The sequence below is a fragment of the Mesorhizobium sp. BAC0120 genome (genome assembly GCF_033542235.1).
Lineage (GTDB): Bacteria > Pseudomonadota > Alphaproteobacteria > Rhizobiales > Rhizobiaceae > JAWRCU01.
Genome location: NZ_JAWRCU010000025.1, coordinates 1 through 57,671, shown reverse-complemented (window position 1 = coordinate 57,671; position 57,671 = coordinate 1). Strand labels below are relative to the sequence as shown.

The 57,671-nt window shown below is 63.4% G+C and carries 41 protein-coding genes and 1 pseudogene (1 of these 42 running past the window's edge); 17 read left to right on the top strand and 25 right to left on the bottom strand.

Annotated features, from left to right (window positions below; all coding sequences use genetic code 11):
• A protein-coding gene (locus SAZ10_RS31170) for a LysR family transcriptional regulator (RefSeq protein ID WP_318613391.1) crosses the window boundary here: on the bottom strand, nt 1-607 show its 5' portion. It extends 293 nt beyond the left edge of the window; 607 of the gene's 900 nt are visible here — the first part of the coding sequence; the start codon lies at nt 605-607; the stop codon falls past the left edge of the window.
• A 106-nt stretch (nt 608-713) separates the two neighbouring features.
• On the opposite strand from SAZ10_RS31170, the gene SAZ10_RS31165 reads away from it, so the two are divergent.
• The 6 genes from SAZ10_RS31165 to SAZ10_RS31140 all read left to right on the top strand — a co-directional run bounded on the left by SAZ10_RS31165 (nt 714) and on the right by SAZ10_RS31140 (nt 7,688).
• Nucleotides 714-1,760, top strand: a complete 1,047-nt coding sequence (locus tag SAZ10_RS31165; protein ID WP_318613389.1) for an NAD(P)-dependent alcohol dehydrogenase — start codon at nt 714-716, stop codon at nt 1,758-1,760.
• Nucleotides 1,761-1,843: 83 nt separating this feature from the next.
• Nucleotides 1,844-3,016 (top strand): CaiB/BaiF CoA-transferase family protein, encoded by a 1,173-nt coding sequence (locus SAZ10_RS31160; RefSeq protein ID WP_318613387.1) that lies wholly within the window; start codon nt 1,844-1,846, stop codon nt 3,014-3,016.
• The gene (locus tag SAZ10_RS31155) at nt 3,013-4,662 is read left to right on the top strand and encodes a thiamine pyrophosphate-binding protein (protein ID WP_318613386.1); all 1,650 of its coding nucleotides are present in this window, start codon (nt 3,013-3,015) and stop codon (nt 4,660-4,662) included. The genes SAZ10_RS31160 and SAZ10_RS31155 overlap by 4 nt, the downstream gene beginning before the upstream one ends.
• 179 nt (nt 4,663-4,841) lie before the next feature.
• Complete coding sequence (locus SAZ10_RS31150) at nt 4,842-5,582, top strand: glycosyltransferase family 2 protein (protein ID WP_318613385.1); 741 nt, start codon at nt 4,842-4,844, stop codon at nt 5,580-5,582.
• The gene (locus SAZ10_RS31145) at nt 5,579-5,911 is read left to right on the top strand and encodes a lipid-A-disaccharide synthase N-terminal domain-containing protein (protein WP_318613384.1); all 333 of its coding nucleotides are present in this window, start codon (nt 5,579-5,581) and stop codon (nt 5,909-5,911) included. The genes SAZ10_RS31150 and SAZ10_RS31145 overlap by 4 nt, the downstream gene beginning before the upstream one ends.
• A gap of 91 nt (nt 5,912-6,002) precedes the next feature.
• The gene (locus SAZ10_RS31140; protein ID WP_318613383.1) at nt 6,003-7,688 is read left to right on the top strand and encodes a glycosyltransferase family 39 protein; all 1,686 of its coding nucleotides are present in this window, start codon (nt 6,003-6,005) and stop codon (nt 7,686-7,688) included.
• 28 nt (nt 7,689-7,716) lie between these two features.
• Here SAZ10_RS31140 and SAZ10_RS31135 read toward each other — a convergent pair whose 3' ends face one another.
• The 5 genes from SAZ10_RS31135 to SAZ10_RS31115 form a co-directional block, all read right to left on the bottom strand.
• Nucleotides 7,717-8,175, bottom strand: a complete 459-nt coding sequence (locus SAZ10_RS31135; RefSeq protein ID WP_318613381.1) for a CHRD domain-containing protein — start codon at nt 8,173-8,175, stop codon at nt 7,717-7,719.
• A gap of 271 nt (nt 8,176-8,446) precedes the next feature.
• The gene (locus tag SAZ10_RS31130) at nt 8,447-9,418 is read right to left on the bottom strand and encodes an ABC transporter substrate-binding protein (protein ID WP_318613380.1); all 972 of its coding nucleotides are present in this window, start codon (nt 9,416-9,418) and stop codon (nt 8,447-8,449) included.
• A 23-nt stretch (nt 9,419-9,441) separates the two neighbouring features.
• Complete coding sequence (locus SAZ10_RS31125; RefSeq protein ID WP_318613379.1) at nt 9,442-10,602, bottom strand: ABC transporter permease; 1,161 nt, start codon at nt 10,600-10,602, stop codon at nt 9,442-9,444.
• The gene (locus SAZ10_RS31120) at nt 10,599-11,477 is read right to left on the bottom strand and encodes an ABC transporter permease (protein WP_318613377.1); all 879 of its coding nucleotides are present in this window, start codon (nt 11,475-11,477) and stop codon (nt 10,599-10,601) included. The genes SAZ10_RS31125 and SAZ10_RS31120 overlap by 4 nt, the downstream gene beginning before the upstream one ends.
• An 8-nt stretch (nt 11,478-11,485) precedes the next feature.
• Entirely contained in the window at nt 11,486-12,277 is a 792-nt protein-coding gene (locus tag SAZ10_RS31115) for an ABC transporter ATP-binding protein (RefSeq protein ID WP_318613376.1), read from the bottom strand.
• Between the two features lie 108 nt (nt 12,278-12,385).
• On the opposite strand from SAZ10_RS31115, the gene SAZ10_RS31110 reads away from it, so the two are divergent.
• On the top strand, nt 12,386-12,799 hold the full coding sequence (locus SAZ10_RS31110; protein ID WP_318613375.1) for a cupin domain-containing protein: 414 nt from the start codon (nt 12,386-12,388) through the stop codon (nt 12,797-12,799).
• Nucleotides 12,800-13,036: 237 nt separating this feature from the next.
• Here the strand turns inward: SAZ10_RS31110 and hydA are convergent, their stop codons facing one another.
• Genes hydA through SAZ10_RS31090 form a run of 4 tightly spaced genes read right to left on the bottom strand, consistent with a single transcriptional unit; the run spans nt 13,037 to nt 17,431 of the window.
• Nucleotides 13,037-14,488: a dihydropyrimidinase gene (hydA, locus tag SAZ10_RS31105; RefSeq protein WP_318613374.1), complete on the bottom strand. Its 1,452-nt coding sequence runs from the start codon at nt 14,486-14,488 to the stop codon at nt 13,037-13,039.
• Between the two features lie 59 nt (nt 14,489-14,547).
• Complete coding sequence (locus SAZ10_RS31100) at nt 14,548-15,798, bottom strand: Zn-dependent hydrolase (protein WP_318613373.1); 1,251 nt, start codon at nt 15,796-15,798, stop codon at nt 14,548-14,550.
• Between the two features lie 9 nt (nt 15,799-15,807).
• Nucleotides 15,808-16,098: a cupin domain-containing protein gene (locus tag SAZ10_RS31095; RefSeq protein ID WP_318613372.1), complete on the bottom strand. Its 291-nt coding sequence runs from the start codon at nt 16,096-16,098 to the stop codon at nt 15,808-15,810.
• A gap of 4 nt (nt 16,099-16,102) precedes the next feature.
• Nucleotides 16,103-17,431, bottom strand: coding sequence for an aspartate aminotransferase family protein (locus SAZ10_RS31090; RefSeq protein ID WP_318613371.1), 1,329 nt, complete (start codon nt 17,429-17,431; stop codon nt 16,103-16,105).
• 309 nt (nt 17,432-17,740) lie between these two features.
• Between SAZ10_RS31090 and SAZ10_RS31085 the strand changes: the two genes are divergently transcribed.
• Complete coding sequence (locus tag SAZ10_RS31085) at nt 17,741-18,370, top strand: TetR family transcriptional regulator C-terminal domain-containing protein (protein WP_318613370.1); 630 nt, start codon at nt 17,741-17,743, stop codon at nt 18,368-18,370.
• Nucleotides 18,371-18,448: 78 nt separating this feature from the next.
• On the opposite strand, the gene SAZ10_RS31080 is transcribed toward SAZ10_RS31085, so the two are convergent.
• The 3 genes from SAZ10_RS31080 to SAZ10_RS31070 form a co-directional block, all read right to left on the bottom strand.
• Nucleotides 18,449-18,910 carry a carboxymuconolactone decarboxylase family protein gene (locus tag SAZ10_RS31080; RefSeq protein ID WP_318613369.1) on the bottom strand — a complete coding sequence of 154 codons (462 nt, stop codon included), beginning with the start codon at nt 18,908-18,910 and terminating at the stop codon, nt 18,449-18,451.
• Nucleotides 18,911-18,944: 34 nt separating this feature from the next.
• Complete coding sequence (locus tag SAZ10_RS31075) at nt 18,945-19,451, bottom strand: Rrf2 family transcriptional regulator (protein ID WP_318613368.1); 507 nt, start codon at nt 19,449-19,451, stop codon at nt 18,945-18,947.
• 110 nt (nt 19,452-19,561) lie between these two features.
• Entirely contained in the window at nt 19,562-20,437 is an 876-nt protein-coding gene (locus SAZ10_RS31070) for a helix-turn-helix transcriptional regulator (RefSeq protein WP_318613367.1), read from the bottom strand.
• A gap of 75 nt (nt 20,438-20,512) precedes the next feature.
• Here SAZ10_RS31070 and SAZ10_RS31065 point away from each other — a divergent pair, with 75 nt between their 5' ends.
• On the top strand, nt 20,513-21,364 hold the full coding sequence (locus tag SAZ10_RS31065) for an SDR family oxidoreductase (RefSeq protein ID WP_318613366.1): 852 nt from the start codon (nt 20,513-20,515) through the stop codon (nt 21,362-21,364).
• A complete protein-coding gene (locus SAZ10_RS31060; RefSeq protein WP_318613365.1) occupies nt 21,361-22,077 on the top strand; it encodes an SDR family oxidoreductase in 717 nt (238 codons plus the stop codon). The genes SAZ10_RS31065 and SAZ10_RS31060 overlap by 4 nt, the downstream gene beginning before the upstream one ends.
• A 68-nt stretch (nt 22,078-22,145) precedes the next feature.
• Here SAZ10_RS31060 and SAZ10_RS31055 read toward each other — a convergent pair whose 3' ends face one another.
• Nucleotides 22,146-22,517 (bottom strand): DoxX family membrane protein, encoded by a 372-nt coding sequence (locus SAZ10_RS31055; RefSeq protein WP_318613364.1) that lies wholly within the window; start codon nt 22,515-22,517, stop codon nt 22,146-22,148.
• Nucleotides 22,518-22,685: 168 nt separating this feature from the next.
• Between SAZ10_RS31055 and SAZ10_RS31050 the strand changes: the two genes are divergently transcribed.
• The 3 genes from SAZ10_RS31050 to SAZ10_RS31035 all read left to right on the top strand — a co-directional run bounded on the left by SAZ10_RS31050 (nt 22,686) and on the right by SAZ10_RS31035 (nt 24,264).
• Nucleotides 22,686-22,898, top strand: coding sequence for an AbrB/MazE/SpoVT family DNA-binding domain-containing protein (locus SAZ10_RS31050; RefSeq protein WP_318613363.1), 213 nt, complete (start codon nt 22,686-22,688; stop codon nt 22,896-22,898).
• Nucleotides 22,898-23,275 carry a type II toxin-antitoxin system VapC family toxin gene (locus SAZ10_RS31045; RefSeq protein ID WP_318613362.1) on the top strand — a complete coding sequence of 126 codons (378 nt, stop codon included), beginning with the start codon at nt 22,898-22,900 and terminating at the stop codon, nt 23,273-23,275. Before SAZ10_RS31050 ends, SAZ10_RS31045 begins: the two co-directional genes overlap by 1 nt.
• Nucleotides 23,276-23,769: 494 nt before the next feature.
• Complete coding sequence (locus tag SAZ10_RS31035; RefSeq protein WP_318613359.1) at nt 23,770-24,264, top strand: GNAT family N-acetyltransferase; 495 nt, start codon at nt 23,770-23,772, stop codon at nt 24,262-24,264.
• A 155-nt stretch (nt 24,265-24,419) separates the two neighbouring features.
• On the opposite strand, the gene preA is transcribed toward SAZ10_RS31035, so the two are convergent.
• The 3 genes from preA to SAZ10_RS31020 all read right to left on the bottom strand — a co-directional run bounded on the left by preA (nt 24,420) and on the right by SAZ10_RS31020 (nt 27,776).
• Nucleotides 24,420-25,730, bottom strand: coding sequence for an NAD-dependent dihydropyrimidine dehydrogenase subunit PreA (gene preA / locus SAZ10_RS31030; protein ID WP_318613358.1), 1,311 nt, complete (start codon nt 25,728-25,730; stop codon nt 24,420-24,422).
• 2 nt (nt 25,731-25,732) lie between these two features.
• Nucleotides 25,733-27,097, bottom strand: coding sequence for an NAD(P)-dependent oxidoreductase (locus SAZ10_RS31025; RefSeq protein WP_318613357.1), 1,365 nt, complete (start codon nt 27,095-27,097; stop codon nt 25,733-25,735).
• Nucleotides 27,098-27,272: 175 nt separating this feature from the next.
• On the bottom strand, nt 27,273-27,776 hold the full coding sequence (locus SAZ10_RS31020) for a DUF1772 domain-containing protein (protein WP_318613356.1): 504 nt from the start codon (nt 27,774-27,776) through the stop codon (nt 27,273-27,275).
• Nucleotides 27,777-27,952: 176 nt separating this feature from the next.
• Between SAZ10_RS31020 and SAZ10_RS31015 the strand changes: the two genes are divergently transcribed.
• Nucleotides 27,953-28,543, top strand: a complete 591-nt coding sequence (locus SAZ10_RS31015) for a transglycosylase SLT domain-containing protein (RefSeq protein ID WP_318613355.1) — start codon at nt 27,953-27,955, stop codon at nt 28,541-28,543.
• Nucleotides 28,544-28,656: 113 nt separating this feature from the next.
• On the opposite strand, the gene SAZ10_RS31010 is transcribed toward SAZ10_RS31015, so the two are convergent.
• The 8 genes from SAZ10_RS31010 to SAZ10_RS30975 all read right to left on the bottom strand — a co-directional run bounded on the left by SAZ10_RS31010 (nt 28,657) and on the right by SAZ10_RS30975 (nt 47,279).
• Entirely contained in the window at nt 28,657-31,095 is a 2,439-nt protein-coding gene (locus SAZ10_RS31010; protein ID WP_318613354.1) for an FAD-dependent oxidoreductase, read from the bottom strand.
• A 276-nt stretch (nt 31,096-31,371) separates the two neighbouring features.
• A complete protein-coding gene (locus SAZ10_RS31005; RefSeq protein WP_318613353.1) occupies nt 31,372-32,910 on the bottom strand; it encodes a trimethylamine methyltransferase family protein in 1,539 nt (512 codons plus the stop codon).
• A 133-nt stretch (nt 32,911-33,043) separates the two neighbouring features.
• The gene (locus SAZ10_RS31000) at nt 33,044-35,374 is read right to left on the bottom strand and encodes an ABC transporter ATP-binding protein (protein WP_318613352.1); all 2,331 of its coding nucleotides are present in this window, start codon (nt 35,372-35,374) and stop codon (nt 33,044-33,046) included.
• Nucleotides 35,375-35,385: 11 nt separating this feature from the next.
• Nucleotides 35,386-36,543 (bottom strand): ABC transporter permease, encoded by a 1,158-nt coding sequence (locus SAZ10_RS30995; protein WP_318613351.1) that lies wholly within the window; start codon nt 36,541-36,543, stop codon nt 35,386-35,388.
• A gap of 14 nt (nt 36,544-36,557) precedes the next feature.
• Nucleotides 36,558-37,592 carry an ABC transporter permease gene (locus SAZ10_RS30990; protein ID WP_318613350.1) on the bottom strand — a complete coding sequence of 345 codons (1,035 nt, stop codon included), beginning with the start codon at nt 37,590-37,592 and terminating at the stop codon, nt 36,558-36,560.
• A gap of 159 nt (nt 37,593-37,751) precedes the next feature.
• Nucleotides 37,752-39,407 (bottom strand): ABC transporter substrate-binding protein, encoded by a 1,656-nt coding sequence (locus SAZ10_RS30985; RefSeq protein ID WP_318613349.1) that lies wholly within the window; start codon nt 39,405-39,407, stop codon nt 37,752-37,754.
• A 259-nt stretch (nt 39,408-39,666) separates the two neighbouring features.
• Nucleotides 39,667-45,339, bottom strand: a complete 5,673-nt coding sequence (locus tag SAZ10_RS30980) for a translocation/assembly module TamB domain-containing protein (protein WP_318613348.1) — start codon at nt 45,337-45,339, stop codon at nt 39,667-39,669.
• Between the two features lie 5 nt (nt 45,340-45,344).
• Entirely contained in the window at nt 45,345-47,279 is a 1,935-nt protein-coding gene (locus SAZ10_RS30975; protein ID WP_318613347.1) for an autotransporter assembly complex family protein, read from the bottom strand.
• A gap of 286 nt (nt 47,280-47,565) precedes the next feature.
• On the opposite strand from SAZ10_RS30975, the pseudogene SAZ10_RS30970 reads away from it, so the two are divergent.
• The 3 genes and pseudogenes from SAZ10_RS30970 to SAZ10_RS30960 all read left to right on the top strand — a co-directional run bounded on the left by SAZ10_RS30970 (nt 47,566) and on the right by SAZ10_RS30960 (nt 57,413).
• A pseudogene (locus SAZ10_RS30970) lies at nt 47,566-53,060 on the top strand (MG2 domain-containing protein).
• Nucleotides 53,061-53,430: 370 nt separating this feature from the next.
• The gene (gene pbpC, locus SAZ10_RS30965) at nt 53,431-55,518 is read left to right on the top strand and encodes a penicillin-binding protein 1C (RefSeq protein ID WP_318613346.1); all 2,088 of its coding nucleotides are present in this window, start codon (nt 53,431-53,433) and stop codon (nt 55,516-55,518) included.
• Nucleotides 55,519-55,862: 344 nt separating this feature from the next.
• The gene (locus SAZ10_RS30960; RefSeq protein WP_318613345.1) at nt 55,863-57,413 is read left to right on the top strand and encodes an aldehyde dehydrogenase family protein; all 1,551 of its coding nucleotides are present in this window, start codon (nt 55,863-55,865) and stop codon (nt 57,411-57,413) included.
• The last annotated feature ends 258 nt before the right edge of the window (nt 57,414-57,671 follow it).

The window sequence follows — 57,671 nt, the reverse complement described above, 5'->3', positions numbered from 1 at the left end:
AGGTGCGCGTGTACTGCGGTCGCGCATAGTCTATCGCCTGATGCGACGGTAGCTCGGCCAACGATCTGGGCCTTCCCTGCTTTTCGAGATAGGCGAGAGAGGCACAGACAACCATCCGCTGCCGGGCGAGCGTACGGGCCATGAGGCCCGGATGATCAGGGAGCGTACCGTTGCGGATGGCCAGGTCGTAGCCCTCCTCGACAAGGTCGACCGGCCGGTCGGTGAAGCCGATTTCCAGCACGAGCCCCGGATGCCTGCTCGCCACCTCATAGAGGACAGGCGCGACGCAATGGCGACCGAACACGACCGGGACCGTGACGCGGACCTTGCCGACCGGCTCCGCGCGGCCCGACTCCAGCGCCATCTCAGCCTCCTCGAGCTGCCGCAGAACACGGAGGCAGCGCTCGTAAAAGGCAAGCCCATCTTCAGTAAGGCTGAGCACTCTTGTCGTGCGGTGGCACAGCCGCACGCCAAGCCGTGTCTCCAATCGGGCCACTGCCTTGCCGACTGCCGAGCGGGAGAGATTCAGCCGCCCCGCCGCAGCGGCGAAGCTGCCCGCCTCCACCACAGTCACGAATTCGCGGATTCCACTCAGTCGGTCGGCCATTGTCCACCATTGTAGAACATTCGGATACATTAAACGGAAATACTACCCGCACTGCAATTCACTAGGAGCGAATATCTTGCCGGCCTATCTTCCAACGGAGCCAGTGATGAACCAGCATGTCAGGACAGGCGCGATGCAGCGGTGGGCATTGACGGATACAGGTCGCGACCATCTGGAACTCGGCGAGACGCCTATTCCCGAGCCTGCAGCCAACGAGATCCTCGTCAAGGTCTCGGCCGTGTCGCTCAACTATCGCGACCTTCTTCTCATCGACCGCGGCTTTGGACTCCCCGCTGGATTGCGGCCGTTCGTGCCTGCTTCAGACGCCGCCGGCGTCGTCGTGGCCGCAGGTGAAGATGTGAAGCGCTTCAAGGCAGGTGACCGCGTGATCTCCACCTTCATTCCGGGCTGGATCGACGGACCGGGTTCGGGAACCGGCCGTAACTACGGCGCGACCACGCTGGGAGGCCAGCATCAGGGAGTGCTTTCCCAGTATATTGTGCTCGACCAGGACTGGGCGGTTAAAGCCCCGGAAAGCCTGACTGACGCGGAGGCGAGCACGCTGCCCTGCGCCGGGCTCACCGCCTGGACCGCGCTGGTCGAGCGCGGGGACCTGCGCGCCGGCCAGACCGTTCTGGTGCAGGGCACCGGCGGTGTCGCGCTGTTCGCCCTGCAGCTTGCAGCCATGCATGGCGCGGAAGCGATCGTCGTTTCTGGCGACGACGCCAAGCTCGACCGCGCCAAGGCACTCGGCGCCAAGCACGGGATCAACCGTAACAAGGAGGACTGGGTGGAGGCCGTTTACCGCCTGACGGGGGACCGCGGCGCCGACCATGTCTTGGAAATTGTCGGCGGCACCCACTTCGGCCGTGGATTGGAGGCCGCGGCCATTTCCGGCCGGGTCTCGCTGATCGGCGTGCTGGAGGGCTTCGAGATTTCCGGCCATTTCCGGCCGCTCGCGCAAAAGCAACTCGTCGTGGAAGGCATCCAGGTCGGCCATCGACGGGCGCTCGAGGATTTCGTCCGCGCCATCGACCGGACCGGCCTCAAGCCGGTAATCGATGCGGAATATGCCCTGGCCGACCTGCCCGCCGCGCTCTATCACTTGCAGCGTGGACCGTTCGGAAAGGTCGTCGTGCGAGTGACAGGCTGACCCGTCAACCTGTCACAGGGTGACAGTTTCCCCGCGCTTTGCTAGGCAGCGCCGGCGAAAGACTTCGGAGCTGTCGGCGATCCATGGCTAGTCCCCCATTGAAAGGCGTGCGGGTCATCGAGCTGGCGCGCATTCTCGCTGGCCCCTGGGCCGGGCAGATGCTGGCGGATCTCGGCGCCGACGTGATCAAGGTCGAGAACCCGGACGGCGGCGACGATACGCGCAAATGGGGGCCGCCTTTCGTCGAGGGCGAGGACGGCGAAAACCTTTCGGCCGCCTATTATCATGCCTGCAACCGCGGCAAGCGCTCGATCGCGATCGACTTCTCGACGCCCGAAGGTGCCGATCAGGTGCGGCGGCTTGTCGCCAATGCCGACGTGCTGATCGAGAATTTCAAGCTCGGCGGCCTCAGGAAATACGGCCTCGACTACGAAAGCCTGTCGAAAATCAATCCGCGTCTTGTCTATTGTTCGATCACCGGCTTCGGCCAGGACGGGCCCTACGCCGCACGAGCAGGCTACGATTTCATCATCCAGGGCATGTCGGGGCTGATGTCGATCACCGGCCCAGCCGGAGGCGAGCCACAGAAGGTCGGCGTCGCGGTCACCGACCTCTTCACCGGCCTTTACACGGTGATCGCGATCCAGGCTGCGCTGCGCCACGCGGAGAAGACAGGCGAAGGCCAGTTCATCGACATGGCGCTATTCGACGCGCAGATCTCCGTGCTCGCCAACCAGAACCTGAACTATCTCGTGTCGGGCAACTCACCGCGGCAGATGGGCAACGCACACCCCAATATCGCGCCCTATGAGGTGCTGCCTGTGAAGGACGGGCACATCATCCTCGCCGTCGGCAACGACGGTCAGTTCCGGAAGCTGTGTGCGGTGCTCGGGCTGGATATTGCGTCCGACCCGCGCTTCTCGACCAATGCGGCCCGTGTCGCCAATCGCGAGGCGCTGCGCGCGGCGCTCGTCCCCGCGGTAGCCACGTTCGGGCATCATTCCCTGTTGGCCAAGCTCGAGGCGGCCGGCGTTCCGGCGAGCCCGATCAACACGATCGGCGAGATGTTCGCCGATCCGCAGGTCATCGCGCGCGGCATGAAGATCGATCTCGACGACGGCCACGGCAACAGCCTCCCCGGAGTGCGCTCGCCCATGCTGATGTCGAAGACCCCGCTTGCCTATGGACGCCCCTCGCCGAGGCTTGGCGAGCATACGGCGGAAATCCTTGAAGAACTGGAGAAGCCAGGCGAATGAGAACCGGCGGACAACTGATCGTCGAAGCTCTGGAAGCAAACCGCGTCGAGCGGATCTATTGCGTGCCCGGCGAAAGCTATCTCGCGGTGCTCGACGCGCTCCATGATTCCCGCATCAAGACCATCGTCTGCCGCCAGGAAGGCGGTGCGGCAATGATGGCGGATTGCCACGGCAAGCTGACCGGCAAACCGGGCGTGTGTTTCGTCACGCGCGGCCCCGGGTCCACGAACGCTTCCGCCGGCATCCACATCGCCATGCAGGATTCGACCCCCCTGATCCTGTTCATCGGCCAGATCGCACGCGGCATACGCGACCGCGAGGCGTTCCAGGAAGTCGACTATCGCCGCTTCTTCGGCGGCATCGCCAAATGGGTGACCGAGATCGACGACCCGGCACGAATCCCCGAACTCGTGACCCGTGCTTTCGCCGTCGCAACCTCCGGTCGCCCGGGCCCGGTGGTGATCGCGCTACCGGAAGACATGCTGACGGAAGAGGCGGAAGCGCCGGCCGCACTGCCCTACGTGCCGGTCGAGACCGACCCGTCTGCGGCGCATATGGGGGAACTCGAGAATCTGCTGGTGAACTCGCGGCGGCCGGTCGCGATCCTCGGCGGCAGTCGCTGGAGCGGGGAAGCCAAGGCGGCGATCGAAAAAGCAGCCGAGGCCTGGGCGCTGCCTGTCGGCTGCTCCTTCCGCCGGCAGATGCTGTTCGATCACCTCCACCCTTGTTATGCCGGAGACGTCGGCATCGGCATCAACCCGAAATTGGCAAACTACATAAAGCAGTCCGACCTCGTGCTGCTGGTCGGCGGGCGGCTGGGAGAGATGCCATCATCCGACTACACGCTGCTCAAGAGCCCCTACCCCGATCAGAAACTCGTCCATGTTCATCCCGATACGAACGAACTCGGCCGGGTCTATCGGCCGACGCTGGCGATCAACGCCTCGCCGGACGCTTTCGCGCGCGCCTTTGCCGAACTGAAACCAGCCGCGCCGCCGATCTGGGAGGATGAGGCGACCAGCTTGCATGGCGCCTATCTGGACTGGTCGACGCCGCCGGAGACAGGCCCGGGCCCGGTGCAGATGGGGCCGATCATGTCCTATCTGGAAAGCGTGCTCCCGGAAGACGTAATCTTCACCAACGGTGCTGGAAACTATGCGACGTGGGTGCATCGCTTCCACCGTTTCCGCCGTTTCGGCACGCAGGCTGCGCCGACTTCAGGCTCCATGGGCTACGGCACGCCTGCCGCGGTGGCGGCCAAGGAGCTCTTCCCGGACAAGCTCGTGGTCGCCTTTGCCGGCGACGGCTGCTTCCTCATGAACGGCCAGGAATTCGCCACAGCCGTGCAATACGAACTGCCGATCATCGTGATCGTCGTCAACAATGGCATCTACGGCACCATCCGCATGCATCAGGAGCGCGAATATCCAGGCCGCATCACGGCCACCGACCTCAGGAACCCTGATTTCGCGGTGCTTGCCCGAGCCTATGGCGGCCATGGCGAGACGGTCGAGAAGACCGCGGACTTTGCGTCGGCCTTCGAGCGCGCTCGGGCGAGCGGCAAGCCATCGATCATCGAAGTGAGGCTTGACCCCGAGGCGATCACCCCAACCCGAACGCTGTCGGATATCCGCGAACGGCGATGAAGGGGGTGCACCGGGGACTGCTACTTTTTTCCACAGAAGAGCAGAGCGGCTCGGGCGAGCGCGGGCGGCAAAAAGTAAACTGTCCCCTGCACTTCCCCTCAGCCACAAAGCCGCAATCTGCGAGGTAGCGCATGGCCCCGCCCGATGTTAATGAGGCCGCGATTTCCCGGAAACATTTCATGCCTGAAGCCCAAGCGCCGGCCATTTCGGTCGTCATTCCCTGCCGCAACGAAGCCCAGAACCTCGCTTTCCTGCTCGACGAGGTGGACACGGCTTTGTCCGGCCGCGATTACGAGGTGATCGTGGTGGACGACGGCTCGACGGACGCCACCGGAAGGGTACTGGCCGAGCGCATCGCCAGGGGCGACAGCCACCTGCGCCACGTTCGACACGACCGCTCGGCCGGCCAGAGTGCCGCCGTCCGTTCAGGCGTTCTTGCAGCAAGGGGCGCCGTCGTCGTTACCATGGATGGCGACGGCCAGAACGATCCTGCCTATCTGCCGAAACTGGCCGACGCGTTGGAGGCCGCCGGTCCGGCCGTGGGAATAGCCGCCGGCCAGCGGCTGAAGCGAACCGACACCAGGCTCAAGCAGCTTGCCTCCAAATTCGCGAATGGGTTGCGCGAAGCGATCCTCAAGGACGGCACGCGAGATTCCGGTTGCGGACTCAAGGCGGTTCGCACCGACATCTTCCGCCGGCTTCCCTATTTCGACGGCTGGCATCGCTACATGCCTGCCCTGGTGCTGCGCGAAGGCTACGGCGTCGTCCATATCGACGTCGTCGACCGGCCGCGCCGGCACGGCAAATCCAACTACGGTATCTTCGACCGGGGCTTGCGCGGAGCACTCGACCTGATCGGCGTCTGGTGGCTGCGCCGACGCCGCAAGGTGGTGCCGGCCGTAACCGAGATCAAACCATGACCGAAATCTTCGGCTCGCTGCTGACCTGGCTGCACGATGTCTTCATTCGGCAGTTCGATGCCTGGGTCGTGCTGGGCTTCATCGCGCAGGCGCTCTTCATGATGCGCTTCGTCGTTCAATGGGTTGCATCGGAGCGGGCCAAGCGCTCGGTGGTGCCGGTGGCCTTCTGGTTCTTCTCGCTCGCCGGCGGCGCGCTGCTTCTGGTCTATGCCATCCAGCGTGAGGACCCGGTCTTCATCCTCGGCCAAGGGTTGGGCCTCTTCATCTACATCCGCAACCTTTGGCTGATCGCCAACGAACGCAAAGCGATGCGCGTCAACGGCGGTTGAGCATGCCGCGTGATCCCAAACCGGAGGTCAGCGACAGCAAAGGTTGCAGATTTTTCGGAAGAGATCATGCACCAAACAAAAGGCAGACCGGATGGCGGCTGAACTTGGGTCATTCCGCTATGGTTCATCGATGCGGCACTACGCGCTGCTGATCCTCATATGCCTCGCAGCCTTCCTGCCTGGAATAGCATCGCTGCCGCCCATCGACCGCGACGAGCCACGCTTCGTGCAGGCCTCCAAGCAGATGGCCGAAGGCGGCGACTATATCGATATCCGCTTCCAGGGCGAGAGCCGCTACAAGAAGCCGATCGGCATCTATTGGCTGCAGAGCGCAGCAGTCGAGATGGCTGGGGGCGGGGCCGCAGCCCCGATCTGGGCTTATAGATTGGTTTCCGTGCTGGGCGGCCTCATCGCCGTCTGCGCTACATTCGCGATCGGACGCAGTCTGTTCGGCGAGCGCGAAGGCCTGATCGCGGCAATCGCACTTGCCGGCATTTTCGGTCTCGCCTTCGAGGCGCGGATCGCCAAGACCGACGCCTTCCTGCTCGCGACCGCTGTGGTGGCGCAGGGGGCGCTTGCGGGCTTCTATCTCGCCATGCGGAAAGGTGAAAAGGCACCGGGCCGAACGGTTTGGCTATTCTGGATCGCCGAAGCCGTCGCCATCCTGATCAAGGGACCGATCGTTCCCCTGCTCAGCGCGCTCACGGTAGGCGCCGTTGCGGCTTTCGACCGCGACTGGCGCTGGCTGCGGGGCCTGAAACCCATCCGCGGCCTGGTCCTCGTCCTGCTGATCGTAGCCCCCTGGATCATCGCGATATCGTTGAAAGGCGGCTGGGCCTTCTGGCAGGAATCGGTAGGCAAGGACATGATGGGCAAGGTCGCCAGCGGGCAGGAATCGCACGGCTTCCCGCCGGGCTATTATGTGCTCACCTATTCGCTCTTCCTATGGCCGTTCGGCGCCATGGCGCTGGAAGGCGGGCTGGCGGCGCTGCGGCGCTTCCGCTCCGATCCGCGGCTCCTGTTCCTGCTCTGCTGGTACCTGCCCTGGTGGATAGTCTGCGAGCTCATGCCGACCAAGCTGCCACACTACGTGCTGCCGGCCTATCCGGCGCTCCTGCTTCTGATGGCCTGGCATCTGAACCGGTCCGAGGGCGCTGAGGCAGCGCCCTCCCCCCCTTGGATGTTCTGGCTCGTCTGGATAGCGCGCGTCGGAGTAATTGCAGTGACCGTGGCGCTGGCAGCGCTGGCAGTTGGTCTGCCGCTTTATTTCGACGGCTTCTCGGCCTGGAGCATCCCTTCCGCGATCGCCTTCGTCGCGGCCGGCTGGCTAGGCTCGGGGATCATGGTGACCTGGCAGCCGCTGCGCCGTGTCGTCGGCGCCACCCTCGCCTCTATGGTGGGAATGGGGCTGCTTGCAGGACAGGTGCTGCCCAGCCTGGACCAGATCTGGCTCGGCCGCGAAGTCGCGCGCGCTTACTCTGCCGCAAAGCCGTGTGCGGACTCGAAACTGGCGTCGGCCGGCTATGACGAGCCGAGCTTGGTGTTTCTCACCGCCACCGACACGCTTCTAACCGACGGAGCCGGCGCGGCCGCGTGGCTCAAGGGCAATCGCTGCGGCGTCGCGGCCGTGGAGAGGGTCGAGGAACCCGCTTTCCAGGCAGCGTTCAATCAGTCCGCTGCAAAGCCGATCGCCCTCTCCAAGATCCAAGGCCTCAACTTCTCCAACGGCCGCGCAGTGTCCGTAACCCTCTATCGCCTGCCGTTCGAGAGCCAGTAATCGGTGCGTGGCCGCGGGGTGACCTACGTCACATGCTGCCGCCTGCTTTCTGCTCCTCGACTTGGCCGCGTATCTCGCCGTCTGGGTGGGCATCGGTGTGGATGTTGATGTAATATTTGCCTGCCTGGAGATCACGCGCCTGCGCCTTCGTGAGCTTCGCCGAGCCTTTGATCGGGCTGTCCAGCTTCCCTTTGAGTGGAACCGCGACGTCGGCGCTCTGCCCGCGCTCGGCTGGACCATGGAAATGAGCCGCAGTCGCGGGGCCCGTCAGGCCAGAATAGTCGACCGTCCACCTCAGTCTTTGCGTACCGGTGTTGTAGGTCACGTCGGCGGTGCCTGTGCCCTTGCTGTCGTTTGACGGCGTCTCCTGGCTGGCGTCGAGCTTGGCTTGGTATTTGATCGTCTTGGCATAAGCAGACGGTGCAGCCATCATCACCAATAGAGCCAATGCACCGGCGATCGCCCGTGCGATTGTGATTTTAGACATCGAATTCCTCCTGAGGGGTCCTTGCCGATCGAAATGCAGTATCGGCTCGCAGTATGCACGACCCTCCAGGAACGGTTACCGCCCTTACAGGTTGCGAGTTGCCGGAATAATATTTGCAAGTCGCGATCCCTGGCGCGATGATCCCAAGATGGCTCGCAAACGTAGGGGTGGCCCGACTGATTACGAGTTAAGCTTCGTCTGAACCGATGCAAGCTGCTCAAGAAAAAGGGGCGGTCACCCGCCCCTTCTGTACTCATCCGAGTTTGAGCGACTACTTGATCGCCTTGTCGGTGATGGCGGAAGTCCAGGCGCCCGAGGGCTCCTTCGTGATGATCTTCTGGTCGAGCAGCGCCTTGGCCGTGCGCTCATAGGCAGGCACGACGAGCTTTCCGTCGGCATTGTCGATCAGCTTGGCAACCTCGCCCATCATGCGCTTCTGATGGTTCTCGTCCTGGCCGCCATTGTCCATCACAATGCCGGCCGCCTCATCTGGATTCTCGGTCGCGTACTTCCAGCCTTTCATCGAAGCCCTTACGAAGCGCACCATCTTGTCCTCGAAGGCCGGATCCTTGAGCTTGTCCTCGAGCGTATAGAGCCCGTCTTCGAGCAGGTCGTTGCCCATCGCGGTGTAGTTGAAGACGATCAGGTCCTCCGGCTTGTAGCCCGCGTCGATCAGCTGCCAGTACTCGTTGTAGGTCATGACCGAGATGCAATCGGCCTGCTTCTGGATGAGCGGCTGCACGTCGAAGCTCTGCTTCAGCACCGTGACGCCGTCAGGCCCGCCCTCTGTCTTGAGGCCGAGCTTGTTCATCCAGGCGAAGAACGGATACTCATTGCCGAAGAACCAGACGCCGAGCGTGTGGCCCTTGAAGTCGGCCTCGGTCTTGATCGGCCCGTCCTTGGGACAGACCATCTCCATGCCGGCCTTCTTGAAGGGCTGGGCGATGTTGACCAGCGGCACGCCCTTCTCGCGGGCGACCAGCGCGCCGCCCATCCAGTCGACGATCACGTCGGCGCCGCCGCCGGCGATCACCTGCTCGGGCGCGATATCGGGGCCGCCCGGCTTGATGTCGACATCCAGGCCCTCTTCCTCATAGAAGCCCTTGTCCTTGGCGACATAATAGCCGCCGAACTGCGACTGGGTGACCCATTTCAGCTGCAGGGTGAGCTTGTCGGCCGCGAAAGCCTGGAATGCGGCAAGCGAGATGGCGCTTGCCAGAAGCGGAATCATCAGTTTTTTCATATCTGTTACCCTCTGAAGTTGGTCTATCCCCCGCGGATAGACGGATGCCAGAACGTGGCTGCCCGTTCGATGAGCGCGACCACGCCATAGAAGACGGAACCCGCAAGCGCCGCAACTGCGATTTCCGCCCACACCATATCGACGTTCATCCGGCCGACTTCGGTCGAGATACGAAACCCCATGCCGACAATCGGCGTGCCGAAGAACTCGGCAACGATAGCGCCGATCATGGCGAGCGTCGAATTTATCTTGAGGGCGTTGAAGATGAAGGGCGCGGCCGCCGGCAGACGCAGCTTGAAGAGTTCCTGCCAGTAGTCGGACGCGTATGTGCGCATCAGGTCGCGCTCCATGCGGCCGGCAGCGGCGAGTCCTGCGACTGTGTTCACCAGCATCGGGAAAAAGGTCATCACCACAACGACCGCCGCCTTCGAATGCCAGTCGAAGCCGAACCACATCACCATGATCGGCGCGACCCCGATGATAGGCAGCGCCGAGACCATGTTGCCGATCGGCAGCAGCCCTCGGCGAAGAAACGGGACGCGGTCGGCGAGGATCGCCGTCAGGAAGCCCAACGAGCAACCGAGCGCATAGCCGATGATCACCGACTTGAAGACAGTCTGCTGAACGTCGGCCCACAGTATAGGCAGCGAATTGGCGAAGCGCACGCCGATCAGGCTCGGCGGCGGCAGCAGCACGAAGGGGACGCCCGCGCCGCGTGTGATCCCTTCCCAGAGGATCAATATCCACGCGCCGAAGATCACGGGAATAATAAGCCTCAACAACAACCTGGCAGCTCGGTCGACAGGCTTGAGTTCGGAGAGCAGGCTGACCGAGAGCCAGGCAAGCAACCACGCCGCGGCGAGTGCCATGAAATAGGGCGCCAGCGCCGTGCCCACAAACGCGGAATCATACATGGCCTGAATGAGGAGCCACGCCGCGGCAAGAGAAGCGGCAATCAGCATGAAGATCCGCGCAAGGATGGACGGCAGCGCCATTGACGCAAGGGATGCGACGAGCAAAACACCGAAGATCAGGCTCTTCGTTCCCATGTAGGGATAGTTGATGGTGGCCGTCGGATTGGCGATCGCGTCCGCCTCGGGCCGGGTCATGGCTCCCATGGCCACGGCGGCGACGCAGATAAGGATGGCCAGCACAGCCTGCCATGAGGGCTTCAGCCAGTTCATGCCGGTCGAGCTCCCATCGACCGCTCGACCACCTTCCCTACGATCCCGACTATGGTGACGAGCAGCGCCGCCACAACCGAGCCCGCAATCAGCGCCGCCCAGATGTCGATCGTCTGGCTGTAATAGGAGCCGGTCAGCAGCTTGGCCCCGATACCGGCGACCGCGCCGGTCGGCAGCTCGCCGACAATCGCGCCGACCAGGCTCGCGGCGATCGCCACCTTCATCGACGTGAAAAGGAAGGGCACGGAGGCCGGCACACGCAGCTTCCAGAACAGCTGGCTGCCGCTCGCATTATAGGTCCGCATCAGGTCGAGATAGATGAGCTCGGGCGAACGCAACCCCTTCACCATGCCGACGGCGACCGGGAAGAACGAAAGATAGGTCGAGATCAGCGCTTTCGGGATCAGCCCCACGATGCCGACCGCGGCGAAGACGACGATGACCATCGGCGCGATCGCCAGGATCGGTACCGTCTGCGAGGCGATGATCCACGGCATCAGGCTGCGGTCGAGTGCCGTGACGTGGACGACGCCGACCGCGATCAAAACGCCGAGCGCGGTGCCGAAGACGAAACCGAGCAGCGTCGAGGAGAGCGTGACCCAGGCATGGTAGACGAGGCTCCTCGCGCTCCACGGTTTCACCATGAAGGTGGAATTGAAGAACGCGACCGCCACCTGATGCGGCGCCGGCAGCACGGGCTTGGGCTGCGACAGCGTCTTGCCAATGAACTCCATCCCGCCCGGCGTCACGCCTCCACGCTTGTCCATGTCGCGCTGGAACGGCGTGTTGAGGATGACGGCTGCGACATACCAGACGACGATCAGCCCGGCCAGCAGCGTAAGAACGGGTACGATCTTGTCACGCGTACGGTCCATGCCACCCCTCAATCCTCGTAGGAATGGCCCGCATGCAGGCCTTCACGCACTCGATGTGCGATGGCCAGGAACTCCGGCGTCTCGCGGATATGGAGCGGTCGCTCCACCGGCAGCGTCGACTCGATCACGTCGGTCACCCTGCCCGGCCGAGGCGACATCACGACGATGCGCGTCGAAAGATAGACGGCCTCGGGTATCGAATGCGTGACGAAGCAGATCGTCTTGTTGGTGCGCGCCCAGAGCTCCAGGAGCTGCTTGTTGAGGTGGTCTCGCACGATCTCATCGAGCGCTCCGAACGGCTCGTCCATGAGAAGTAGATCCGCGTCGAAGGCCAGCGCGCGGGCGATCGAGGCACGCTGCTGCATGCCGCCAGAGAGCTGCCAGGGATATTTCTTCTCGAAGCCGATGAGGTTGACGAGATCGAGCGTGCGGCCCACCCGCGCCTTCTGGTCGCGCCTGCCGATGCCCATGATCTCGAGCGGCAGCGCGACGTTGCGCTCGATCGTGCGCCACGGATAGAGCGCCGGCGCCTGGAAGACATAGCCGTAAGCGCGCCGCTGGCGTGCCTCGGACGGCGTCATGCCGTTGACGAGTATCGCGCCCTCGGTGGGCTGCTCGAGATCGGCGATGACGCGCAGGAAAGTTGTCTTGCCGCAGCCCGATGGGCCGATGAAGGAGACGAACTCTCCCTTGTTGATGGTGAGGTCGACATTGGACAGCGCGTTCACCGGACCATCGCTGGTCTGGAACGTCAGGCTGAGCTTGCTGGCGGAAACGACGGCTGGCGAAGAATCTGTCATTTAGCAGGCCGTCTTCTCGGGCCGCACCCGAATCCCATTGCCTTCGTTTTCGTTCTGATTTCCACTGGCTTCCCCACTGCCCGGCATGCCTTCTTTGGAGCTTATAGAATGACGGTCAAGTCAAAACCCACCTGCCGCCTTATCCGTCCCGACAATACTTACGACGGGAAGCAAGGTCTCAGCTATTTCGAAGGCATTTCGACCGAGACGGTCGGCGCCAAGGGCATCTGCATGCACATCCTTACCATGCCGCCCGGCGCGCGCGCCAAGGCGCATCTGCACGAGGCCCACGAGACCGCGATCTATTGCCTGTCCGGCGAGGTCGACACCTGGTATGGCGACGAGCTGGAGAACCATATCGTCGTCAAGGCGGGCGACCTCTTCTACATCCCTGCCGGTGTGCCGCATCTGCCGGCCAATCTCAGTGACAGGCCGTCCTCCGCGGTCATTGCCCGCACCGACCCCAACGAGCAGGAGAGCGTCGTGCTGCTGCCGGAGTTGGATGCGCGCGTGCCGAGGTGAGTGGTTGAAGCGGTGCCGTTCTGAGGAGTTGCGCCCTGTCGCGCCCCCCTCTGTCCTGCCGGACATCTCCCCCGCAAGGGGGGAGATTGGACGGCCGCTTTGTTTTCGCCAATTGTCGACGCTGGCGATTGGCGAAACCATCAATGACGGCCAATCTCCCCCCTTGCGGGGGAGATGTCCGGCAGGACAGAGGGGGGCGCCGTAGGGCGCCGGCCGTGCAGGCATAGCCACCGAAAGTCACACCCCAGTCGCAGGAATACCCGCCCGCTCGACCTTCCGCGGCGCGACCACTTCCTTCCATTTCGACAGCGCGCGATTGACCGGAGCGTTGGGCTCGCGCGCCACGAACTCGCCGTGGCCGGGCTTTGCCATAACATCCGTTTCCTGGATGGCAAGCTCGCCGCGCGTCAAGACGAAGCGAGGCAGGCCGGTCACCTCGAAGCCTTCGAAGACGTTATAGTCGATGACCGACTGCTGGTTCTTCGCCGAAATCTTCTTCTTGCGCTTGGGGTCCCAGACGATGATGTCAGCGTCGGCGCCTTCGACGATCGCCCCCTTCTTCGGGTACATGTTGAGTATCTTGGCAATGTTGGTCGAGGTCACGGCGACGAACTCGTTCATCGTCAGGCGGCCCGTATTGACGCCCCTCGTCCATAGCACGGGCAGGCGGTCTTCGAGACCGCCAGTGCCGTTCGGAATCTTGGTGAAATCGCCGACGCCGAACCGTTTCTGCTCGGTCGTGAAAGCGCAATGGTCGGTGGCGACCACCTGAAGCGAGCCTGCCTGCAGGCCGGCCCACAGCGAATCCTGATGGAGCCTGTCGCGGAAAGGCGGGCTCATCACACGCCGCGCGGCGTGATCCCAGTCGGGGTTCTTGTACTCGCTCTCGTCGAGCGTCAGATGCTGGATGAGCGGTTCGCCGAAGACGCGCATGCCCTTCTGGCGGGCGCGGCGGATCGCTTCGTGCGACTGCTCGCAGGAGACATGCACGACATAGAGCGGCACGCCCGCCATGTCGGCAATCATGATCGCCCGATTGGTCGCCTCGCCTTCCACTTCGGGCGGCCTTGAATAGGCGTGTGCCTCGGGACCGTTGTTGCCTTCGGCAAGCAGCTTCTGCTGGAGCTGCGCTACAACGTCGCCGTTCTCGGCATGCACCAGCGGCAGCGCACCGAGCTCGGCGCAGCGCTTGAACGACGAGTACATCTCGTCGTCGTCGACCATCAGTGCGCCCTTGTAGGCCATGAAATGCTTGAACGACGTGATGCCCCGGTCGACCACCGTCGCCATTTCGTTGAACACCTGCTCGCCCCACCAGGTGATCGCCATGTGGAAGGAATAGTCGCAGGACGCCTTCGACGTCTTGTTGTCCCACATCTGCAAGGCTTCGAGCAGCGACTGGTTCGGCGACGGCAGGCAGAAATCGACCACCATCGTCGTGCCGCCGGAGAGTGCCGCGCGTGTGCCGCTCTCGAAATCGTCTGACGAATAGGTGCCCATGAAGGGCATTTCGAGATGCGTGTGCGGGTCGATACCGCCAGGCATGACATAGCAGCCGGTAGCGTCGAACTCGTGATCGCCATGCAGGTCGGGCCCGATCGCAACGATCTTGCCGGCCTTGACGAGGACGTCGGCCTTCCATGTGCGATCTGCCGTAACGATCGTGCCGTTCTTGATGACTTTGCTCATTGGTATTCCCCTTGTTTCGTTCGCGCTTCTTGCGAGCTGCGTTCGGTATCCTATTCAGTTCATTCGACAATCCCCGCCGTCTCCACCACCGCATGGAAGAGAACGTTGGCGCCGGCTTCGGCCCATTCCTTGGAGATGTTCTCTGCTTCGTTGTGCGAGAGCCCGTCGACGCAAGGACACATGACCATGGTCGCGGGCGCGACCTTGGCCGCCCAGCACGCATCGTGCCCGGCACCGGAGATGATGTTCATGTGCGAATAGCCGAGCTTCTCCGCCGCCGAGCGGATGCGGCCGACCAGCGTGGGATCGAAGGTGACCGGATCAAAATGTCCGACGGCTTCCACCGAACAGCCGACGCCGAGCTCTTCGGCGATCTTGGCAGCCTCGGTCTCGATCGTCTTGCGCATGCCGTCGAGCTTGGCCTGATCGGGCGAGCGGATATCTACGGTGAACACGACCGTTCCGGGCAGCACGTTGCGCGAATTGGGGGCGAACTTGACCTGGCCGACGCCGCCCACCGCGCCCGGCTGGTTCGCAAGGGCCACTTTCTGCACCATTTCGAAGATGCGCGCCATGGCGAGCCCGGCATTGACGCGCATGTTCATGGGCGTCGAGCCGGTATGCGCTTCCTTGCCCCTCAGCGTGAACTCGAGCCACCAGAGGCCCTGGCAATGCGTCACCACGCCGATCTGCTTGTTTTCTGCCTCGAGGATCGGCCCCTGCTCGATGTGATATTCGAAATAGGCGTGCATCTTGCGTGCGCCGACCTCTTCGTCGCCTTGCCAGCCGATGCGCTTCAGCTCCTCGCCGAAGGTCTTTCCCTCCGGATCCTTACGGGAATAGGCATAGTCGAGCGTAAGCGCGCCGGCGAAAACCCCGGAGGCGACCATGGCCGGCGCGAAGCGCGCGCCCTCCTCGTTCGTCCAGTTCGTGACGACGATCGGGTGCTTCGTCCTGATGCCGAGGTCGTCCAGCGAGCGTACTACCTCCAGTCCGCTCAGAACGCCGAGAACGCCGTCATACTTGCCGCCTGTCGGCTGCGTGTCGAGATGGCTGCCGACATAGACCGGCAGCGCCTCAGGGTCGGTGCCCTCGCGACGGGCGAACATGGTGCCCATCTTGTCGACGCCAAGCTCGAGGCCGGCCTCGTCGCACCAGCGCTTGAACAGGTGACGCCCTTCTCCGTCCGCATCGGTCAGCGTCTGGCGGTTGTTACCGCCGGCGACGCCAGGGCCGATCTTGGCCATTTCCATAATGGTGTCCCACAGGCGGTCGGCATTGATGCGCAAATTCTCGCCCGGTGCGGCCATTGCTGCTCCTCAGTCCTTCAATTCCAGCTCGATGAAAGCCATCGGAGCCGTTCCTGCATTGACGACATTGTGTTCGACACCTTCGTCGCGCCGGTAGGCCACCCCAGCCTCCATGTCGACCCGGCGCGTCCCGCCGCCGGGCTCCTCGAGCAGAAAGGCGCAAGGGGTGATCGTGGTCACCACATAATCCATCCCGTGACGATGCCAGCCGGTCTCTGCGCCCGGCTGGAAATCCCAGCGCGTCACGCGCACCCTGGGATCGTCGACGAGAACCTTCGAGGTGGCCGGAGGGCGGGCCATCGGATCAATCCACCATCCTCAGCACTTCCCGCACATGATCGATCAACTCGTTGATCTGGCCCTTGGTGACGATCAGCGGCGGGGAAAGCGCGATGATGTCGCCCGTGGTGCGGATCAATGCACCGCGCTCGAACGCCTTCACAAAGGCAGAGAAGGCGCGCTTGGTGGGCTGGCCGGCGATCGGCTCCAGCTCGATCGCGCCGATCAGACCGATGTTGCGGATGTCGATGACGTGGGGCTCGCCCTTGAGCGAATGCAGGGCATCCTCCCAATGCGAGGCGAGCTCCTCGCCGCGCGTCAGCAGGCCCTCTTCCTTATATGTCTCGAGTGTGCCCATGCCGGCTGCGCAGGCGATCGGGTTGCCCGAATAGGTGTAGCCGTGGAAGAACTCAATGAGGTGCTCCGGGCCGGTCATGAAGGCGTCGTGGATCTCCTTCTTCACGAACACCGCGCCCATCGGGATGACGCCGTTGGTGACGCCCTTTGCCGTGATCATGATGTCCGGAAGGATGCCGAAATAATCGGCGGCGAACGGCGTGCCGAGACGACCGAAGCCGGTGATGACCTCGTCGAAAATGAGCAGGATGCCGTATTTGTCGCAGATCGCGCGGAGCTTCTGGAGGTAGCCCTTCGGCGGGATGAGCACACCGGTGGAACCCGCCACAGGCTCGACAATGACAGCCGCAATCGTCGAGGCGTCATGCAAGGTGACGATCCTCTCCAGCTCGTCGGCGAGTTCGGCGCCATGCTCCGGCTCGCCGCGGGTGAAGGCGTTCTTGGCCAGGTTGTGCGTGTGCGGCAGATGATCGACGCCGGTGAGCAGCGTGCCGAACATCTTGCGGTTGGAGACGATGCCGCCGACGGAGATGCCGCCGAAATTGACGCCGTGATACCCGCGTTCGCGGCCGATGAGACGGAAACGCGAGCCCTCGCCTTTGACGCGCTGGTAGGCGAGCGCGATCTTCAGCGCCGTATCGACCGACTCCGAGCCGGAATTGGTGAAGAAGACGTGGTCCAGGCCCTTGGGCGCGATGTCCACCAGCCGGTTGGCAAATTCGAAGACGATGGGGTGGCCCATCTGGAAGGCGGGCGCATAGTCGAGCTCGGCCGCCTGCCGCTGGATCGCCTCGACGATCTTCGGTCGGCAGTGGCCGGCGTTCACGCACCAGAGGCCGGAGGTTCCGTCCAGCACCTTGCGGCCGTCGGTGGTCGTGTAGTGCATGTCCTTGGCAGACGCGAACATGCGCGGCGACTGCTTGAACTGCCGGTTGGCCGTGAACGGCATCCAGAATGCGGAAAGATCGTTCGGTACGACGTTGAGTCGGTTCGACATGACCAAGCTCCTCTATGGTCCCCTATTGTTAGCGGCCAACGCTTGGTCCCGCCTGCGTTTTCTGCTACGCAAATTTTTGACCGATTGGACAAACGTTAGCACCGCCATGGAGGCGGTCAAGGGAATACTAATCGAAATGATCGGCCGGAAATGCCCGCCAACCCACAAGGAAAAACTGGTCCAGTTTGTTGGGCCAGTGCTGGCAGGCCCCAGGGTCGGTCTACTTAATTCCCGATTCTGGGCGAGCCCGTCCGCGGGCCTGGCGCGAGGGGAAGTAAGTAAATTGTCCCCACTGCAAGGCCTGTAGCCGTGGAAGCGGAAGCTCCACGCCGCACGCGCATTCAGAACGAGAAGCGCGAGATCATTCTCGAAGCGGCACTCGAAGTCTTTTCAAATCATGGTTTCCGCGGCGCCACGATCGACCAGATAGCGGATGCCGCCGGCATGTCGAAGCCGAACCTGCTCTACTATTTCCGCCGCAAGGAAGACATCCATCTGACGGTTCTGCAGCGTCTGCTCGACACATGGCTTGCCCCGCTGCGCGAGCTCGACGACATCGGCGACCCGATCACTGAGATTCGCGGCTACATCCGCCGCAAGCTGGAGATGGCACGCGATTTTCCGCGCGAGAGCCGCCTCTTCGCCAACGAGATGTTGCAGGGCGCGCCGCGCATGACGCCCATCCTTGAAGGTGAGTTGAAGCGTCTCGTCGACGAGAAGGCCGAGGTGATCAAGGGCTGGATCCGGGCCGGCAAGATCGCCAAGGTCGATCCTTTTCACCTGATCTTCTCGATCTGGGCGACAACTCAGCACTATGCCGATTTCGACGTGCAGGTGCGTGCAGTGCTCGGACCGGACCGCGGTGGCGAGGGCCGCTTCGAGGATGCCGCTCGATTCCTGGAGCAGCTCTACATCGATGGTCTCAGCCCGAAGAGATAACCCCTTCCTCCGAGTCATATTCGACCGGAGCTGCCTTTCTGCAACTCCCGTCCACAGGTTCGGAAGCACGGACGGTGCTTAGGCCGCCTCGCGCCGCTCGACCGGGTGCTGCGTCCGATGGCCGACGGCAATGCGGCTCCAGACATTGATCGTGCCGATCGCGACCGTGATCTTGGCGATTTCCTCGCCGCTGAAATGGTTGCGCAGCGGGTCGAAATAGACATCGTCGGCGCGGCTTTCGGGGAGCAGCGTCAGCGCTTCGGTCCAGGCCAGCACCGCCCGCTCCTTCTCGGTGAAGATAGGCGATTCCCGCCACACCGAGATCATATGCATCCATTGCTCGCCGAAGCCGTCCTGGCGGGCGTGCTTGACATGCATGTCGACGCAATAGGCGCATCCATTGATCTGCGAGGCTCTGATCTTGATGAGATGGACGATGGCCTTATCGAGCCCGCTTTCGCTGAACACGTGGCGGTCGAGCGCGATCACGGCCTGGTAGATTTCAGGAGCAACTTTCGTGATGTTGAGACGTGGTTCCACGGGTGTTCCTTTCGCCTTGGGAGTTGGAACTGGTTCATGGAGCTGGCTGATGCCGCTCCCGAAGCTCGAGAAATGCGCATACCCGCGCGTCGATGAAGCCGTCGCGGTCATTGGCCGCCACGGATGACAGGACGTCGGCAATGGTGACCTTGGCGAGCTCGTTGCGCCAGGCGCGCTCGGCCTTCAGCATCGCCGCATTGATCTCACAAGGGCGGATCGTGGCAACAGCCGGCAGCGGATTGGGTCCACGCCTCCTGATCTCCGCGCAGCGGAAGGCAGGAGCTGTCCCCTCCACGGCGAGCACGATGTCGAGCAGCGTGATCTTGGCAGCTGAGGTGGCGAGCTTGTAGCCGCCATTCGGACCGGGCACGGTCGCGAGGATGCCGGCATTCGACAGCGCCTGCAGATGCTTGAGCAAATAGCTCTGCGACACGCCGTGAAATTCGGCCAACGCGGCAGCGGCAAGGACGCGGTCCGCCCTCAACCCGGCGAGCAACGCCACGCTGTGGATCGCCTGTTCGACGCCGTCGCCAAGCTTCATCTCGGGCCCTTCATAATCATAGATAATATTTATCCACGAATCGTGCGAGCCGTCAACTCTGTTGGAAAAAGCGCAGCCGAAGCCGCTTTCATGGAGGGCACCCGCTTGGTCTACGCGCTCTTTCTGTGTGCCGGCGCGGTTTCGAGCAGCCCCGCGAGCTTCGCGATCGTGTTTTCCTGGGCAAGCGGCGTATAGACGATCAGCCTCATGTCGGAGCCGTCGTCGATCGAAAAGCTCATGTGCTCGAAAGCCATCTTGCCGGCCGTAGGGTGGCGGATGTGTTTCACGCCGGACAAGCGACGAAGCACGTCACGTTGCGGCCACCAAGCACTGAACTCGGGACTCGATTGCATCAACAGAGCGACGAGTCGTTCGAAATCCGGGTCGCCGATATATTTGGCGCTCTCCGCTCGAAACTGGGCGAGCACGACGCGGGCGACCTCTTCCCAATCGACAAGAAGATGGCGGTGGCTAGGGCTCGTGAAGACCATGTGGACGATGTTGCGGGTGTCGCCGTCCAGCGCACCGTAGTCGCCGAAGACAGCCGCCGCCGCAGAATTCCAGGCGAGCACGTCCCAGCGCCGTCCCACCACATAGGCCGGCTGCATCGAAAGGCTGTTGAGCATATGCAGCAGCGGACCTTCGACCTTTTCCTGAGCGCTGGCGGGCCGTTCCGGCAGTTGCCGCCCTGCGAGAATGAACAGATGACGTTTCTCGGCCGCATCCAGCCGAAGGGCCTGACTTAGCGCCGACAGCACTTCTGCGGACGGCCTGACTTCACGCCCTTGCTCCAGCCAGGTGTACCAGGTGGTCCCGACGCCCGCCGCCATCGCTACCTCCTCTCGCCGCAAGCCCGGCGTCCGCCGTCTCGGCCCCAAGCCAATGCCGAGCACCGATGGGCTGAGCCGTTCCCGTCGCGAGCGCAGGAACGCGCCCAGTTCGCGCCTGCGGCTCTCATCGGATGAATGATCGGTCATGACCATCATTATATAAATTCAGAACTGTTTGCGGTGCTTCCCTCGCCCCATCTTCCCGCAAGAGCGGCAGATTGGAGGCTCATCATGGAACGGAAAGAGAGCACCGTACTCATCACCGGCTCGACCGACGGCGTCGGGCGGCTGGTAGCCCAAAGGCTGGGCGCAAGCGGCGCGAGGGTGTTCATTCACGGCCGAAACAAGGAGCGCGGCCAACGCGTCGTTTCCGAAATCGCGTCTCATGGCGGCAAGGCGGAGCTGGTCACCGCCGATCTTGCCTCGTTGGCCGAGATACGCGGCCTCGCCGACGAGATCCGCGCCAGGACCGACAGGCTCGACATACTGATCAACAATGCCGGGATCGGAACTGCCGGCGCCGAGCGCCAGACGAGTGCGGATGGCTTCGAGCTGCGCTTCGCCGTCAACTACCTCGCCGGCTTTCTCTTGACCGCGCTGCTTTTGCCCCTGCTCAAGGCGAGCGCACCGGCCCGCATCGTCTTCGTCGCCTCGGCTGGGCAGCAGGCGATCGACTTCGACGACGTGATGCTGACGCGCGGCTATAGCGGCACGCGCGCCTACTGCCAGAGCAAGTTGGCGCAGATCACGTTGACTATGGATTTGGCGCAGGAGCTCGAAGGAACCGGCATCACGGTCAACAGCCTGCACCCGGCCACTTACATGAACACCACTATGGTGAGACGGGCCGGGGTGACGCCGGTGAGCACCGTCGAGCAGGGTGCGGACGCCATCCTCAATCTTGCCACGTCGCCGAAGCTCGCAGGCCGCAGCGGTCTCTACTTCAGCGGGCTGAGCGAATCGCGCGCCGACGCGCAAGCCTATGACCGCAGGGCGCAACAGGAGCTCAGAGAACTGAGCCTCGAATTGGCCGGCCTTCCGTCGGATTTTCTTTCAACAGCGCTCAAGGAGCAGCATCAATGATAGAGGAACACACCGTCATCGTCGGCGGCTCGTCAGGCATCGGCCTCGCAACCGCGAGGCGCCTGCTCGCGCAGGGCATGCAGGTCACGATCACCGGCCGCAGCGAAGACAGGCTCAATCGGGCACGGCAAGAGCTTTCGGGCGAGGTTGCAGTCGCCGCCTTCGACGCCACGCAATCCGATGAAGTCCGCAGATTCTTCGATGACCTGGGGGCATTCGATCACCTCGTCCTGTCTGTGACTGGCCGCAAGGGGATCGGGCAATTCGCGACGCTGGACCTCGCGGAGGTTCGCAGCGGCTATGACGAGAAGGTTTGGCCGCAATTGTTCTGCGCGCAGCAGGCGCTGCCTAATGTCCGCAAAGAGGGCTCGATCACTTTCGTATCGGCGGTTTCCGCCCAAATGTCCGCGCCTGGACTGGCCGGCGTCGCCGCCATCAATGGCGCGCTGCTGACGGTCGTTCCGATCCTTGCCAAGGAATTGAAGCCGCTCAGAGTGAATGCCGTCGCACCGGGCGTGATCAACACACCCTGGTGGGACTTCCTGCCCCAGGACCAGCGCGAAGCTGCTTTCGCCGACTATGCGCGCCGGACGCCGGTCGGGCGCATCGGGGAGCCCGATGACGTCGCCAAGTCGATCGCCTATCTCATCACGAACAGCTTTGTGACGGGACAGGTGCTCACTTGCGACGGCGGCCTGCAACTCGCCGCCTGAGAGGCCGAGAGCGCAGAGCTTCCTGATCCGCCAATGCCGAGCGGCGCCTTGCCGGCATTGGCCGACAATCAGAGCGTATCGGCGATGATGAGCAGAAGGCCGCCGACAAGCGTGATGTTGACCAGAGTCAGATAGAGATGCGGGTCACGATCCTTGCCCTTGAACAGAAAGAGATTGTGGTAGAGCGGCGTCGCGCCGAACAGGAAGGCGATGAGCGCGAGCGCCCCTGCTACAGTCCAGAGCCCTAAGATCAGCAACAGGCCCCCAAGCAGTTGCACCGCAAAGCCGATCACAAGCAAGGGCGCCGGCAAGGGCCAGCCATAATTGGTCGGTACTTGGGTACGCTCGCCGAAGCGGAGGAAATTGCGAATACCAGCGATCAGGAAGAATGCTCCGAAGATCACCCGGCCGACGATCATCAATGTGGCTGCGGCTGTCACCTTTTCCCTCCGACCCGTGTCCACGAATGAATGGAACGGCGACGCGCGCGACGCAAATGCCTTTGCGCGTGATCCCAAGATAATTCGGCCCGCCGCCTGGACCATTCACTTGTTACTGCCAGATAGCTATATTCTTACCAAAGTCATATCGATCATGAGGATGCCAGAATGAGCGCTACGGCGACTTTGTCGAGCAAATTCCAGATTTCGATTCCGAAAGCGGTACGCGAAGCTCACAACTGGAAAGCAGGCCAGGAATTCGCCTTCATTCCAAAGGGTGGCGGGGTGATGCTAGTTCCTGTGCCCACACTGGAAGAACTCCGCGGAATTGCGAAAGGAGCCAACAAGGAAGACTATCGAGACAGGAATGACCGTTATTGATGCGCGTCATCGATACGTCGGCCTGGATCGAATGGCTGGAAGACAGTCCGCACGCTGACGAGGTCGGAGCAGTACTGCCGGCTCAGGAGTCCTGCATCGTTCCAACGATCGTACTTTTGGAGTTGGCAAAGTGGCTGACACGGGAACTACCTGCCGAAGGCGCGAACAAAGCGCTCGCCTATGTCGGCGACTGCAACATCGTCGTTCTCGATTCGGAAATAGCGCTCCTCGCTGCGGAACTCGGCATCTCGGCAGGTCTGGCCACCGCGGACGCCATTGTCTACGCGACGGCTACCCACTTCGGCGCGGAACTGGTGACCTGCGACAAACACTTCAAGGATCTTGCGAGGGTGATCTACATCCCGAAGCGCAAATAACGGGGCCGACATGGCAGACCGATGGATCGAAACTTTCGAAGGTGAGCGGCGGCATCAACTATATGATCTCTACAGCAAGGAGTGGTGGACTGCAGGGCGTGGCTCTGACGATGTGATCAGAACGGTCGAGCATTCTGATTTGGCAATCGGACTATGCTCTGAGGATGATCGACTTATCGCGTTTGCGCGTGTGCTGACGGATTACACTTCAAGGCGATGATATTCGATGTCATCGTGCACATCGAATTTCGCGGCCAGAATTTAGGACGGGCTATCATTAATCGGATCATTGACCACGAGAGCTTGGCTGAGGTTCGCAGCTTTGAACTCTACTGCCCAGACAGCCTTGTTCCCTTCTATGGCAAGCTCGGTTTGTCGAAAGGGACAGCGAATTTGTTGTTCCGAGAACGATAAGCTTGTGTCTGGATCCAGCCAAGCCGGTATTCTACATCGAGTACCAAGCGTCAGATTTTCACCATTAGCGAGTTCCCAGCTTGATTATCCGACTTCTCGGCCAAGACGACGTGGACGCGTTCCGACGCATCCGGCTCGAAGCGCTCCGTACCGAACCGGCCGCATATTCCAGCCGTGCTGAGGACTGGGAGAGCCTCTCGGACGAAGAGTGGCGCCGGCGCCTTACCGACAACCCTGTTTTCGTCGCCTTCGACGGCAGCGAACCGGTCGGCATCATGGGTTTCATTCGCGAGCACTCAGCCAAGATGGCGCATCGTGCAACCATCGTCATGGTCTATTTGCGCGAGACTAGGCGCGGAACCGGCCTTGCTGCCGAGTTGCTCGCCGCGCTCACCGATCATGCCCGCAAGAGCGGCATTCGGCAGCTGGAACTTGCAGTCAGCGTAGAGAACAGAGGGGCGTTTCGATTTTACCAGCGCGCCGGTTTTACGGAGGTCGGCCGAATTCAAGGCGGCTACCTCCACGAAGGCCGGGAAATCGACGAGATCCTGATGGCGCGCCGCATCCAGGATTGAGACGCGCCGGGTGCCGGTCGGAGAAGCGGCTGGGGACTGATTACTTTTTGCCGCCAGCGCAACCTGGACTGGACAAAGCGCAGTGCTTTTCTGCGGCAAAGCAAACTGTCCCCGGAGCCTCCAGCACCTCGCCGAGAAACTGCTCGCGGAACAGCCTACTCCGCTGCAACCTTCGCCATCGGATTGTTCGGATGCGTCGTCCAGTTGGCATAGGTCGTGACCGGCTCGCCGGTACGCTTATCGACGACGCCAGGTGCGAGCGGCTCCATGGTGATACAGTTTTCGACCGGGCAGACATTGACGCAGAGGTTGCAGCCGACGCACTCCTCCTCCACCACCTCGAAATGGCGCTTGCCATTGACCGTCGCCAGGATCGCCTGGTGCGAGGTGTCCTCGCAGGCAATGTGGCAGCGGCCGCACTGGATGCAGAGTTCCTGGTTGATGCGCGCCTTGGCGACATAGTTGAGGTTGAGATACTGCCAGTCGGTCACGTTCGGCGTGGCGCGGCCGACGAGCTGGTCGAGCGAGGTGAAACCCTTCTCGTCCATCCAGTTCTCGAGCCCGGCGATCATCTCCTTCACGATCTTGAAGCCGTAGGTCATGGCCGCGGTGCAGACCTGCACATTGCCGGCCCCGAGCGCCATGAACTCGGCCGCATCGCGCCAGGTGGTGATGCCTCCGATACCCGAGATCGGCAGGCCGCGCGTCTCGGCGTCGCGGGCGATATCAGCGACCATATGCATGGCGATCGGCTTCACGGCCGGACCGCAATAGCCGCCATGCGTGCCCTTGCCGTCGATCGAAGGCTCCGGCGAGAAGCTGTCGAGGTCGACCGCCGTGATCGAGTTGATCGTGTTGATCAGCGACACGGCATCCGTGCCGCCTGCCTTGGCGGCGCGCGCAGGCTTGCGGATGTCGGTGATGTTGGGCGTGAGCTTGGTGATGACCGGCATGCGGGTATTTGCCTTGCACCACCGCACCACCATCTCGACATATTCCGGCACCTGGCCGACCGCCGAGCCCATGCCGCGCTCGCTCATGCCATGCGGGCAGCCGAAATTGAGCTCGATGCCATCGGCCCCGGTCTCCTCGACCAGCGGCAGGATCGCCTTCCAGCTTTCCTCCACGCAGGGCACCATCAGCGAGACGACCAGCGCCCGGTCCGGCCAATCGCGCTTCACCTGCTTGATCTCGCGCAGGTTGAGGTAGAGGTCGCGGTCGGTGATGAGCTCGATGTTGTTGAAGCCCAACAGCCGCCGGTCGGCGCCCCAGATTGCGCCGTAGCGCGGTCCGTTGACGTTGACGACCGGCGGGCCCGCTTCGCCCAACGTCTTCCAGACAACGCCGCCCCAGCCTTCCCTGAAGGCGCGCACGACATTGTATTCCTTGTCGGTCGGCGGCGCGGAGGCCAGCCAGAACGGGTTCGGCGACTTGATGCCGACGAAATTGCTGCGCAGGTCTGCCATGCTCATACCCTCCCGTTCGCGGTGAGCGTTCGGTGAATGCTCTCGGCCGCATCGCGCCCCTGGGCGACGGCCGATACGGTCAAGTCGTCGCCGCCGAGGATGCAGTCCCCTCCCGCCCAAACCCCGGGTATTGACGTGCGACCCTCGGCGTCGACTTTGATGCGGCCGCCCTCGAGCGCGATCGCTGCGCCGCTGCCGTTGAGCGCAGCGCCCTCGAAGGCCTGGCCAATCGCCTTGAACACCTGATCGGCGGCAAGCATGACCGTTTCGCCCGTGCCGGCAAGCTTGCCGTGCTTCACGGATGTGTATTCCATCTCGATGCCGGTGACCTTGCCATTCGCGGCAACGACCCGTTTCGGCTGCAGCCAGTGGCGAATGACGACGCCGTTGACGTTAGCCAGTTCCTGCTCGTAGTCCGACGCGTTCATGTGCTCCTGGCCGCGGCGGTAGCAGATCGTCACCTCCTCGGCGCCGAGCAGCTTCGACTGCACGGCGGCATCGATCGCCGTCATGCCGCCGCCGATGACGACGACGCGCCGGCCGACAGGCAGCTCAGCCAGATCTGCAGCTTGCCGAAGCTCGGCGATGAAATCGACGGCATTGTCGACGCCCTTGGCGTCCTCGCCGTCAGCTCTGAGCGCGTTGACGCCGGCAAGGCCCAGTCCCAGGAAGACGGCGTCGTATTGCGCCGTCAGCTCGGCGAGATGGACGTCACGCCCAAGCGCCTTGCCGTTCTCGATCGTGATGCCGCCTATCGCGGTGACATAGTCGACTTCGGCCTGCGCGAAATCATTGACGCTCTTGTAGGCCGCGATGCCGTATTCGTTGAGGCCGCCGGACTTGGGCCGCGCCTCGAAAATGGTCACGTCATGGCCGTAGCGCGCGAGCCGATGTGCAGCGGCAAGGCCAGCCGGCCCCGCGCCAACCACCGCGATTTTCTTGCCCGTCGGGGCGGCGCGCTTGTAGAATTGCTTGCCCTGCCGCATCGCGATGTCGGTCGCGTAGCGCTGCAGGCGGCCGATCTGCACTGGCTTGCCTTCCGCCACTTCGCGCACGCAGACCTCTTCGCATAGCGTCTCGGTCGGGCAGACTCGGGCGCACATGCCGCCCAGTATGTTCTGGTCGAAGATCGTCTTGGCCGAGCCCAGCGGGTTGCCGGTCGCGATCTCGCGGATGAAGAGCGGAATGTCGATCGACGTCGGACACGCATTCATGCATGGCGCGTCATAGCAGAAGTAGCAGCGATCGGCTTCGACCAGCGCCTCGTGATTATCAAGCGGCGGGTGAAGGTCCGAGAAATTCTCTGCATACTCGGCTGGCGACAGCCGACCTGCGGCTATGCCTTCCTTGAACTGACCCGAGGCCATGCAATTCCCCATTATTTGTTTTGGGAGAAGGCTAGCACAGATTGAATTTTTATCAATCGGTCAAATTTTGAAACCTGGAACCAAAGAATTGCGATACTTGACTAAAGATATCATGATTCAATGGACGCCTCGTCGCCATCCATATGACTTCGGCATCCGAGCGCAAACGCGCCAATCAAGATGACACGGTCGCGATCACAAGCAGGACGAGGCTGAGGAACGACAGGACAGCGCGGATGATGTGCGAGCGCTCCCAGCGGTCGCGATAGACAATCCAATCGGGCGGCGCACCTCCTTCGCTGATGCGCCGCAAAGGATCCGACCTGAAGAACACGCCGCTCGCTCCTTTGAGCTCGAAATCCCGGAGCCAGAAATTGTTCACCGGGTGGGTCATCACCCAATAGACGGCGTGCGCTGCGATTAACGCGATCAGCGCCGCTGCCGTCAGCCAGAACGGCGTCGCGGCGGAAGTCGTGAAGGTCAGCATGATCAGCGCGATGATGCCGAGCGGCTCGGCAGCGCCTCCGAAGGTGAAGCCCGGATAGTAGATAGGCTGGACCGCCAGATACTCTTGCTTGGTCAGCCGCAGCTTGCCCGGATATTCGAGCGCATGCGCCAGAGACAGCGCCATCGCAATTGCAACGAGAAGAACAGCGACGATTTGCAGGACCTGAAACATCGGTCAAGCCTTTCTTCGCGGAGCTGCTGCGGTCTCGCAGTAGCAGGATTGTAACTCGGTTGCGGCGGAGCCGTTCCTTCCCACCGAAGCTTCGAGCCCGGCCCGCACGGGCTTCGCCGCACAGGTTAAGGAGCGCGGCAAGATTCCCTTAGATGTTTTCGCGTAGATGCCGCGTCATGAGTAGGTGGCATTTTAGTCGAATTGTATGTTCCTTTGTGTTGCTGGCGCTCTCCGCCTGCGCCTCGGCACCGGACCACATCAATGACATATGTTCCGTGTTCGACCAGCGGGACAGCTTCTTCAACAACTGGCAGACCGCCGCCGAACGCACCGAGCGCAAGTACGGGATTACGGTTCCTGTCCTGATGGCGACCGTTCGCAAGGAGTCCGGCTTCAAGCCACATGCCAAGCCCCCGCGAACCAAGCTGCTCGGCTTCATTCCGTGGAAGCGCCCTTCCAGTGCCTATGGCTTTTCGCAAGCGCTCGACGGCACATGGGCGCAGTACAAGCTCGAAAGCGGAAATTGGGGAGCGAGGCGCTCGAACTTTGCCGACGCCGTCGATTTTGTCGGCTGGTACCATTCGAAGACCGTCGACAAATACGGCGTTGCGCCGGACGACGCTTACCGGCTCTATCTCGCCTATTATATGGGCTGGGGCGCTTACGGGCGCGGCGACTGGAAGAAGGATGCCGGGGTACAGAAATACGCTCGGGCCACTCACGAGATGGCGCAGCGATATGCGGGACAGCTGAAGGACTGCCGGTAGCTTGGCTCAAGGACCGACAGAGCCGGCCCTTCTCGGCCGACTGTCAAAACCCTCGAAAAGTCCCCGAGCAAAGACCGTAAGCTAGATTGTACATCTCGGGCGTAAGCGGCCCATCACCCGCGCATTCTCTCGAGATTGGCGTCGAACAGCGGCGCCGGCTGGATACGTGCGGCGAGGCGTTTGCCGAGCAACTCGATCTCAAAGCCATTCGTCTCGTCGGCGATGTCCTTGGGTACATAGCCCATCGCCATCGAAAGCCTCGCGTTGTGTGCATAGCCGCCGGAGGTAATCCACCCCCGCACCTCACCCTTGAACCAGATCGGCTCGTCGCCGATCACGTCGGCGTCTTCGGCTTCGATGATAAAGGCACGCAGGCGCAGTCTGCCGCCCTGCTCGCGCTCCCTGAGCGCGGCTTCCTTGCCGACGAAATCGGCTGGCTTCCCATAGGCGACGAAGCGATCGAGCCCGGCTTCCAACGGACCGTAGATCGGCCGGTATTCGCGAGCCCAGGAGCCGTAGTTCTTCTCCAGCCGCAGCGAATTCAAGGCCCGGGACCCGAAAAGGCCGATGCCGAATTCCTCGCCTGCATTCATCAGAGTCTCGAACACGTGGCGCTGGTACTCTGGCGCCATCCAGATTTCGTAGCCGAGGTCGCCGGTATAGCTGATCCGCCCGACAATACAGGGCGCCATGCCGATATCCATTCTCTCGACCGCCATGAACGGGAAGGCCGCGTTCGTGAGATCCGCGCGCGTTACCTTCGCCAGGACGTCGCGGGCCTTCGGTCCGGCGAGCGCCAGGCCGACCCGCGAAAGCCCAAACGCCTCTATGCCGACTGAGCCGTCCCTCGGCAGGTGCTTCTCGAACCAGCGCATGTGGTACTGCTCGGCGACACCTGATCCGAAGATGAACCACTCGGTCTGCTTCTCGTCGACGCCAAGATTGGCAAGCGTGAAATCGCCGATCAGCTTGCCGTCCTCCTTGAGCATCGGGGCAAGCGCCATGCGGCCGGGTCGCGGCAATTTGCAGGCGAGCATCCTGTCGAGCCAGGCCGCAGCGCCGTCACCCGCAATGCGATATTTCGCAAAGCTTGAAATCTCCATGAGACCGACGCGTTCACGCACGGTCCCCACCTCTTGCGCGACGTGCCCGAAATCCGTCGAGCGCCGCCAGGAGAACTCGTCCTTTACGCCTCCGGGCGCGAACCACAGCGGCACTTCCAATCCGTAGGCGACGCCCCATTGCGCGCCCCTGGCCGACAGCAGGTCGTAGATCGGCGTGGTCCGAAGTGGCCGGCCGGCGGGCAGTTCTTCGTTCGGAAAGCGGATCGAGAAGCGGCGCGAATAGTTCTCGCGTACCTTGGCATTCGTGTAGGCCATGGACGCCCAGTCGCCGTAACGCGCCACGTCCATGGCCCAGATGTCGGCGCCCGGGTCGGCATTGATCATCCAGTTGGCGAGCGCGAGCCCCACGCCGCCACCCTGGCTGAAGCCCGCCATGACGCCGCATGCGACCCAGAAGCCCGGCAGCCCGCGCACCGGCCCGACCAGCGGGTTGCCGTCCGGCGCGAAGGTGAAGGGCCCGTTGATGATCTTCCTGATGCCGGTGCTCTGGAAGGCCGGGAAGTGGCGGAAGCCCACCTCCAGCGACGGCGCGATGCGGTCGATATCCGGCTCCAGGAGCTCGTGGCCGAAATTCCACGGCGTGGAATGTTCGGACCATGGCTTGTTGGCCTTCTCATATGTGCCCATCAGCATGCCGCCGCGCTCCTGGCGCAGATAGAGCTCGCCGTCGAAATCGACCGCATGGATGACCTCGGTGCCGGTTCTGGCATTCCATTCGGCTACCTCCGGCATGTCCTCGGTGATGAGATACATGTGCTCCATAGCAAGCACCGGCAGCTCGAGGCCGACCATGCGGCCCACCTCGCGTGCCCACAGCCCCCCGGCATTGACGACGTGCTCGGCGACGATCTCGCCCTTGTTGGTGATGACGCGCCACAGGCCGTCCTGCCGACGCACGAGGTCTTCGACCTTGGTGAAGCGGTAGACCTCCGCGCCGAGCGTGCGTGCCGCCTTTGCGTAGGCATGCGTCACGCCCGACGGATCGAGGTGACCGTCCTCGCTGTTGCGCACCGCGCCGACGAACTGCTTGGGATCGAGGAGCGGCATCAATCTCGCCGCCTCCTCAGCCGATATCTCCTCGAGGTCGAGGCCGAGATAGCGGCCCTTGGCGACGACGCCGCGCAGCCAGTCCATGCGCGCTTTCGTGGCCGCGAGCAGCACGCCGCCGGTGACATGCACCCCGGTCGCCTGGCCGGACAGCGCTTCGATCTCCTTGTAGAGCTCGATCGTATATTTCTGCAGCTTGGCGACGTTCGGATCGCCATTGATCGTGTGCATACCTCCCGCCGCATGCCAGGTCGATCCGGAGGTCAGCTCGTCGCGCTCCACAAGCACCACATCAGTCCAGCCATGCCTGGCGAGATGGAACAGCACCGAGCAGCCGACCACGCCACCGCCAATGACCACGACCTGCGCATGCGATTTCATGAATGTTCTCGTTGTTGTGTCAGTGGGTTGGAAGAGTGAGAGAGGGGTAAATCTGATTGTGAGGTCTCGCCCTTTCGCGCCCCCCTCTGTCCTGCCGGACATCTCCCCCACAAGGGGGGAGATCGGCTGTCATCTTCGGTTCCGCCAATCGCCAACGCTGCAGGTTGGCGAAATCATCGCGGCAGTCCAATCTCCCCCCTTGTGGGGGAGATGGCCGGCAGGCCAGAGGGGGGCGACGTAGAGTGCCCACGTGACATGGCTGGCGAACAGTTCCCCTCACGGATCCCCATCCCCTATCTCTTCCTTGCGCCTGGCCACATAGGCCTCGAGCGCCTCGCGCACGCCCTCCTCCATGGCCGGCTGCTGGTATTCCTCGAGCGCTTTCTTCCAGAGCCTGGTCGCGCGCTGCGTCGCATCGAGCCCGCCGGCTTCCTGCCAGGCTTCGTAGTTCTGCCAGGTGGAGAGCAGCGGCTGGTAGAAGGCGGTCGAGTAGCGCGCGAGCGTGTGCGGCTCGCCGAAGAAGTGACCGCCGGTCGGCACGCGGCCGAGCGCGTCGAGCGCAAGCTCCGCCTCGTTCACCTCGATCGGCTTAAGGAACTCCATCATATGCTGGATGAGCTCGACATCGATGATGAGCTTCTCGAAGGAGGCGGTGAGGCCACCTTCCTGCCAGCCGGCGGCGTGATAGACGAGGTTGCCATGGCCGAGCACCGCGCCCCAGAGCGCCATCATGGTCTCGTAGGCGCCCTGCGCATCGGCCGCGTTGGAGGCCGAGCCCGGCGTCGTGCGGTAAGGCAGGTTGTAGCGTCGCGCGAGCTGTCCCGACGCGACGTTGGCCTTGGTGTTCTCCGGCGTCCCAAACGCCGGCGCGCCGGATCGCATGTCGACATTGGACGTGAAGGCGCCATAGAGCACCGGCGCGCCGGGGCGGACGAGTTGGGTGAGCGCCACACCGAACAGCGCCTCGGCATTCTGCTGGGCGAGCGCGCCGGCGAGCGTCACCGGGCTCATCGCGCCCATCAGGGTGAAGGGCGTGACGCAGACCGACTGGCCGAACTCGCTCATCGTCATGAGGCCCTCGGCCATGGCCTCGTCGAAGCGGCGCGGCGAGTTGACCGAAATGACAGTGGTGACAGCGGGGTCGCCGCGCATTTGCTCGAGGGTGAGCCCGCGCGCGATCGCCATCATCGCAATACCGTCGAGCGCCCTGCCCCGACCGATCGCGGTGACGTGGAAGCTCTTGTCGGTCAGTGTCAGATTGGCAAGGTAAGTGTCCAGATGGCGAGTGCCGGCCGGCAGCTCGATCGGCGCGCAGACCTGGTTGCCGAGCATGGTGATCGAGTTGAAGTGCTGCGCGAGCCGCACGAGGTCCTGATAATCGCGCAAGTTTCCGGCACGCCGTCCACGCTTCATGTCATGGACATTGGGTGGGCCGGCGACCAGCGTGAAATTGATCGTATCGCCCCCGAGATGGACCGCGCGGTCGGCATTGCGCGGCGTCAGACGGAAGGCCGACGGCGCGGTCCTCAGCGCCTCCTCGACCATGCCACGGTCGATGCGCACGTTCATCGAGGCTCGGTCGATTGTCGCCCCAGCCTTCTCGAACAACGCGAGCGCGCGCGCGCTCATCACCTCGATGCCGAAATTTTCAAGAATATGCATCGAGGCTTCGTGGATCGCCTCGACCTGGTCCGCCGAGAGCAGCTCCATCGGCGGATACGGGTTGCGCACGCGGCGCTGCGGCAGCTGCGGGATCGCCGAGCCTCCCCGCATATGCGCCCGTTCGGCGCTTCGCCTTCGTCTCTCCGTGCCCATCGCGGCATGGATAAGCCGACGGCCCTCGAGTTCTGTCAGTTTTCCGACACTGGCGGGCGATTATTTAGGTCCGGCGTCACTTCGGAGATTAGAGTTTCGGTAAAGCGAACACTAACGTCGTTTTTCCTAAACCCTATTCCTCTGCCTTGTTCTCGCCCTGCCGCATATCGCTGTCTTTCTCCTCGACCGTCGGCCGAGCTATCGACCGCTCTGGAAGGACAACCTCGCGGCGCAATTGGGCAACCGTTCCCGTGTCTTCTGCCCTGCTCTTCTCGTCGGCTTCCGGCGATGCGGTCTTGCCGTGTGGTCGCCGCGGGGGCTCGCCGACAAAGCCGGGCCCGGCGCCGGGCGTGCCGTGGCTCGGCTCATCATCATCCTGCGCGAGCTTGATGACAGGCTCCATTTTCGCCAGCACGTCGTCGGGAAGCCAGCACAGGCTGCGGTGGCCGTTGCCGAGATCGCGGTTGGGCGGCAGCTCAGTCTCGCATTTGTTATCGGGCACCAGATGCTTGTAGCGGCAGCGAGTCTGGAACGGGCAGCCCGACGGCGGGTTCATCGCCGACGGGATGTCGCCCTCGAGCACGATATGCTTCTTCACCACGCTCGTGTCGGCGATCGGGATCGCCGACAGCAGCGCCTCCGTGTAGGGATGATATGGCGGCGAGAATATCTGGTCGGTCGTGCCCTGCTCGACGATGTGCCCGAGATACATGACGATCACACGATCGGCGATGTAGCGCACCACCGAAAGATCGTGGCTGATGAACAGCATCGTGGTCTTGTTCTTGCGCTGGATGTCCATCAACAGCTCGGTGACGGCCGCCTGGACCGAAACGTCCAGCGCGGAGACCGGCTCGTCGGCCACCACGACCTTGGCCTGACCGGCGAACGCACGGGCGACGCCGATCCGCTGCTTCTGCCCGCCCGAGAGCTGGCGCGGCATGCGGCTCTCGAACGCCCTCGGCAGCTTGACCAGATCGAGCAGTTCCAGCATGCGCTGCCGACGCTCCGCGCTCGTATTGCCGACGCCGAACTTCTCCAGCGTGCGGACGATCTGCGAGCCGACGCTATGGCTGGGATTGAGCGTGTCGAACGGGTTCTGGAACACCATCTGGATCGACGAGACGGTCTCAACGTCGCGCATCTCGATGGGCGTCGACTGGATATCGCTGTTGCCGAGCCTCACATTCCCGGCGCTCGCGGTTTCCAAGCCCATCAATACCTTGGCCAGGGTGGACTTGCCGCAGCCGGACTCGCCGACGATGGCAATGGTCTCGGATTCGCGCGCCTCGAAGCTGATCGCCTCATTGGCCTTGACGACCCGGCCTTCGCCGCCGCCGAAGATCTCGTTGGCCGAGACTTTGTAGTATTTCCTGAGGTCGTCTACCTTGAGCATCGGCGCGCCCGGCTTCACCGGCTCACGCTTTGCCTCGGCATTCGGCGGAAGCTGGCCCCAGTCGATCTCGTTGAAGCGCACGCAGCGGCTGTAGTGATTGTCATGGCCTTCGACGGGGATCATCGGGATCTCGTCGGCATTGCACAGCCCTTCGACGAAGTGCTGGCAGCGCGGCCCGAAATTGCAGCCCTTCGGCCGCTCGTGCGGCAGCGGCAGCTGACCCGGAATGGAGATCAGCGGCCGTTTGTTCTTGTCCGCGCCGGGCAGCGGGATCGAGCGGAACAGGCCCTGCGTGTAGGGATGCCGCATGCGATCGAACACATCCTTGACCGAGCCGGTCTCGACCGCCTCGCCGGAATACATCACCGTGATGCGATCGCATGTCTCGAGGATCAGGCCGAGATTGTGCGACACGAAGATCATCGACGTGCCGAACTGCTTGCCGAGACCCTTTACCAACTCGACAATGCCGGCTTCCACGGTGACATCGAGCGCAGTGGTAGGTTCGTCGAGCAGGAGCAGCGCCGGCTTGGAAAGCAGCGCCATGGCGATCACGATGCGTTGCTGCTGACCGCCGGAAAGCTGGTGCGGGTAGGAACGCATCATGCGCTCCGGATCAGGGAGCCGCACCGCGCGCACCATTTCAAGCGCCCGCTTGTAGGCTTCTTCCTTCGAGACCTTGTCGTGCAGGATCGGCACTTCCATGAGCTGCTGACCGATCTTCATGGCAGGGTTCAGGCTCGCCATAGGTTCCTGGTAGACCATGGCGATCTCGTTGCCGCGGATGGAGCGCAGCTCCTCCTCGGTCATCTCGCCCATATCCTTGCCTTTGAACTTGATTCGGCCGCCGACGATTTTGCCGACATTGGAGAGGTCGCGCATGATGCCGAGCGAGACGGTCGACTTGCCGCAGCCGGACTCGCCGACGATGCCCATCGCCTCGCCAGGCATCACCATGCAGGAAAAATCCATGACGGCCGGTATCTCGCCGCGCTTGGTGAAGAACGAGATGGACAAGTTCTCGATCTCGAGGATAGGCGCTTGCGGGTCCCTTACAGCTTCGTTCATTGGAGCCTCCGTCAATCCTTGAGGGACTGTTCGCGCAATGCGTCGGCAAGCAGGTTGAGCCCGAGCACGAAGGACATCAGCGCGATGGTCGGGGGCAGCGCCGGATGGATGAACTGACGGAGCAGCCGGCTGGCGTCCTTGATCGACGTGCCCCAGTCGGGGCTTTCAGGCGCCAACCCCAGCCCGAAATAGCCCAGCGTGCCGAGCAGGATCGTGGTGTAGCCGATGCGCAGACAGGCATCGACGATGAGCGGCCCGCGCGCGTTGGGAAGGATTTCCCAAAGCATGATGTACCAGGGGCTTTCGCCGCGGGTCTGGGCCGCGGCAACGTAGTCGCGCGTCTTGATGTCCATGGTGAGCCCGCGCACGATACGGAACACGCCCGGGCTCGACGCAAACACCACTGCCACGAAGATGTTGAGCTGGTTCGGGTCGATGTGGATGATGTGCAGCGGGTCGGCATCGAACACCAGCCCGGCATAGACCCATCCACCGATGATGAGCGTCAACGCAAGCTGGATGACGAGCAGCCGCGGCCGCTTGCGGAAGCGTGTCCAGAACAGCGCGAAGAAAAAGATGATCGGGAACAGGAAGAACAGCCCGGCCATCGCATAGGGGATCGGCGTATCCATGATGCCGGGCGTGACCAGCAGGTAAAACAGCAGGATCACCGGGAAAGCGAGCACCAGATTTGCGAGGAACGACAGCACCGTGTCGATCTTGCCCCCGTAATAGCCAGCAGGGAGGCCGAGTGTTGCGCCCACCATCAGCGCGAAGGCAGTTGCGGTCGGGGCGATGATCAGCACAATCTGGCTGCCATAGACCATGCGGCTGAAGACGTCCCTGGCAAGCTTGTCCGCGCCGAACAGAAACACCTTTCCGGAACTGGGCTCGATCGCGCCAACCGCCGCATCCTTCATCACCACATACTGTTCGAGCGGGTTGAACGGCGCGATGCTTGCGGCGAAAATCGCCGTGAACAGCCAGAACAGGCAGATGAATACGCCGGCGATGCCGACGCCGTTATCGTAGAGCTCACCGTAGAGACCGAGCCGTTTCCTGTAGATGAAGCTCGGCACCATGACCACGAGCAGCGCCACCCAGACCGGCCAGAAGCGCTGGAGAACACCGATGACGATGTTCAAGGCACCGACATATTCGAGTTGCATCGGCGCTCCGCTCCCTATTGGACCCTGATACGCGGGTTGAGATATGCATAACCCACGTCGGAAATGAGCTGCGTGATCAGGACGATGAAGACCGAGACCAGCGAACAGCCCAGCAGAAGATCGATGTCATTGTTGCCCGCCGCCTCGACCAGCGTGTAGCCGAAGCCCTGGTAGCGGAACATCACCTCGACAATGACCACCCCCGTCAGCAGCCAGGGGAACTGCAGCATGATGACGGTGAAGGGTGCAATCAGCGCGTTTCGCAGAGCATGCTTCATCACCACGTTGCGGAAGCTCAATCCCTTCAACCGCGCCGTGCGGATATATTGCTGGGTCATCACCTCGACCATCGAGGCTCTGGTCATGCGCGCGATATAGCCGGTCCCGTAGATCGCGAGCGTCATGACCGGCAGCGTGAAATTGTAGAAGGTGAGCCCCTGGCTGGCAGATGCGGCCGATCCGTTCAGCCAGCCGAGCCAGGACGCGAAGATCACGGTGAAAATGACGCCGGAAACGTATTCCGGGGTGGCGGTGGTCACGATCGAGGCCACCGACAGGCTGCGATCGGTACGCGAGCCTTCGCGCATTCCGGCCAGGATACCGATCAGCAACGCGATCGGGATCATCACCACCAGCACCCAGAACATCAGCATCCCGGTTGCCGCGAGACCGGGGAAAAGCTTGGCGGCAACGGTGGTCTTGAACTTGGTCGAGCAACCGAAATTGCCCTGCAATACGCCGGAATAGCTCGGCTCGATCGGCTCGTTGCAGAAGTTGAAGCGTCGGGCCGGCTTGCCGGTGGCGCTGTCGACGGTCGGCACCTTTTGCAGGACGCCGAGCCACTGACCGTAGCGCACGAAAAAGTTCTGCCGATAGCCGTGCTCGGCCAGCCAGTTCTCCAGCTGATCTGAAGTCGCATGCATCTCCGTCTGACTGATCGCAAGCTTCTTCAGATTCGGATCGAGATTGACCAGAAAGAAGACGACGATGGTCAGGCACAGCATCGTCAGGAGCATGGTGCCCAGGCGGCGCGCGACGAAAAGAATCATTTTGGCCCCCCTGCCAGCCGGGGTTGGGGTCAGATGATGCGACGATCCTGTCTAATGGCGACAAGACTCCCACATACCCGGCCTCCTCAGCCGGGCCGACATGCTACCCATGCCGATTGATTGGGGAGGGCTCGGAGCCCTCCCCGCGTGATTGCTCGATCACGCCTGATCGAGCCAGACCTTGCCAAACTCGTACTCATAGGTCGGATGCATGGCGTGGTTCTTAACCTCTGGCTTGATATTGATGTAGAGCTTGCGCCAGTAGGGCTGGATGATGATGCCCGAGTTCTGAAGGATCTGCTCGATGTCCTTCATCACCACCTTGCGCTTCTCAGCGTCGGCGATGGCCAGGGCTTCGTTGACCTTCTTGTCGAACTCCGGATTGGCATAGGCCGTTTCGTTCCACGCCTCGCCGGTACGGTAGGCGATCGCGATCACCTGGATGCCCAGCGGGCGCATGTTCCAGTTCGTTTCCGAGAAGGGGTACTTGGTCCAGTCATTCCAGAAGGTCGAGCCGGGCAGAACCGTGCGCTTGACCTTGATGCCGGCGTCGCGCAGCTGCGCGGCGATCGCATCGGTGGTGTTCTTGTGATAGTCCTCGTCATTGCTGATCAGCTCATGCTCGAAGTCCAGCGCGCCGGCTTCCTCGAGCAACTGCTTGGCCTTGGCGGGGTCGCGCTGCAGCTTGGGCAGCTCGACATATTCCGGATGGATCGGGCAGACGTGATGGTTCTCGGCGACGGTTCCGGCATTGCCGTAGCCGAGTTGCAGCACCGTGGCGTTGTCAACCGCCAGGCAAAGCGCCTGCCGAACCTTCTCGTTGTCATAAGGCTTGTTGTTGACGTTGAAGCGCGAAACGACAGTCGCCGCCGTCACGGATTCGGAGGGCGGAGCTCCGACATCCTCGATGATCTTGACGTAGTCGGCCGTGGTCTCGTGGTTGGTCTGAATCTCGCCGGATTCGAATGCCGATACGAGTGCCGCCGGGTCCGTGCCGTAGTCGATGAACTCGACGCCATCGAGATAGACGTCGCCCTGCCACCACTTGCCCGTCTCGCGACGCTTGAAGACGACCTTCTGGCCGACATCATATGAAACCAGCTCGAATGCGCCGGTGCCGATCGGACATTTGTCGAAGGTTGCCCCCTTCTCGTCGAAGGAGCGGTGGACGACGAGCGCCGGATAGTCGGTCAGGTTGGCGATGATCGCGATGTCGGGACTGGTCAGCGAAAGCTTCACCGTCATGTCGTCGACCTTGGTGACCGAGCCTTCGCGCAACTTGCCGGTTTTTTCGTCGACCAGCGAACCGAGGCGGCCCGGCATCGAATTGCCCGCCACACTCTTGTCCGCCCAGCGCGTGAAATTATAGATCACGTCATCGGCGGTGAACTTGTCGCCATTGTTCCACTCCACCCCCGGCCGCACGTGCAACGTGTATTGGGTGGCGTCGTCGTTGATCTCCCAGCTCTCGATCAGATAGGGCTCGAAAGTATACTGCCGGGTATACTTCACCAGCGGCTCGAGCGCCTGGCGCGATGCGTTGGAAATCTCGGACCAGTCGGCGGTGCGGGGATCCTTCGGATCCTTGACGGACATGCCGACATGAATCACGCCGCCCTTCTTCGGCTGATCCTCAGCCCGCGCCGGCGTCGGATCGGCGATCCCCAGCATGCCGTAGGCCATCGCCGTCGATGCGCCGAACGTGGTTGCCAGAGCGAGAAATTCGCGGCGGTCGATCTTCCCCGCCTTGGCGTCATCCGCCATCTTCAGAATGTGATCGGGAACACGATCCCCATTGCTTTTATAGAACTGCATGACCTACTCCCATTTTTTTGGCTTTGTGCCGTTACCATTCCCCATCCTGGCCGCCGTGTCAAAGCCGGCGGGGGAGAGAACCCCGGTGCAAGTCTGCAATTTTGAATGAGTGACGGTATGCCGGAATGCGACAATCTTGGCGCATTTTTAATAATCGCGCCGCGTTCCGGACAAATTTTCGCCACCTATGATTTCAGCACTCGCCTCTCAAATCGCATAGCGCCAACACGGGCGGGCGATCGGACCAGATTGTCATGGTTCAATATTCCCGTTCGTAGAAGATGCCGCCCCTGGCACTGCCGTCCTCTGCTGCCTCGCCGCGCAGCTTGACGCCACGCCCCACATTGAGGTCGATCGTTGCTTTGCCCGAACCGGGCTTCTCGCCCTTCTGGATCGTGACATAGGTCCGTTCGTTGAGGTATTTGCCGGCTGAAACGGCGGCCCTTCCCTGCGCATCCGTGGTGATGTCCAGGTCGTCGATGCCGGCTTTGCTGCGCAACGTGTTGAGCAGCGAGCCCGACCCGCCGCCGCCGGCGAGCTGCGCCGCCGCGTCGGCAAGCTGAGCGATTTGCAACGGCGACAGGTTGGACATGGAGCGCCCGAAGATCAGGCGCGCCAGCACCTCGTCCTGCGGCAGCGCGGGGCTGGAGCTGAAGTTGAACTTGGGGTCGTTCGCAAGTCCGGTGACGGTGACCGTCACCGTGGTGTCGGACACGGTCGAGTCCGCTGCAAAGTCGAGTGTTGGAATAAGAGAGCCGGAGAAGCCAACCGTCCCTCGCGTGAAGGTCAGCCGCCTGGCCAGCACCGTCAGTCGCCCGCGCCGCAGCGTGAACTCGCCTATTGCACGCGGTGCCGAGAGAGGCCCTGTCAGCTTGATCGATCCGCCGAGCTCGGCATCCAGCCCGCGTCCGCGTACGAATATTTCCTGTGGTGCATTGATCGTGAGATCGAGTGTCAACCCGCTGGCCGAGCTGCCCGATGCGCTCGCCGGTTGGATTGCAGCGCTCTGCTCACGCACGGCGGCCGGCGCATTTCTATGCTGCACGCCCAATGCCGCGGCGGAGCCGGGCAGCCGCTCGGGAACGGTGATCACCGTCCTGGCGAGATTGATCGTGCCGGAGAGCAGCGGCTGCCCCGTTAGCGGCCCTTTCAGGCTCAAATCGCCGCCGAGATTGGCAGTGACGAGGCGGCCATCCGTGTAGCGCGCCTCGACGATCCTGGCAGCAACGTCGGCCGGAAAACCTCTCGCAGCGTCGATGGTGACGGTCCCCGAGGCGCTGAGCGAGCCGCCGCTCGACAGCTTCCCGTCCAAACGCCGGATGGTCGCGACGCTGTTGGCGAGCCCGATATCGGCGTTGATGTTGTTGATCGCGAGGCCGGAGCGGGCGTCGACGAGACGGGAGCCGCTGGTCGTGATCGTGCCACCGATGACCGGTGCGCTCGTCGAGCCGCGAATATTGAGGCTCACATTCGACGTGCCCGACAGCGCGAGGCCCTGCTCGGCGAGCCGCCTCGTCAGGAAACCGAACGGCACCTGCCCGGAGGCGTCGAGCGACAGCGCCCGGCGCCCGCCTGTTTCGACCGAGCCGCTGCCCCGCAAACGGAGACCTGCGGCATCGCCGAGATCGGCGGTGAACTTCACTATGCCCGAAGAGAAGGTCCCCGACGAGGCGACATTCATCGCGCCGAAGCCGGCATCGCGCGTCTGTGTCGTCTGCGCGCCCTTCCATTCGAGCTGATAGTCAATGTTCGGATTGGCGGCAGCGCCGGAGATTCGGGCAGTGCCCGAGATCGTGCCCGCTGCATTCACCCCCGGCGCGAAGGCATTGACGATGTTCGCCGGGACCGCGTTGATCCTCACGTCCAGATTGAGCGTCTGCGCTGCGGTTCCGGTGACGTCGATCGTGCCGCCGCCGACGCCAAGCGTCGCATGATCGAGCGTGACGCCGCCGCCCTTGACCGCCACCGTTGTCGGGCGAGCGAGCGTTGCGGTGATGCCGCGCGTATTGGCCGAGCCCGAAGCGAGCTCCACGGTCGTGGCTCCACCGGCAATCGCGACCCGCCCGGCTGCTTTCGCTGCGATGTCGTTGACGGTTGCGCCACCGTCAAAGCCGGTCCAGTTGCCGTCGCGCGTCAGCGACACGTCGACATTCCGAACGGAAGTCCCGCCGGAAACGACCGAAGCGGCCCTCACCTTCCCCGACACGGCCGGTGCAACCATGTAGTTTGCAACCAGTGCATTCACCTCGGCATTATTGACCGACAGGTCGCCGCGCACGATCGATGCGGCCTTCGCATCGACGGCAACCTGCGGGATGCGGTCCGCCTTGGTGAAGCGCACTGTCCCGTTGACCGCGCCGCTTGCCTGCTCGAATGCCAGCGCTGCCAGAGGTCCGATGTCTGGGAGCGTGAAGGCAAGCGCGCCTTCCGGCACGAAAGCTTCGTCAAGCGCGAGATCACCGGATATCTTGTTGCTGCCGAGCGTGAGCGAAAGCCCGTCGATGCGGCGCTCGCCGTTTGCAGTCTTCAACGCCGCTGCACCCGCAAGCGGTTGGCCCGCGACATTTCCTTTGATCGTAACATTGGCGGCGGGGTTGGCGAGGTCGGCCCTGCCGCTCGCCGAGAACACGAGCCCGGTGATGTCGCGCCCTGCGGCTGTGAATTTGTCGCTGGAAATGGTCGCCACGATATCAGGTGCAGCCGGAGCGCCGGTCGCGCTGACCTCGAAGCCGATGGAGCCTGCGGCGTTGGGCGACAGCTTCGAGACGTCGGCGAAGCCGCCGCGCAGCTTAACGTCGAGCGCATCGGGCGCATAGGAAATAGTGCCCGCCGTGTTGAAGGCGCCTGAGGCAACATTGACCGGATCGACGCGAAGCAGGCCGGCGGCATCGCGGCTCACGGTCGCGGTCACCGATACCTGCCTGTCGAGCGCAGGCCGCGCCGCAGCAGGCAACAACGCCGAAAGGAGATCTCCCTTCACATCGAGCCGCAGCGAGCCGTCGGCAAGCGACGCATCGCCGGAGACCGCAGCATTCACGCTATCGCTGGCAAAGATGCCCTGCTCGATATGGATGCTGTCCTTCGAGAGCATTGCCGTGGCGTCGAGCTTGAGCATGCCGGCCAGCAATCCAGCGATCGTCTCATTTGCGCTGCCGCCGCTCTCGGCGGTGGCGGAGACCGTCACCGGCCCCGACCGGTTGGCAAGATCGAACCGATCTGAATGCAGCTTTGCCTCGACGCCGCTGAGCTCGGCTTGAGACGTGATCACCTTCTCGAGGCTAGCCGATCCATCGACGATCTGCGCATTGGCCGGACCAGAGGCGTGAAGCGTTACTCTCTTGACGATGATTTTGACTTGGCCGGGGCCTTCGCCAAAGGTCAGCAGTGCCGGCGTCTCGCCCGCCATGTCCATGGCCAGCTCAGGCCCGCCGGCAGAACCAGCCGCGGCACTTCTTACCGTGACGGTCGTATTGGGGAGTGTGCCGTTGAGGCCGCTGCCATTCGCGGAGGCGGAGGCGAGCTCGACGGTCGCGGTACCGTCCGACACGGCCAGCCGTCCCCTAGCCTGGGCCTCGATGTTGTTGACGATGGCGCCGCCGGAAAAGCTCGTCCAGCTATCGGCACGAGCAAGCGAGAGATCGACATTGCGTACCGTCGTCGCGCCCGAACTGACCGATACCGCCCTCACCTTGCCTGAGACGGCCGGCGCCGCCACATAATTGGCGACGAGGCCGGTCAACTCGGCGTCTTTCACCGAAATATCGCCGCGTGTGATCGACGCGGCTTTGGCGTTGATCGCAACCTGGGGCAGGCCATCCGCCTTGAGGAAGCGGAGCGTTCCGTCGACCTGGCCGGCAACCTGCTCGGACGCCAGCGAGGCGAGCGGACCGAGATCGGACAGGGCAAGCGAAAGCGAGCCTTGCGGAAGAAGCGCTTCATCGAGGACCAGGTCCCCGGAGATCCTGTTTTCGCCAAGGGTGAGCAGCAGGCCCTGAATGTGGTGTTGTCCGCCCTCGGTTTTGACGACGCCCTCGGCAGCTAGCGCCTGACCCGCAAAGGTAGCCTTGAGGCCGACATTCGCAGTAGGGTTGTCGGGCTGCACCTTTCCGCTCGCCGTCAGGGAAACGTCCGTGAGCTCGCGGCCCAAGGCCGCAATCTTTCCGCTGGTGACCGTCGCGGCAAAGTCGGGCGCTGCGGGAGCTCCGGTCGCGCGCAGCGTGAAGTCGGCGGAACCCGACAGCTGCGGCGACAGCTTCGAAACATCGGTGAGGCTGCCCTTGAGATCGGCGTCGATCCGATCGATGGCGTATGCGATGCTGCCGCCCGCATCTATGTTGCCGGACCTCGCGGTGAGCGGATCGAGGCGGATCATCCCGGCCGCGTCGCGATTGAGGGTAGCCGTGACGTTCACCTTGTCGGCAAGCTGTGCGCGGGCGGCTGCCGGCAATATGGCGGACAGCACATCAGCTGCGACATCGAGCTTCATCGTGCCGTCTGCCAGGGATACGTCGCCGGAAAGCATTGCGTCGACGGTACCTGTGGCGATTGCCCCGGCATCTATGCGGACCGCATTTTCCGTCAGGGTTGTTGTGACATTCGCTTTCAGCGTGCCGGCGAGCAGGCCCGCGACCGTTTCGTTGATGCTTCCTCCGCTCGCCGCGGTTGCGGAGATGTTCAGCGGACCGGCGCGTCGGGCGATGTCGAACCCGTCCGAATGCAATCTGGCTTCCACGCCGCTCAGCTCGGCCTCGGCGCTGACCAGTCGTTCGATACTTGCAGACAAATCGATTGCCGGAGTTGCGCCAGGCCCAGAGGCGTGCAGCGACGCTTGCTTGACGGTGATGGTGACCGCACCCTTCCCCTCGCCGAAGGTGAGCGATGCCGGCGACGAGCGCGCCGTGACTTCCAGGACGAAGTCGCTCGCCGCGGCCTGGTCGACAATGCCATGCGCCTTGGCAGACAGGATGGCCGAGTCGAGCGAGGCGCGCTCGATAGTGACGGCGCCTTCTCCTCCGACCGTTCCGGCAAAGTCGAAGTTCGTCTGCTCGCCGATCAGTGGACGGAACGTCTCCGGCACGAAGCGGGCGAAATTGCCCTCGCCTTTGGCTTCGATGCGATTGCCCTTGTCGGTGAGCTGCCGCTTGCCTGTCACTTTCGTGACGACCTGGCCGTCGATCGACAACGCCCCGGTGAGGTCCCAATTGGCTGCAGGTCCCGTTCCCGAGATCGCGATCTCGACCGGTGGAGTGCCGGGAAGCCTCAGGAAATTGGCGATGATGCCGCCGGCCGGCTCCGCCCCATGGATGTCGAGTGCCAGCTTGTTCTCGGCTGGCGCGAAGTCGATCCTGGCATCCAGCGTTCCTTCCCTGCCGTCGCGGCGGGCGATATTGAGGTCGGTATGCACGATCAGCGGTTGCGCACCCGCCCGTAGTGATCCTTGGGCCGATATCTCGGCGATCTCGCCGGCGAGCGATGGGCCGAGCACGACCTGCGGAAGGTCCAGGCGAGCGATATCGAGCTCTACCGGCAACCCCCCGCCGGCGCTGCCCTCACCCGCACTTGCACCGGCCGTAGGTTCAGTTGCCGGAAGCCGCGCCATTTCGATGCGGCCGGCATGCACGAGGTCCGCCTTGAAAAGCTTCGAGAAAAGAGCTCGGGGAGACCAGTCCACCGCGATGCCCCGCGCGGCTAGCCATGCACCTTCCTGGTCGGAGATCACGACGCTATCGATGCGCAGCTGCCCCGACCAGATGCCGGAAATGCCCAATATCTGGACGCCCCTTTCCGGGGTGGAGGCCATGGTCGAAATCAGGCCCGCGAGGTTCTCGCGGCCCTTGCCGGTGAGCGTCAGCATCGCGACCGCGCCTGCCGCGAGCGCGACCAGGATGAGGACCAGAAATCCGAAGAGCCGAAGGATTCTCCCGATGCTCATGGCCATCAGAACGCCTGTCCGATGCCGGCATAGATGGCGAAAGAGGGATCGCCGGGACTGGGGTTGACTGGCACGGCGGCGTCGAGCCGGAGCGGCCCGAACGGCGTCAGGTAGCGCAAGCCGAGACCGGCGCCGACCTTCACGTCGGCAAAGTCGGGATACTCTTCTAAAGAGACAGTGCCGGCATCGACGAAAGGCACGATGCCTATGGTGTCGGTTATGCCCATGCGCATCTCCACCGAAGCCTCGGCATATGACAGGCCACCCGTCGGCTGGCCCCTCGCATCCTTCGGGCCGACGCCCTGATAGGCGTAGCCCCTGACGGACCCTCCACCCCCGGCATAGAAGCGTCGGTCGGCTGGGATATCCGTAACATTGTCGACGCCGACAATGGAGCCTGTCGCGACGCGTAACGCACCTACATATCTGCCGTTCGCGTCAAGCGACTGGTAGATCGAGGCCTCGCCCCTCAATTTCAGCCAGGCCGTCCCGTGTATCGTATCATAGGACGGCTCCGCGAACACCAGGGCTCGCCAGCCTTTCTTCGGGTCGAGCTTGTTGTCCCGGTTGTCATAGACATACTGCAGGGGCGTGCTGAAGATAAGATAACGGTTAGGGGCGATAGAGCCGAAGGCGTCGGAGATCTTCGAATATTCGACCTTTGCCGATGCCGAGACGGACTGCTTCCTGGTTATGTCATACGATACACCAAGCTCGCCGCCGACCGCCTGGCGGTCATAGGCATCCGGATGTTCCGATACTGCCGCAATGGTCGTGAAGAACTTCGAGGGCGGGCCGAGCACACCCGGCTTCTCGAACATGATGGAGGCGTTGTAGTCCAGCTGGCCAACGTCGCTCGACTCGCCGATGCGGCTGATGGAGCCCTTGATCAGGAGCTTCTCGGCGTGGCCGAACAGGTTGCGGTGGCCCCAATAGCCTTCGATGCCCAGTCCGTCGGTGCTCGAATAACTCGCTCCGATGCCGAAATAGCGTCGCTTGCGCTCGCTGACTGCGACGTTGATCGGGATCTGCCCGTTCGCGTCGAGAGCATCGGCCTCGTTGACCGCCACGCTGTTGAAAACCTCGAGATTGAGAAGCCGCTGACGCGCGTCGTCGATATCGACCGGCGAATAGGTCTGGCCACGCTTTAGTCCCGCCATGTAGGCGGTGAAGTCGCGGTCCATCGCTTCGGTGCCCTTGACCGTCGTCGCGCCATAGCCGGCGATCGGCCCCGCCTCGACCGTCATGGTCACGTCGAGCGTCGTGGTTGCGTGGTCGGCGACGATCTCGCGGTTCGTCACCTTGGCGAGCGGCCTGCCCTCCTCCTTCAGCGTCCGCACGATCAGCGCCTCGGCTTTCAGGATGGCATCCGAGCTGGCATCGCCGCCGCGCACCAGACCGAAGGAGACCGGAGAAAGACCGGCGGCATCGCCCTTGAGCACCACATCTCCCAGCGTGAACACGGTGCCCGGATCGATGACGATCGAGACCGGCACGGGCCCGGCGCCGAGCTCAGCGTCCGGCGGCAGTTCGTCGAGAGGCGTGCCGGCAATGCTGATGTTGACCACCCCGTCATAGCGCGCACGCCTATAGAGCTCGGAAACGAGCAGTTCGCGTTCGCTGCGCGCCTTGGCTAGCACGCCGAGTGAGCCGGAGACCGGCCGTTTTTCGTCGGCGACCATCGCCGAGGCATCACGAAGCTGCTTCGTGAGATCGGTATCGCCGCCGGCGACTTCAAACGTCACCGTGTAGTGGATCGGGTCGACGATATCGGCATCTTCGTTCTCGGATTCAAAGAACCTGAAGCCGAACAGCTGGAAGGCCCCGGCAGTGGTCGCGGCGGTCGTCGCACCTGCAAGAATCAATGCAGCCAACAGGGCGCGCAGAAGCCGCCTGCCGTCGAGGCCGCCCCCCTTCTTACGCGGTCCCTCACTCAACATGCCCTCAATGTAGCTCCTAAAACTAAAAATCGACTGAACCCGTCAAGCACTCTTAAAGGAGCCACAATCGAACTGTCAGGATTTGGCGGGCGAAGGAAGTCTTTTCGGGCGGCGTAAGCCCGTCCGAGTGGCAGATGCGATGCAAAACGTTACAGATTTGCCACGCTGGGCCGCTACCGTCGCCCTATCGGGACGGACCGGAAACGTCCGTCGCGTGCCTGATTGACAAGGTTCTGCGGAGCCGTGTCAATTGGGAGGGGGTTGCAGCCAACGTCCGGAGGGCAAGATGACGTTACGCGTGGCTCGGGGGTTCTCTTCCTTTCTCGTTTTCCTGCTCATGCTGATTGGCCTGTCCTTGCAGACAGGGCTTGCGCAGGCCGCCAGCGAGGCGCGTAGCGTCGTCACGACCGAGAACAGCGACTATTTCGGCTTCGACTTGCGCGCCGAGCAAAATTTCTCGCTCGACCAGTGCAAAGCAGCCTGCCTGGGCGACTCGTCATGCCGCGCTTTCACTTACAATACAAAGGCTAAGTGGTGCTTCCTCAAATCCGACTATAATCAGCTGAAACCGTTCAACGGCGCGGTTGCCGGCAAGGTCGTGAACGTCGCGGGGGCACCCGACATCGGCGCCCCGCCCGAGCTCGCCTTCTTCCCATCCTGGATGGCCGATGAGGCACGGCACTTCCGGCAGAGCCTCACGGGCAACAGTGCCACGACGGCCAGCAGCGATCGGGGCTTGGCCGCGCTGACCAGCGCCGGTGACCAGGCGATCCAGTCGGGCGATGCTCGCGCTGCCATGCAGGATTACACGGCTGCACTCACGATTTCGCCCAATGACGGCGCGCTGTGGGTCTCGCTCGCCCGCGCCGTGCTCGCCATCCAGCCGGCCAACGGCGACGAGACGGCACTGTTCCAGCGCAACAGCACGGCCGCAGCGTGGAATGGGTACCAGTTCTCGCGCACCAAGACTGCTCGCGCCGACGCGTTGCGCATCCTCGCCCAGGCGCTCGACCGTCGCGATTCCTTCCGCGCGGCGCTGCAGGCTTACGAGGCGTCGCTGGCGCTGGTGAACTCGGCAGAGGTCAAGGCCGAGTATGATGATCTCAGGGCACGCAAAGGCTTCCGCGTCGTCGAGCATTCGATCGATTCCGACAATTCGTCGCCGCGCGTCTGCGCGCAGTTCTCGGAAGATCTGGTCAAGCAGGGCGTCGACTATTCGCAGTTCGTTACCGTCGACAACCAGGCTCCAAAAGCCGTCGACGCGGGCGGCCGTCAGATCTGCGTGGGGAGCCTGGAGCACGGCAAATACTACGACATCGCCTTCCGCCAGGGCCTGCCGGCTGCAATCGGCGAGGTGCTGGCTGCTCCAGTGTTGCTCAACGTCTACATACAGGACCGTGCCCCATCGGCGCGTTTCACCGGTGACAGCTTCGTGCTGCCGGCGACGGCTCGCCATGGCATTCCGGTCGTCACCGTCAACATGAACGTCGCCGACATGAAGCTCTACCGCATCGGCGACCGCTCGCTGGCCCAGCTCCTGTCCGGCTACCAGTTCCTGCGCCAGCTGGACGGCTATGACGTCACTGCGATCTCCGACCAGATGGGCGCGCCAGTCTGGGAAGGCAAGCTCGACATCGCGAGCCAGCTCAACCAGGAAGTGACGACCAGCTTCCCGATCGACGAGGCGCTGCCCGACCGCAAGCCGGGCGTCTATGTGCTGACCGCACGGCCGGAGAACGACAAGAGCGACGAATGGAATTCGCGCGCCACGCAGTGGTTCGTGGTCTCAGACATCGGGCTCTCGACCTATGCGGGCGAGGATGGGCTCAACGTCTTTGCGCGTTCGCTTGCGACGGCGAAACCTCTCGCCGGCATCGATCTCACGCTGCTGGCCAAGAACAACGAGATCCTCGGCACGGCCAGGACCGACGCCGACGGCCGCGCGACCTTCACGCCGGGACTTACCCGCGGCGACGGCGGCATGACGCCTGCTGTGCTGATGGCCGAGCAGGCCGGGAACGACTTCGTTTTCCTTGACATGACGCGGGCTGGTTTCGATCTTTCCGACCGCGGCGTCGACGGGCGCCCGGCACCCGGCGCGCTCGACGTTTATGCCTGGACGGAGCGTGGCATCTACCGCGCAGGCGAGACCGTGCATGTCGGCGCGCTTGCGCGGGACGAAGCTGCGAAGGCCGTCGAGAGCCTGCCGCTCACTTTCATCTTCTCACGTCCCGACGGCGCCGAGGACCGCCGCATCGTGAGCGACGGCAGGGAGGCCGGCGGCCATGCCGTGGATCTCCGGCTCGCCGACAACGCCATGCGCGGTACTTGGACCGTGAACCTCTACACCGATCCGAAGAAGGAGCCGGTGGCAAGCCAGATGTTCCTGGTCGAGGACTTCGTTCCCGATCGCATCGAATTCGATCTGTCAGCCGACAGACAGGAGATCGCGGCAGGCGAGACTGCCAACGTCACGGTCGATGGCCGCTATCTCTACGGTGCGCCCGCCGCCGGCTTGGCGCTGGAAGGCGAGATCAACCTGTCCACCACGCGGGAATGGAAGCGCTTCGACGGCTATCACTTCGGCCTCGCCGACGAGCAGGAGGGCGACGCCACGCGTATTCCGCTGGGGGACCTGCCTGTCGTCGGCGAAGACGGCAAGGCGACCTTCCCTGTGGAAGTCGGGCAGCTCCCGTCGACCACGCGGCTGGTTGCCGCCCAGCTCGCAGTGCGCATGCGCGAGACAGGCGGACGCGCCGTCGAGCGCTCGCTCGACATCGATATTCGCCCGGCGGGCGACTTGATCGGCATCAAGCCGGAATTCACCGACGACTACGTGCCTGAAGGCGGTACGGCCAAGTTCCGGGTGATCGATGTGGACCCGGCTGGCAACAAGAAGGCCGTCGAGGGGCTGCAGTGGTCGCTGGTTCGCCTCGACCGAAATTACCAGTGGTACCGAAACGGCAACTCCTGGAACTACGAGCCCATCACGACGACGGTGGCGATCGGTGAAGGAAAATTGAAGGCTGGCCCGGACGGTGACGTCGCGATCTCCCTGCCTGTCGGCTGGGGCCGGTACCAGCTCGAAGTGTCGTCGGCCGACCCAGGCGGCCCGGTGACGAGTTACCAGTTCGACGCCGGCTGGTACGTCGAGGCGACCTCCACCGAGACGCCTGACGCTTTGGAGATTGCCCTCGACAAGGCGGAATATGCGCCAGGCGAAGTCGCCAAGCTCAAGGTGTCGCCGCACTTTGCCGGCGAGCTGCTGGTGACGATCGGCTCCGAGACGCTTCTGAAGACGGTCACGGCAAGCGTGCCGAAGGACGGCGCAACGATCGACATCCCTGTCGCTGAGAATTGGGGCGCCGGCGCCTATGTCACGGCCACACTCTTCCGGCCGGGCGATTCGCAGCAGTCGCGCATGCCTTCCCGCGCCATAGGCGTGGAGTGGCTCAGCGTCGATCCCGGCCCCAGGAAACTCGACGTTTCGCTCGGCACGGTCGAGAAGACCGAGCCGCGCCAGCCGCTTTCGATCCCCGTCTCCGTGTCCGGCCTTCCGCCGGCGACGGTCGCCTATGTGATGGTGGCGGCGGTCGATGTCGGCATTTTGAACCTCACCAACTATAAGGCGCCTGACCCGGCCGACTGGTTCTTCGGCCAGCGCATGATGGGACTCGAGCTGCGCGACCTTACGGCCGCCTGATCGACGGCTCGCTCGGTACGACCGGCAAGCTCAGGACCGGCGGCGACGGCGCTGAGATGCAGACCAGCGGCAGTCCGCCGACCGAGAAGCTCGTCGCTTTCTTCTCCGGCATCGTGAAGCTCGATGCCGAAGGCAAGGTAGTGATCGACTTCGACCTGCCGCAGTTCAATGGCACGGTTCGCGTGATGGCGGTCGCCTGGACAAAAGACGGGGTCGGCCATGCCACATCAGATGTGATCGTCCGCGACCCGGTCGTCGTGACGGCCAGCCTGCCGCGCTTCCTGACGCCCGGCGACAAGGCCGAGCTCAGGCTCGACATCGCCAACACCGACGCACCGGCTGGCGACTATAGGCTGACGCTGGAATCCTCCGGCATAGATACCGGCAATTATCCCGACACTCTGAGGCTCGAAACGGGCAAGCGGCAGTCGCTTACCGTCCCGATCAGCGCCCGCCAGACCGGCAACGCGGACCTCACGATCCGCCTGGCTTCCGCGACGGGCGACTTGAGCCTGGACCAGGCGGTCTCCATCCCCGTCCGTCCGGCGGTATTCCCGGTGACGACCCGCCAAGTCGTCAAGCTGGCGCCAAACGGCGGCAGCCTGAAGATCGACAACCAGCTTCTGGCGGCGAGCATCCTCGACGGCGCCTTCGTCAGCGTCGGTGTCTTGCCATCCTCGGCATTCGACATCCCGTCTCTGCTGCTGACGCTCGACCGCTATCCCTATGGCTGCGCCGAGCAAACCACGAGCCGTGCGCTTCCGCTGCTCTATGTTTCCGAGCTCTCGAAGAAAGCCGGCCTGCCGGAGGATCCGGACCTGCATGAGCGTGTGCAGCAGGCCATAGACCGCGTGCTCAATTATCAGTCGACGACCGGCAGCTTCGGCCTGTGGGGGCCGGCCTCCGGCGACATGTGGCTCGACGCCTATGTCACCGATTTCCTGACCCGCGCCCGCGAGCAGGGCTACAACGTGCCGCGCGAGGCGATGCTGCAGGCTCTGAACAACCTGCAGAACTCGCTTGCCTATGACGTCGATCTTTCCGAGCGCTCTACGGAAGTGGCCTACGCGCTTTATGTGCTGGCGCGCAACCACAAGGCCTCGATCGGAGACCTGCGCTACTATGCCGACACGCAATTGGCGCAGTTCAACAGCCCCATGGCGCGCGCCCAGCTCGCCGCGAGCCTGGCGCTCTACGGCGACACGCAAAGGGCCGACACGACCTTCTCCTCGGCGCTGTCGCTCGCCATGGACACCACCGAGGACGACTATTACCGCTCCGACTACGGCTCGAAACTCCGCGACGGCGCTGCGATGCTGGCGCTCGCCGCCGAGACGACGCCATCACCTTCGGTGGTGCCGGCGATGATCCGCTATGTCGCGGCTGCACGTGCCAAAGCCCGCTGGATGTCGACGCAGGATGAAGCCTGGATGCTGCTCGCTGCCCGGGCCATCAAGGAGGGCAAGGAAGGCATCAAGCTCAACGTCAACGGATCACCGCATGACGGGCCGTTCTCGACGCGTGTGAGCGGCAATGAGCTGCTCGCCAGTCCGATCACGGTGGCCAACGCAACCCCGAACCCGCTCGAAGCTGTCGTCACGACCGTTGCCGCCCCTGCGCAGCCGTTGCCGGCAGGCGGCAATGGCTTCGAGATCGAGCGCACCTACTACAATCTCGACGGAAGCGAGGCCAATATCACGGAGGCCAGGCAGAACCAGCGTTACGTGGTCGTTCTCAAGCTCAAGCAGCTCAACGACTGGCCGTCACGCGTGCTGGTCAACGACCTCTTGCCTGCCGGCCTGGAGATCGACAATCCGAGCCTGGTTTCCAGTGCCGACCTGTCGAACTTCCCCTGGCTTGCGCAGACCGAGGCCGCTCACCTCGAATTCCGCGACGATCGCTTCATCGCGGCATTCAACCGCGACCAGGGAGCGGATGCCTCGTTCACGCTCGCCTATGTGGTCCGCGCCGTGACGCCCGGAAACTATGCGCATCCGGCGGCGAGCGTGGAAGACATGTACCGGCCGGAATTCTCGGCGCGCACGGCTTCGGGCATGATGGAGGTGAAGGCGCAGTAACGTGTTTACGGCAACGGTAGTGCTGCCCCTCACCTGGCTGCCGCCATCCTCTCCCCGTGAACGGCGTGAACGGAGAGAAGGACGACGCGGCTGCTTTGAAGCGCCCCTCGTCCCGCTTGCGGCAGGGAAATCGCAGGTGGCGCGGCGCCGGTGCCCCCCTCCCCCTTGTGGGGAGGGATTCAGGGTGGGGGTGCCTCGCGATTACCTTGCCAGTTTAGCTGAAGTAGACAACCCCTTCGGCTCGGATTGGCGCGCTTCGCACCCCCACCCTGTATCCCTCCCCACAAGGGGGAGGGAGTCATGGGCGTCGCGCCTTCCATTTGCGATAACCCCGCCACCTGCGGGCAGAGCGTAAGGGTAAGGCAGCGCCATGCTGTCCCGGAAATTGCTACGCCGCTCCGCAACCGCCCTCGCCGGCGCAGCCCTGCTCGCCCTCGCCTGGGGCGCGCTTGAATGGGCCGATCGTGCATTTCCGCCGCCGATCGCCTCCTCCCTACCGGTCTCGACCGAAGTGGTCGATCGCGACGGCGCGCTGCTGCGCGCCTTCGCCACGCCGGACGGCCGCTGGCGGCTTCGAGCCGATCTCTCCGAGGTCGATCCGCAATTCGTGAAGATGCTGGTCGCCTATGAGGACAAGCGCTTCTGGGATCATGATGGCGTCGATGCCTTCGCGCTGGTGCGGGCTGCGGTCCAGTTCGCCGAGAGCCGCCGCATCGTCTCCGGCGGTTCGACGCTTTCGATGCAGCTCGCCCGTCTCATTGAGCCGCGCGAGAGCCGTTCGCTCGGCGCCAAGCTCAGACAGATCCTGCGCGCAATTCAGATCGAGCGCCGGCTCTCCAAGCGCGAGATCCTGGAGCGTTATCTGACGCTGGCACCCTATGGCGGCAACATCGAAGGCATTCGCGCAGCCTCGCTCGCCTATTTCGGCAAGGAGCCGAAACGCCTCACCTTGTCGGAGGCCGCCTTGCTGGTCGCGCTGCCGCAGCTTCCAGAGCGCCGCCGGCCCGACCGCAACCTTGAGCTTGCCCACGCCGCTCGCGACCGCGTGCTCACCCGCATGGTGAGCGCCGGCCTGATTGACCAGCCTGAAGCCCGGCGTGCGGCGGCAGAGAATGTCTCGGAGATCCGCCGGCCGCTGCCGGCGCTTGCGGCCCATGCCGCCGGCACCGCGCTTCGCAACGCCCCCACCGAGCATCGCCACCAGCTCACCATCAAGCGGCGGGTACAGGAGGGGCTGGAAGAAGTTGCGCGCGCGGCGGCGAGAAAGCTCGGTCCCAAGCTCTCGGTCGCCATGCTCATGGCAGACGCTGAGACAGGCGAGATCTTGGGCGAAGTCGGCTCGTCGGACTTTTTCGATCCGAGTCGATCTGGCTGGATCGACATGACGAGGATCGTGCGCTCGCCTGGCTCGACGCTGAAGCCCTTCATCTATGGTCTCGCTATGGAACAGGGCCTCGTCGCCCAGGAAACGCTGATCGAGGATCGTCCCGCCGATTTCGCCGGCTACCGGCCGCGCAACTTCGACCTTGGATATCAGGGCGACGTCAGCATCAGGCAGGCCCTGCAGCTTTCGCTCAATGTTCCGGCGGTGCGGCTGCTCGATGCGCTCGGCCCCGCAAGGCTCATCGCGCGTTTCCGTCAGGTCGGCGTCAAGCCCGACCTGCCGAGAAACGAGCCGCCCGGGCTGGCGATCGGCCTTGGCGGCGTCGGCGTCACGCTGCGCGATCTCGTCCAGCTCTATACAGGCCTTGCCAATGGCGGCGAGGTCAAAGCCCTGCGCGACGGCACGGAGGCCGGAAATGCCGCACTGCCGGCCGGCGGCACGATCCTCGACGACCACGCGACCTGGCAGATCGCCGACATCCTCTCCGGGATGAGGCCGCCGGAGCGCGCTTCGCGCCGCGGCATCGCCTATAAGACGGGAACCAGCTACGGCTACCGCGACGCATGGTCGGTCGGCTTCGACGGTCGTTACGTGCTCGGCGTCTGGGTCGGCCGGGCCGACGCCGCGGCAGTCCCTGGCCTCTCCGGCTATGTCTCGGCCGCTCCCATCCTGTTCGAGGGTTTTGCCAAATCGGGACTTGCCGCAGTCCCGCTCAAGGCGGCGCCGCCAGGCACCTACCGGCCCAAGCGCGATGAATTGCCTGTCACGCTCACCCGCTTTTCCACAGACGGCGGCCTGGTGGCGACCGCGCCGACCGAGCCTGCGCCGCAGATCGTCTTCCCCCCGCAAGGCGCCCGAGTCGACCTCGGCATTGCAAGCGGCAATCCCATGCCGCTGGCCCTGAAGATACAGGGCGGCCGAGCCCCGTTCCGGTGGCTTGCCAACGGCAAGCCGCTCGCGACGATCGAACGCCGCCGCACCGCGAGCTGGACACCGGACGGAGCCGGTGCCTCGACCCTCACCGTCATCGACGCCGCCGGTCGCGCGACGAGCGTCAGCGTGTTCGTCGAGTAGATTGCAGCCAATCTTCGCGCGCAGCGCCCTGTCGCGCCCCCTCTGTCCTGCCGGACATCTCCCCCGCAGGGGGGGAGATTGGACGGCCGATTTGATTTCGCCAATCACCGAGGTTTGGAGATTGGCGAAACCGTTGATGAAAGCCAATCTCCCCCCTTGCGGGGGAGATGTCCGGCAGGACAGAGGGGGGCAACGTAGGGCACCACCCTCGCGGACAACTCGCCCGACGTCGCCTCTCGGCCCTTGGATTTCGTGCCCTGAACCACGAAATCTGCAGCGTGCCTCTATTGATTTGGCTTGCCGCATGATACCGGCTCAGCTTTCCATTTCGTCGGAGAACTAACATGAACAAGCACGCGACCGTGCAGGATTTGGCGGCCGAGACCCGTGAGCTGCTCCGCCAATGCGGCGTGGCCGATGCGGCCTTTACTTCCAAGGAAGGCTTGATCGTGCGCTCGCCGATCGACGGCCGAGAGATCGCCCGCATCGACGAAGCCGGCGCGAAAGATGTCGCCGCCGCTGTCGGCCGCGCGCATGAAGCCTTTCTCGAATGGCGCCATGTGCCGGCGCCGAAGCGGGGCGAACTGGTCCGTCTGTTCGGCGAGGAACTGCGTGCGGGCAAGAGCGCGCTTGGCCGCCTCGTATCGATCGAGGCTGGCAAGGTCGTCTCCGAAGGGCTCGGCGAGGTCCAGGAGATGATCGACATCTGCGACTTCGCGGTTGGATTGTCGCGTCAGATTTATGGCTTGACCATCGCCACCGAGCGTCCGTCCCACCGCATGATGGAAACCTGGCACCCGATCGGCGTGGTCGGCGTCATTTCCGCCTTCAACTTCCCGGTCGCGGTCTGGTCATGGAACGCGGCGCTTGCCCTCGTCTGCGGTGACTCCGTTGTCTGGAAGCCGTCCGAGAAGACACCGGTGACCGCGCTCGCCGTGCGCGGCCTCTTCGAGCGCGCGGTGAAGCGCTACCGCGAAGAAGGCTTCGCGGCGCCCGACCATTTGGTCGAACTCGTCATCGGCGGCCGCGAGGCCGGCGAGGCGCTGGTCGATGATGCGCGCGTGCCGGTACTTTCGGCAACGGGTTCGACCGCCATGGGTCGCGCCGTCGGTCCGCGGCTGGCAAAGCGCTTTGCCCGCGCGATCCTCGAGCTCGGCGGCAACAACGGCGCGATCGTTGCGCCCTCGGCCGACCTCGACCTGGCGCTGCGCGCCATTGCCTTTGCGGCGATGGGCACGGCAGGACAGCGCTGCACGACGCTGCGTCGCCTCTTCGTGCATGAAAGCATCTACGACAAGCTCGTTCCGAATCTGAAGCGCGCCTATCAGTCCGTGAAGATCGGCAGCCCCCTCGAACAGGGCACGTTGGTCGGCCCACTGATCGACGAGGCGGCGGCAACGAAGATGGATGCCGCGCTGGAGGCCGCCCGCAAGGCCGGCGGCACGGTGACGGGCGGCGACGCGAAAGTGGTATCCGGGCTGGAGAATGGCCACTACCGCGCGCCGGCGCTGGTCGAAATGCCGAAGCAGGACGGGCCGGTGCTTGAAGAGACCTTCGCGCCCATTCTCTACGTCATGCGCTATTCGACGCTCGACGAGGCGCTCGCCGCGCATAACGGCGTGCCGCAGGGCCTGTCGTCATCGATTTTCACGACCGACCTGCGCGAGGCCGAGCTGTTCACGTCGGTGATGGGCTCCGACTGCGGTATCGCCAACGTCAACATTGGCCCTTCGGGCGCCGAGATCGGCGGCGCCTTCGGCGGCGAGAAGGAGACCGGCGGCGGCCGCGAAGCAGGCTCGGATGCCTGGAAGGCCTACATGCGCCGCGCCACCAACACGATCAACTACGGCTCGACGCTGCCGCTCGCCCAGGGCGTGACCTTCGATATCGGGTGAGGCAAGAGCGGGGGATAGTTTTCCGCTGGCGCCTGCCAATGAAGTGGATCGGCCAGTCTTCGGAAACGATGTAAGACGAAAGAAGGGATCGTCAGCGTTGCGGTTGGTACGGGCGGTGGTAGGTTTTTGAGCGTTGGCGCTGCCCCTTGTATCTGCGCGGAAAGATTTCTGTGCGATGGAAGCGACTGAGCCTCGAACCGGATGGCCATCCGGTTCGAGGCTTGGCGAAGTCGCCCGACGCCCCTTCGGCTACAACCG

Bases quoted from the DNA above. Each gene is read 5' to 3' on its own strand.
- SAZ10_RS31010 (WP_318613354.1), bottom strand. From the start codon at position 31,095: ATGAAATCGCATGCGCAGGTCGTGGTCATTGGCGGTGGCGTGGTCGGC.
- SAZ10_RS31015 (WP_318613355.1), top strand. From the start codon at position 27,953: ATGAGTAGGTGGCATTTTAGTCGAATTGTATGTTCCTTTGTGTTGCTG.
- SAZ10_RS31045 (WP_318613362.1), top strand. From the start codon at position 22,898: ATGCGCGTCATCGATACGTCGGCCTGGATCGAATGGCTGGAAGACAGT.
- SAZ10_RS31150 (WP_318613385.1), top strand. From the start codon at position 4,842: ATGCCTGAAGCCCAAGCGCCGGCCATTTCGGTCGTCATTCCCTGCCGC.
- SAZ10_RS31065 (WP_318613366.1), top strand. From the start codon at position 20,513: ATGGAACGGAAAGAGAGCACCGTACTCATCACCGGCTCGACCGACGGC.
- SAZ10_RS31060 (WP_318613365.1), top strand. From the start codon at position 21,361: ATGATAGAGGAACACACCGTCATCGTCGGCGGCTCGTCAGGCATCGGC.
- SAZ10_RS31075 (WP_318613368.1), bottom strand. From the start codon at position 19,451: ATGAAGCTTGGCGACGGCGTCGAACAGGCGATCCACAGCGTGGCGTTG.
- SAZ10_RS31145 (WP_318613384.1), top strand. From the start codon at position 5,579: ATGACCGAAATCTTCGGCTCGCTGCTGACCTGGCTGCACGATGTCTTC.
- SAZ10_RS31025 (WP_318613357.1), bottom strand. From the start codon at position 27,097: ATGGCCTCGGGTCAGTTCAAGGAAGGCATAGCCGCAGGTCGGCTGTCG.
- hydA (WP_318613374.1), bottom strand. From the start codon at position 14,488: ATGAGCAAAGTCATCAAGAACGGCACGATCGTTACGGCAGATCGCACA.
- SAZ10_RS30975 (WP_318613347.1), bottom strand. From the start codon at position 47,279: ATGTTGAGTGAGGGACCGCGTAAGAAGGGGGGCGGCCTCGACGGCAGG.
- SAZ10_RS30960 (WP_318613345.1), top strand. From the start codon at position 55,863: ATGAACAAGCACGCGACCGTGCAGGATTTGGCGGCCGAGACCCGTGAG.
- SAZ10_RS31130 (WP_318613380.1), bottom strand. From the start codon at position 9,418: ATGAAAAAACTGATGATTCCGCTTCTGGCAAGCGCCATCTCGCTTGCC.
- SAZ10_RS31160 (WP_318613387.1), top strand. From the start codon at position 1,844: ATGGCTAGTCCCCCATTGAAAGGCGTGCGGGTCATCGAGCTGGCGCGC.
- SAZ10_RS31005 (WP_318613353.1), bottom strand. From the start codon at position 32,910: ATGGGCACGGAGAGACGAAGGCGAAGCGCCGAACGGGCGCATATGCGG.
- SAZ10_RS31000 (WP_318613352.1), bottom strand. From the start codon at position 35,374: ATGAACGAAGCTGTAAGGGACCCGCAAGCGCCTATCCTCGAGATCGAG.
- SAZ10_RS31020 (WP_318613356.1), bottom strand. From the start codon at position 27,776: ATGTTTCAGGTCCTGCAAATCGTCGCTGTTCTTCTCGTTGCAATTGCG.
- SAZ10_RS31110 (WP_318613375.1), top strand. From the start codon at position 12,386: ATGACGGTCAAGTCAAAACCCACCTGCCGCCTTATCCGTCCCGACAAT.
- SAZ10_RS31115 (WP_318613376.1), bottom strand. From the start codon at position 12,277: ATGACAGATTCTTCGCCAGCCGTCGTTTCCGCCAGCAAGCTCAGCCTG.
- SAZ10_RS30990 (WP_318613350.1), bottom strand. From the start codon at position 37,592: ATGATTCTTTTCGTCGCGCGCCGCCTGGGCACCATGCTCCTGACGATG.
- SAZ10_RS31165 (WP_318613389.1), top strand. From the start codon at position 714: ATGAACCAGCATGTCAGGACAGGCGCGATGCAGCGGTGGGCATTGACG.
- SAZ10_RS31050 (WP_318613363.1), top strand. From the start codon at position 22,686: ATGAGCGCTACGGCGACTTTGTCGAGCAAATTCCAGATTTCGATTCCG.
- SAZ10_RS31070 (WP_318613367.1), bottom strand. From the start codon at position 20,437: ATGATGGTCATGACCGATCATTCATCCGATGAGAGCCGCAGGCGCGAA.
- SAZ10_RS31100 (WP_318613373.1), bottom strand. From the start codon at position 15,798: ATGGCCGCACCGGGCGAGAATTTGCGCATCAATGCCGACCGCCTGTGG.
- preA (WP_318613358.1), bottom strand. From the start codon at position 25,730: ATGGCAGACCTGCGCAGCAATTTCGTCGGCATCAAGTCGCCGAACCCG.
- SAZ10_RS31095 (WP_318613372.1), bottom strand. From the start codon at position 16,098: ATGGCCCGCCCTCCGGCCACCTCGAAGGTTCTCGTCGACGATCCCAGG.
- SAZ10_RS31125 (WP_318613379.1), bottom strand. From the start codon at position 10,602: ATGAACTGGCTGAAGCCCTCATGGCAGGCTGTGCTGGCCATCCTTATC.
- SAZ10_RS30980 (WP_318613348.1), bottom strand. From the start codon at position 45,339: ATGAGCATCGGGAGAATCCTTCGGCTCTTCGGATTTCTGGTCCTCATC.
- SAZ10_RS31155 (WP_318613386.1), top strand. From the start codon at position 3,013: ATGAGAACCGGCGGACAACTGATCGTCGAAGCTCTGGAAGCAAACCGC.
- SAZ10_RS31140 (WP_318613383.1), top strand. From the start codon at position 6,003: ATGGCGGCTGAACTTGGGTCATTCCGCTATGGTTCATCGATGCGGCAC.
- pbpC (WP_318613346.1), top strand. From the start codon at position 53,431: ATGCTGTCCCGGAAATTGCTACGCCGCTCCGCAACCGCCCTCGCCGGC.
- SAZ10_RS30995 (WP_318613351.1), bottom strand. From the start codon at position 36,543: ATGCAACTCGAATATGTCGGTGCCTTGAACATCGTCATCGGTGTTCTC.
- SAZ10_RS31135 (WP_318613381.1), bottom strand. From the start codon at position 8,175: ATGTCTAAAATCACAATCGCACGGGCGATCGCCGGTGCATTGGCTCTA.
- SAZ10_RS30985 (WP_318613349.1), bottom strand. From the start codon at position 39,407: ATGCAGTTCTATAAAAGCAATGGGGATCGTGTTCCCGATCACATTCTG.
- SAZ10_RS31120 (WP_318613377.1), bottom strand. From the start codon at position 11,477: ATGGACCGTACGCGTGACAAGATCGTACCCGTTCTTACGCTGCTGGCC.
- SAZ10_RS31090 (WP_318613371.1), bottom strand. From the start codon at position 17,431: ATGTCGAACCGACTCAACGTCGTACCGAACGATCTTTCCGCATTCTGG.